Origin of the sequence: Scytonema sp. PCC 10023 (assembly GCF_963920835.1) — a bacterium.
Classification (GTDB): Bacteria; Cyanobacteriota; Cyanobacteriia; order Cyanobacteriales; family Nostocaceae; genus Kalymmatonema.
This window is the reverse complement of record NZ_CAWUDP010000032.1, coordinates 1-57671: the sequence shown is the minus strand read 5'-3', so window position 1 is coordinate 57671 and position 57671 is coordinate 1. Positions and strand designations below refer to the sequence as shown.

Sequence of the window (57671 nt, the reverse complement as noted above, 5' to 3'; positions counted from 1 at the left end):
AGGTTTGGGTGTCCAGCCGGATACTTTGGTGAAACCACCAACGCTGCTCACTCTCTTTTTAGAAGGCAAAGCTCAAACACCAGGTACCTGTGGTGTCCTCATCCGACGTGACGTAATCAAGGATGTGGGCGGATTTGAAGAGTCCTTCCGGGGAATGTTTGAGGATCAAGCCTTCTTTTACAAAGTCTGTCTTAAAGTACCTGTGTTTGTAGAAAGTGGTAGTTGGGACAGGTATCGGCAGCATTCAAAAGGAGCTTGTTATACTGCGGAAAGGCTGGAACAGTTCCATCCACTAAAACCGAATCCTGCTCATCTGACATTCTTGAACTGGGTAGAGAAATATTTGTCTGAACAAGGAGTCAAGAATACCGAGGTTTGGCAGGCCTTTAAAACAGCGCTGTGGCCCTATCGTCATCCAATCTTATACTGCTTGTCAAAATATGCTCAGCGTCTGAAGCGGCGTATAAAAGGGCTAATAAACTTGAGCGCACGCCAGGCAATACCTGCCGCTCTGCTTAGTAAGCTACGCGCTTAAAGGTGATGCTATGAACATACGTGGGTTCAGCAGAGTGCTGTAGGGCATTCAATGGGTCACGAAGAGTCCGCCAGGCAACTGGTTCGATGGTTGAGTTGTTGTTGTGTATTCCATACGATTGTTTTGGTAAGACGAACAAATGAGTCATAAGCCATTAGTATCTGTCATCATTATCTTCTTAAATGCTAGTGAGAAGTTCTTTGAAGAGGCTATCGAGAGCGTGTTTGCCCAGACCTATGATCACTGGGAACTGTTACTAGTAGATGATGGCTCAACTGATAGCAGCACTACAATTGCCCTGCGCTATGCAGAACAATATCCTCAGAAAGTGCGCTATCTTGACCACGAAGGCCACCAGAATCGCGGCATGAGTGCTGCGCGTAACTTAGGCATCCGCAATGCTAAAGGTGAGTACATTGCCTTCTTAGACGCTGACGACGTTTGGTTTCCCCATAAATTAGAACAGCAGGTGCCAATTCTGAATTCACAGCCTGAAGCTGCCATGCTCTATGGCCGTACTCAATTTTGGTTCAGCTGGACAGGAAATTCTCAAGACATCCAGCGCGATTGTATGACAAAGACAAGTGTCCAATTCGATACGCTAGTCAATCCGCCAACTCAGCTCATTCTCTATTTACAAGATGGAGAAATTTATCCTTGTATGTGTAGTGTCTTAATAAGACGACATGTACTTGAGGATTTAGGGGGATTTGAAGAGGAATTCCGAAATGCGAATGAGGATATGGTCTTTCACTCCAAGGTCTTTCTCAAGGCACCTGTGTTCATATCCAGCGAATGTTGGGATCGGTATCGGATGCATCCAAGTAGCTACTGGCAGGCTGCGAAAACAGCAAGACGAGATACGCCATCTATTGCACGTTTAACTTATCTAAACTGGCTAGAGAAGTATTTGTCCGAACAAGAGATCAAGGATGTAAAGGTCTGGCAAGCACTCAAACAGGAGCGATGGGTAATTCTTCATCCAAAGTTGTATCGTCTTTTAAGAGCTCTTTGGAATCCCGTGAGCCTGGGGAAAATGCTAGTGAAGCGAATAGGGCGATGGACACTACCCATCTTCTTCCGTCGCTGGCTACGGTTTCAATACCAGAACATGATATCACCACGCTAAACCAACCGTACTTAAAATTTTAAATCATGCATTTTATTGTCACCGGAGGCGCTGGTTTTATTGGCTCTCATGTAACAGAGCAGCTTTTAATAGAAGGTCACACTGTGACTGTAGTTGACAACCTAACTACTCGTAAGTTAGAAAACTTGCCTAAACATCCTCGTCTTCGATTATTGCTGAAAAACATATTAGATTGTCAGGCAGAAGATTTCACTGAGGCAATTGATGGAATTGCTCATTTAGCAGCTACTCCATCTGTGACTGAGTCCTGGTTACAACCATTAGAGGCTCATCACAACAATCTTTCTGCAATGATTGCTGTGCTTTTACTGTGCAAGGCTTTAAGCATCCCCAGACTCGTCTTTGCTAGCTCTGCTGCCGTATATGGAAATAAAACACAGTTACCCATTTCAGAAGAGCAACAGACTGTCCCTATTTCTCCTTATGGATTACAGAAATTAGTGAGCGAGCAATATGCAAATTTATTCGCTGAAAAGATAGGCTTGTCTTTCATTGCACTAAGGTTGTTCAATGTATTCGGACCTCGTCAAGTTCCCAACTCACCCTACTCTGGCGTTATTTCTATCTTTACTAGCGCTATGCAAAAAGGTCTGCCCATTACAATTTACGGAGATGGTATGCAGACAAGAGATTTTATTTACGTTAAGGATGTTGCAGTTGCTTTTACAAAAGCCTTAACGACTCCGCTTCCTGTCGGTTCTTGCCTTACCTGTAATGTTGGTACAGGTAAAGGAACTTCGCTGCTTGAGCTTGTAAATATCCTGAAAACCTGTTTTAGTCAATGGAACTCAGAAATTCACTTTACGACTGCCCGACCTGGAGACATTCAACATTCCCTGGCTGACATATCGAAAGTATTGTCGCTGTTGAATTTCCAGCCTCAATGGTCAGTTGCATCTGGCATTCACTTTTTAGTTGAATTCTTACAAAAAAAATTATATGAATGAACAACACCTCTACCGTGCTAGTATTCCACCAGTGCCAGAGGGCACACAACGACCTCTCTGGTCAGTCATGATTCCCACTTACAATTGCGCTAACTATCTGCGCGAGACACTGGCGAGTGTGTTAGCTCAAGATCCAGGACCAGAGGTCATGCAGATTGAGGTGGTTGATGATCATTCTACCAAGGACGATCCCGCAGCAGTTGTTGAGGAACTAGGACGTGGTCGTGTTAGTTTTTATCAGCAACCAGAGAATGTAGGTTATATCAGAAACTTTGAAACTTGCTTGCAGCGTTCTCGTGGCAAATTGATTCATCTACTGCATGGCGATGATTGTGTACGAGAAAGTTTTTATCGCAAGATGCAACAGTTATTTGATCAGCACTCAGAAATAGGTGCTGCCTTTTGTCGCCACATTTTCATGGATGAACACAGTCACTGGCAAGGTATTTCCCAGCTAGAAGAGCCTAAAAGTGGCATTTTGAGTAATTATTTGGAGCGAATTGTTGTTCACCATCTTATCCAAACACCATCAATAGTGGTGCGTCGCGATGTTTATGAAAAACTAGGGGGATTTGACCGTCGCTTTGTCTGCTGTTGTGAAGACTGGGAGATGTGGGTACGCATCGCTGCAAACTACCCTATAGGTTATGAAGTTGAGCCACTGGCAGCATATCGCGTGATGCGCATGGGTTCTCTAAGTAAGAATTCTGTACGTTCTGGTAAGTATGCTCAAGATATTTGTAGGGCTCATGAAATAATTCAATCTTATCTACCTACATACATTCCTCAAGCAATTGCTATCCAACTTTTGAAACAGACTCGAGAGAAGTCTGCATTAAGCTTACTTGATTTAGCTAACGAGATGCTGGATGTTAGGGATACAGCATCTGCAATGATTCAGATTCGAGAAGTCTTCAATTTTAGTCATACTTTAAGAGTCACGAAGAGAATAGGGCGCATACTTTTAAAAGCTGGAATATGCCATATTAAGAAGCTCATTCTAACCTTCACAAAAATTCACTTAAAAACTCAAAAAATTACTAAAATATGAGAGTAGAAATTATTGAGTTTCAAGTACTAGTTTATTTTATTTCTTAAAAATCGTTATCTAAATATGTCTGTACCTATTGTGCTTATTCACAGAACTGACAGTGACTATTTATTATATAGTCTCTCTCAAGCCAAAAAGGTAAATCCTCAATCCAATATTCATTTAATAGGAGATCCTAGTAATAGCCACTATGCTTTTGTAAAGCATTACAATATTCTAGATTATTTTCAAGAAGCTCAGGAATTCTCAGAATATTATCAACACCTTAATACAAATCCATATGAATATGAAATTTTTTGTTTTCAAAGATGGTTGGTCTTAAAAAATTTTATGCTTATAAATAAAATAGAAAAATGTTTTTATATGGATTCAGATGTTATGTTGTATGCTGATATGACATTAGAAGAAAAAAGATTTTCTCGATTTGATTTTACTTTATCTTATCCTCCCCAAGCTGACTCACCAAGTCCACACTGCTCTTTTATAAATAACATCAACGCACTCAATGATTTTTGTGATTTTTTAAAAGAGATATATCTCAATGATTCTCTACTTAATATAATGAAATTGCAATTTGACCGATGTGCTGGGCATGGTGGAGCCTGTGATATGACTGCATTCCGAGAATATCAGAATAGAGGTCGCAGTAAGATTGGTAATACATCAATCATTTTAAATGACTCAATATATGATCACAATATTAATGATTCACATGGGTTTGAGATGTGTAATGGCATAAAAAATATAAACTTGCGTAATGGTAAACCTTTCTGTAGATATAGTGACTGTAACAAAGAAATTAAATTCAAAATTCTCCACTTTCAGGGAGGAGCAAAGAAATTTATGAGGTATTACTGTACTGCAAGAAAGGCTATTATAGCTGATTACTTTCGTAAGCTACGAGGTAAGGTGTATAGATTGATAGTAAAACTTGAAAAAATCTTCTAAGAAAGTATTTTACTAATAGAACAAGTATCATTGTGAAATTTTATAAAATTTCTTGTAAAAAAGGGTGATTTACTCCTTCGTATAATTTTTTTTAAATGGAGAACTTATGTCATTATCAACTCCTGTAGGTTTCCTTATCTTTAACCGCCCCGACCTGACAGAACAGGTATTTGCGGCTATTGCCCAAGCTAAACCTAAAAAACTGTTCGTGATTGCAGATGGACCACGCTCTCCTGAAGAAGCTGAAAAGTGCGAGAAAGCTAGGTCAGTCATTCAGAAGGTAGATTGGGATTGCGAGCTATTGACTGACTTTTCAGATACAAACCTGGGATGTGGACGACGTGAAGCGAGTGGATTTGACTGGGTTTTCTCCCAAGTGGAAGAAGCAATCTTCTTAGAGGATGATACGCTACCAAATCCGTCTTTCTTTAATTTTTGTCAGACCATGCTTGAGCGTTATCGCGATGATGAACGAATCATGCATATTACCGGCAATAACTTTCAGAAGCAGAACCGAAACGAGTACAGTTATTACTTCTCAAAATATATGCATGCCTGGGGTTGGGCTTCTTGGCGAAGAGCTTGGCAGCATTATGACTACTATATGAAGACTTGGCCTGAGTTTAAGAGAGCAGGGTTGCTTAAGTATATCTGTGAAGATCCATACGAACAAAAGTATTGGACAGACATACTTGATCAAATGTATGCTGATCCTCAAGTTATAGATACGTGGGACTATCAATGGACTTATGCCTGCTGGTCTCAGAATGGTTCGGTAATAACACCCAATAAGAACCTTGTTTCAAATCTTGGTTTTAACCGAGAAGATGCTGCTCATACAGTAGGTGATAGTCCAATATCAAGATTGGCAACAATAGATATTACGGCAGTAACCCATCCTCCATTTGTCGTTAGACATCAAGAGGCTGACGCCTATACTTTTAACCATGTTTTTGGTGGTCAAGCTATGAGAGATGCAGATACCTTACCTGCAAAATTGCGTCAATCTATAAGTAGATATGTAGGTAAATTCAAACAAAAAATGAAACAAAGTTTGGTTTGGAGTAATTAACCTTAGAGAGTGTATTTGTTGACTAATAAGACGTGAGTTCGACGCAGCTTTGAAAGGCTAATTGTATCGTGCTGCCCTATAAGCTATATCCTTAGATTATTTGGTTACCAGACTCTTTTCATCGAACTCGCATTAATAAGTATAAACATACAATTTTGCATTCTTGTTTTTGAAAAATGAACTATCTAAACCTCGGCTGCGGTCGTCGGTTTCATCCTGAATGGACAAACGTTGATTTCACCTCAACAGGCGAAGGGGTGATTGCTCATAACCTCACTCAAGGCATTCTCTTTCCTGATGCTTCGTTTAATGTTGTCTACCACTCGCACTTGCTTGAACATTTTTCTAAAACTGCCGCAGAGTTATTTCTGAAAGAATGCTGGCGTGTCTTGCATCCGCAAGGTGTTTTGCGAGTAGCGGTTCCTGATTTAGAGCAAATTGCTCGAACTTATTTACTGGCACTTGAGCAAGCTAGCATAGGTTCTCAAGAATGGGCTGCCAACCACGAATGGATCTTACTGGAGATGTACGATCAAACGGTGAGAAATTACTCTGGAGGAGACATGGCAGCATATCTTTTTAGAGAACACATCCCCAACAAAGAATTTGTTCTCAAGCGCTGTGGTGCTGAAGCCAAAAGTTTGATAGAAGCAGGACATCAATACAGGCAAAAATCTCAGCAACCGCCAGATGGTCAACCAAAACACTTGTTAAAGCAGATTTATCGCTTTGTGCGCTGTCCAGAGTATCGTCGAGAGTCACTACTCAAGATTCTACTTGCTCAAGAGTACAATGCTTTACAAACTGGACGATTTCGTCAAGGGGGTGAGGTTCACCAGTGGATGTATGACCGTTATTCCCTGACTGTTCTTTTAGAGAAATGCGGCTTTCAAAACATCATTCAACGAACTGCAACTGAAAGCTACATTCCAGGCTGGGTTAACTTCAATCTAGACACAGAACCTGATGGCACAGTTTATAAACCCGACTCTATCTTTGTAGAAGCTATTAAGCCAGCGCCATGAATGTCCTACATATCAACCAATCTGATATTTCCGGTGGAGCTGCAATTGCAGGCTATAGACTGCATCAAGGCTTGCTGGCTCAAGGCATTGACTCACGGTTGCTAGTGGGTAGAGTTGAAACTAGCAGCGATCGCGTAGAGGTTGTGCCAAGTAAATACCGCATCGAGAAACAACTCCTGCGTGTTACTTCCCGTCTTGGCTTTAACTATCTCAACATTATCAGTAGCTTTGATATTCCTAAGCACAGTTTCTACAAAAATGCAGATATTCTTAACTTTCACAATTTGCATACTGGTTATTTCAACTACCTGGCAATTCCAGCATTAACGGAAAACAAGCCAGCAGTTTTTACGCTTCACGATATGTGGAGCTTTACGGGACATTGTGCTTATAGCTATGACTGCGATCGCTGGAAAACTGGTTGTGGCAAATGCCCATACCCAGATACCTACCCTGCCGTTACCGCAGACAATACTCGCCTAGAGTGGAAGCTGAAAAACTGGGTTTACAGCCGCTCCAACCTCACGATTGTGACTCCCAGCAATTGGCTAACCAAGCAAGCGGAGCAGAGTATGCTCAACCGCTTCCCCGTTCATCATATTCCTTATGGGATTGATACAGAAGCCTACAAGCCTCTTGAGCTTGAACAATGCCGCTCTGTGTTGGGTATTTCAACTGGCAAAAAAGTTCTCATGTTTGGGGCTGAAAGTTTAAAAGATTCCCGAAAGGGTGGCGATTTGCTGCTGAAGGCGTTGCAAAACTTACCTCCGTCCCTGAAAGCTGAAACTGTACTTTTAACTATAGGTCGTGGTGGAGAGGCAATTTCTGAAGCAGTAGGCATGGCGACCCTAAATCTTGCTTATGTTACTAGCGATCGCCTAAAATCCATCGCCTATTCTGCTGCTGACCTATTTGTTTTTCCTACTCGTGCCGATAATCTCCCATTGGTGCTGCAAGAGAGCATGGCTTGTGGCACTCCGATGGTTTCTTTCAAAATTGGTGGTGTCCCTGATCTCGTCCGTCCAGGTGTTACTGGCTACTTGGCTACACCAGAAGATGCTCAGGATTTCTCTAATGGAATTGTACAGTTGTTGGAGGATGAAAAACTACGTGATCAAATGAGGCAAAATTGTCGGGCGATCGCCCTGAAGGAATACTCCTTAGAATTACAAGCTAAACGATACATTGAGTTGTATCAGCATTTGCAAAATTAGAAGCAATAACTTGTAAATAATTTTAAAAATTACAAAGTTTATAGACGATTACTCAAAGTATATAGCACTCATTTGTAAACCCTTGTATTAACTATAAGCAGACATCATGAGCAAAGTGAAAGCATTAGTCGGTAGTATTCCTGGGCTTCGTAAGTTGTCTAGTTTCTTTAAACAGGGTTATGACGTTGATAAGTTATATGCTTCTCCGTTTCTACGCTTTTTTCCGCCTGGTCATTTCTATTCACCTATTCCTAGTCTTAGCGATGTATTAAGCAAAGAAAATCTGCTTTTTAGACAGGACTTGAAAGAATTTCCAGGCGTAGACTTAAGAGAGGAAGAGCAACTCAAAATGCTTGATCAGCTTGCTCTTTACTATGAGGAATTACCTTTTCCGGAGCAACCAAATACGTCTAGCCGATATTACTACCAAAATATATTCTTCTGCTACGCTGACGCAATCATTCTGTATGCTATGCTGCGTCATCTCAAGCCCAGAAAAGTTATTGAGGTTGGCTCTGGCTTCTCCTCTGCAGTTATGCTGGACACAAATGATGCCTTTCTGGGTAGTGCTACAAATTTCACGTTTATTGAACCTTACCCTGAACGACTTTACAGTTTATTCAACGAAAAGGATCAGCGTCAGCATAAAGTGATTGAGAAACCAGTTCAAGAGGTTGAACTTGAGTTGTTTCAAACGCTAGATGCAGGTGACATCTTATTTGTGGATTCCTCACACGTAGTTAAAATTGGCAGTGACGTTGCACATATCATCTTTGAGATACTGCCACGGCTTAAACCTGGAGTGATTGTACACTTCCACGATGTTTTTTATTCTTTCGAGTATCCAAAAGAGTGGGTTAAAGAAGGAAGAGCGTGGAATGAAGATTACTTTTTAAGAGCTTTTCTTCAATACAATTCTGTCTTTCAGATTTTATACTTTAACTCATTCATGGGTCAGTTTTATCAAAATGAACTTGAGCGTAAAATGCCTTTATGTTTACGCAATACTGGCGGTAGTCTGTGGATGAAGAAAGCTGCGTAACACCTATGCGATCGCATGAATCAAAATTGTCGGGCGATCTGCCGCTATGCTGCAGCGCTTCGCTATCGCCCTTGCAGAGTACACCCTAGAACTTCAAGCGCAGCGATACATCGAGTTCTACCGTCAGGTTTTAGAGAAACAGGGGCGAACGCTGGCTGACTCGTGTTGATGAAAAGGTGGGGCGATCGCGACGCCTCTAAACAACGTTTTACTGGACAATAGTGGACATTGGCTGAAAACTGTACGAGTAACCATCTTTGCGATGGATTGGCTGACAATGCTTGTGACGAATAGACTGCAATTTTCCTAATGGAGTAGTCACATCAAAAGCACCGCTTTCTCGGACAGAAACACGCCCTAGATGAACACCTTGATGCTTGCCCTTGGGAACGTTAGCGCGAACAATATCGCTATCTGTTACAAATCTTCTTCAGTTAACAATGACTTTCATTCGCAACCTCTAGCCATCCTTCAATCGCATCCTTGAGATTAGCCATCAATTCTTCCCAAGTATCGCCCTCAGTAATACAACCAGGTAGAGCAGGAACCTCCGCCCAGTATCCGCCTTCTTCAGCTTGGTGAACAATTGCCTTAAACTTCATGCCCAATGTTGCACAAGACATTTCAACTCTATGTTATAACGCGATCGCAAGCGTCAAAAACGCGTTTACCCTATGCCTTTGAGGAATACCCTCTTGGAGTTACACGTTGGTCGTTACACTGAGTTGTACCACCTGACTTTACAAAAGCTTTACATAAATTAAATAGCCATCTCTTCCGATTCATCCTGATTCTTCTTGAAGTTATAGAAAAGCCTAGTAGGAACACGGAAATTAATCGGTTACTTTCTCGCCAGCAAAGAACATCCCTGCAATCTGAAACAAGCCAATCATGATTAGTGTTATTACCCCAGTTTACAACGGCGAAAGATTTATCGAGTCTTGCATCAAAGTTGTGATTGACCAAAACTGCCCAGATATCGAACACATCGTTGTAGATGGTGGCTCAACAGACCAAACAGTAGAAATTATTAAACAGTATGCAGAAAAGTATCCTCATATCCGATGGATTTCTGAAAAGGATAAGGGTCAGTCGGATGCGATGAATAAAGGAATTGCGATGGCTAGGGGAGAGATATTAGCTATTTTGAATGTTGATGACTACTATGAGCCAAATGTGTTGAATCGAGTAGCAGAAATTTTTAAAACACTACCAGAGCCAAGCTTGCTCGTTGGAAATTGTAATTTATGGAATGATGATGGAGAGATTTTTGAAGTTAACAAACCAGCTAGGCTAAAATTTACAGATTTGCTATTAGGATGGAAGATAAATCCTTTTCCAGCTAATCCATCTGCATATTTCTACCATACTTCATTACATCAAATCATAGGTAACTACCCAGTCGATGACCATGATGCAATGGATTTACATTTTATATTAAAGGCTGTGCAAGTAGCAACAGTTAAGTACGTAGACGAACTTTGGGGTAACTTTCGAGTAATTAAGGGTACGAAGACTTATCATAGCAATACAAATGGTCAAACTATTCAACGTATAGAGAAAATCCTGAAAATTTATAGACGAGATCTTCCTCTATTTCAGCAATTACAGTTAGGTATAAAACGTGATTTTTTGTACATAAAAGATTGGATTTTAGTTAGAATTAAATATTTTGCAAATAAACCACAAGAATTACCTCTAACACTCAAAAATAAGTTGAAAAAATTTGCTATTATGTTAAATTTTTAGACAAAAAATACAGTTGACTAAAAAAAGTGAAACCTAGCAAGAGAAGCTCTATGAACCCTAAGGTATCTATTATAATTCCCACTTACAACACTGAAAAATACATCGCACAAGCCATTACATCTGCATTAGAGCAGACTGAGCGGAATATTGAAGTGATTGTAGTAGATGACGCTTCTACTGACAGCACGGTAGAGGTTGTTAGGGGTTTTACTGATGAGCGCCTCAAGCTTTTTGTTAACGAGCGTAACGGTGGACCAAGCTATACACGTAATCGTGCCTTGAAAGAGGCAAGGGGCGAATGGATTGCTTTGCTGGACTCGGATGACTGGTTCGCACCAGAAAGGATAGAGAGACTTTTGCATATAGCTTATGAGGAGAACGCAGACCTTATTGCTGATGATATGTATTGGATTAAAGATGGCAGCGACTCTCCCTGGAACACAACACTTTCTCTAGAAAAAATTTGCTTTAATCAGCCCATACAAATTGATTCAGTATATTTTCTTGATTTCAATTTAAGTATAACAAAACCTCTAATTAAACGTAGCTTTCTGCTCCAGCACGGTCTTGAGTTTAATGAAGCCTTGAGGTATGAAGAAGATTTGCTCCTCTTTCTAATGTGCCTATTGAATGGGGCAAACTTTGTTATCGTACCTGAACAGTTTTATTTCTATCGCAATCGCATGGATTCTCTTACAACTGAATACCAAGATTTTTTTGAGCAAGCCTATAAGACGAATTCATATCTTCTACAACAAGAATTAGTCAAGAATAATCCAAAGCTGGTGCATTCTCTATCAAGACGCTTGTTAAAGATGAAGCGAACTAGAGCTTTCTGTCGTGTTAGAAAATTTATTAAAAAAGGAGCTTTATTAGGTGCGTTGGCTGAGGCTGTGCAAAACCCTAGTTTCTTTTTAGCCTTGTGGGTGCGTCTTCCAGGGATTCTGAAATACCATTTTTCTCGTCACTTTACTATAAGAGTTTAACTAAGTAAAAATGCGACTAAAATTTTAGAGGAGAAACTCTATGAAATTTGACTGGCTAATCATAGGTGCTGGATATTCTGCCTGCGTAATAGCTGAACGAGTTGCTAATGAGCTTGGGCAGAGAGTACTGATTGTAGAAAAACGTGACCACATCGGCGGTAATGCCTACGATTACTACAACGAGCATGGCATTTTAGTTCATAAATACGGTCCTCATATTTTCCACACCAAATCCAAAAAAGTTTGGGATTATCTCTCCCAATTTACTGAGTGGAGACATTACTATCACCATGTGCTGGGAGTGGTAGAAGGCAAGAAAGTCCCTATCCCTTTTAATCTAAATTCGCTCTATGCCCTTTTTCCTCCAAAATATGCAGAGAAGCTGGAGAACTTACTTCTAGAAAACTTCGGTTTTGGCGTCAAAGTACCCATTCTGAAACTGCGTGAGAGTGCTAGTGGCGACCTAACCTTCCTAGCTGATTACATTTATGAAAATGTCTTCCTCCGCTACACAATGAAGCAGTGGGGAGTGAAACCAGAAGAACTAGATCGGGGAGTCACAGGACGTGTTCCAGTCTACATCAGTCGGGATAACCGTTATTTTCAAGACCCCTACCAAGCTATGCCCAAGCTTGGCTACACCGAGATGTTCCGCAAAATGCTGGCTCACCCCAACATTAAAGTTCTGCTGAACACAGATTACCGTGAGATTATTAACGAGGTTAAGTTTAACCGGATACTTTGCACTGGTCCGATTGATACTTTCTTCGATTATATGTATGGCGAGTTGCCATATCGTAGCTTACGCTTTCAATTCGAGACGTTAGACCAAGAATCGTATCAAGAGGTAGGTACAGTCAACTACCCCAACGACTACGACATCACCCGCATCACTGAACAGAAATACCTCTCAGGACAAACCTCACCCAAAACTACTTTGGTGATGGAATATCCTCAAGCTTATGTCCCAGGGAAAAATGACCCCTATTACCCCATCCTCAACGAAGAGAACCGCGAACGTCTTGACCTTTACCTCAAAGAAGTAGAGAAACTCAACGGTTCAGTACTGTTTGCAGGGCGACTTGCAGATTACAAGTACTATGACATGGATCAAGCAGTGGTTCGGGCGCTTGGGGTATTTGAGAAAGAAATAGCGAACTGTGCATGAGTAAAAAATAACATCAGAAGAAGGCTGCTGCCTTCTTTGTTGTCAAAGAGCCGAGATTTGTCATTAGTGAACAGCAGCAAATTACTGATACACAACGACATTAAATCTAGATGCTGTGTCTACCAAAAAATACGAATTGTGTAAAGAGCGAGCAGGAGCCAGATGAACGTAGTCAGCAGAATTCGATTTCCTCGTACACCTGAAACTTCTAGCTTGTACATGAAATGTAATGAGGGTGCTTCCCTAAATTTGCATACAGAACACGCAGAGGTTTCGTTAACTAGAAATAGTGTTTTGTCCTTAAACACTTACTTTAATTCATTCTACGAAAAATTCTACGCTAAATATACAGAGCTTTCCTCTCTATATTACTTGTTAAAACTTGAGGGGGATTTTCAAGTCTCTATTTATAGAGAACAGTATGACAGAGAAAACAGAGAACTCATTCACACACAAAGCTTTGAGAACTGTCAACTTTTGGAGCCTGTGAAAATTGCGCTACCAGATTCTTGGCGGGGTGAGAATGCTGGTAGAGTTTATCTTGAAATAAACTGTGTAAGCGAGCGTGGTTTATTCACAGGGGGATTTATTGCAACCGAACAAGCCAAAATTAGGGAAGTATCTTTAGGCATTATTACCTGCACTTTCAAAAAAGAAGCTTATGTAAAAAATTCGGTGAACGAGATTTTGAAAGATGATTTCCTGTCAGACAAGAAGTTTAAAGTTTTTGTTGTTGATAATGGCAGAACCCTAAAACAAGATGAATTCGATGACCAAAGGGTTCAATTGATTCCTAACAGAAATGTTGGTGGAAGCGGAGGTTTCACTCGAGGCTTAATCCAAGCTTTACAAGAGGATATTCATACACACTTTTTATTCATGGATGATGACATCGAGTTAGAGAGTGAATCTATCTACAGGCTTTTCCCACTGTACGAGTATGCTACCCAAGACTTTGCAATATCTGGCAGTATGTTGGATCTGTATAAAAAGCATATATTGTTTGAGGCAGGGGCAGTGTATGGTAAATCTATTGACAGGCAGGGCAATCCTCAACATAATCCGTTCGCAGTTATGTGTTTAAAGCCAAAGCTCAATCTCGAAAACCTCAGTGCTACTAACCTTTTGCTATCGGAAGATAGCCCTGATTACGGCGGTTTTTGGTTCTTTTCTTTTTCTCAAGAAACTATTCAAAAAATAGGCTTACCAATGCCTTTCTTTATAAAGATAGATGATATGGAGTTTGGCTTAAGGATTAAAGGATGTCTTAGTCATTCAATAGTTGCTTTTCCAGGAATAGCCGTTTGGCACGAACCTTTCTATGCAAAGAATCCTATTTGGGATACTTATTATAGATTTCGCAATCATCTAATAACCAATTCTATTTATAGCTTGTCAGGATACATAAATACAGTTAAGTTTCTAACACAACATCTACTCTACAATCTATTGGTGTTTGACTATAATTCTGCGGAAATGGTTATGAGGGGTTTTGAGGATTACCTGAAAGGACCACAGTTAATAAAAAGCCATGATCCAGAGGCAATTCATGCTAAGATATTAGGACTTAGTAAAAGCTACAAGACCCAACGTGTACAATCTCATCCTCTAGCTAATAATGAACCTCACGGTGATTCAAGTGCTGAAAGTATTCAACAACCTATTCTCAAAAAAATTATTGGTTTACTGACTCTCAATGGTCATTTACTTCCAGACTTTTTGGTAAGTAATGATAAAGCATATTATTGGATTGGTTCTGAATACTCTGACTATTGGTACAAGGAATTTGCAAAAAAACAGGTTGTTATTGCTAGAGAAGGAAATAGCAGTGTCCATCTGCATGAGATGAGCCGAACAACTTGTATAGTGATTTTAATTAGATGGTTGAAAATCATTACCAAGAGTGCTATTAGGTGGTCCTCTGTTAGTTCTGAGTGGAAAAATGCTTTCAACCATTTCTCTTCCACTGAATTTTGGAGAGATTATCTCAAGCTCAATGAGCAAAACTAACCTTACTTTTCACTCTTATCTGGAAGACCTCTCTCCAAACCTCTCTCCTGCAAGGAGAGAGGCTTTGATTTTTCCCCCAACCCTTGTAGGGAAGGGGGGACTCGGGGTCCCCTCTGGGGATAGGGGGGAGAGGGGGTTAGGTTTTTCGTGGATTTTTCCACATGACGTGAAAAGTCAGCAAAACTAACAACTTGCACATTGAGCTTTTTCCTTTACTTCCCTCCTACGTAGAGCGGCACTGTAGTACCATTAGTATACTGGAAAGACTGATCGCGAGTGAGTTGACGGCTTTGAGACCCCTGTGTCTCTTGAACCTGAATCTGGAAATCGTTAGTTCCATAGCTTCTTGTGGCATAAGAGAGTGCAACTTGAGAATTGTCATTGATAAACGCAATCTCATTAGGTGACACGCTCTCAGTCACGTATAACAATGCTCCAAACAACTCGCTGGCACCACCTCCTTTGGTTTCAAGCACAGTGTTGACATTACCTCCTTCGGTCTTCAGACCTAACACCCAAAGCTTCCCGCCATTATTAACAATCTTTTTATTCCTACCTTCAGTATTAAGCTGACGCGCCCATACCTGTTGGGGATGCTCAAATCGCCAAGTCTCACCAGCTATATTCTCAATAAACAGCTTCCCGGCTCCTGGCATATTCCGAAACACATACTTCTGGTCGGTGGTTCTCCATGAGCAACAGCTCATATCCTTCAAAAATAGTGTTCGGGAGGTGGCATGTTCAAAACCAATCAATGCAGGTGACGCATTTGGAGTAATGTTGTTGATACTCACATGTTCAATGGTTACGTCAGGTGCTGCTCCATCTTCAATCCGAAAGAATGGTTTCGGATTGTTTGCATCTTGAAAGGCTGTCCCACCAGCAGAGAGCGTAGCATTTGTCGCAATGATTTTGCGAACATTTCCCCTGACTCGCAGGGTATCACTCACATAGTATTTACCAGGTGGAATATAAACGGTGGATTTTCCTGAGTCAAGCGCGTTTTGAATTGCAGCCGTATCATCGCCCCACTCATCGCTTCCATCCGGATTTTTCCCTTTTGCACCAAAATCCTCAACGTTTGCCCAGTTTGAGAGATTATTATCATGAAAGCTCGGAGGCTGCTCAACCGGAAGATTGAGAGAGGCGTTTAAGATAGACGTAAACAAAGTCAAAGGAGCGCTTGAGGTAAACGAGTTTACCGTAGCCCCCTGCAAGACATTGTTATCTTGCATAATTGCCGATTGATAACCAGATGAGCGGACATTCCGGGCAAATAGACGGCTATTATTATTATTCTCAATCGCGCTCACCAAGGAATTGCCGCCATAAAGCTCTGAATCGAGAAGGGTCATAAGGCTTGTGATATTGTTGTTGCGTACTGCTGGGACAGTATTGCTGCTCCATAAATCTCGTATTGCGACAATGTTGCCGGAATTTTCTAGACCAACAGTTTTCTGATTGCAAAGCGTAATGTGCTCGAGAGTCATACCGTTGACCTCGCTCGCAATCCGAATACCAACCTCAAAGCCTTCCACTAAGACGTTCTTGATCAACGCCGGACCAATCCACTTTCGACTCATGTCCAGCCCAACAAGTCCTTCGCCGCGAAGTGTGACATTGCGAACAGCACCAGTATTGTTCCCTAAATAATCGAGTGCGATGGCACCAGGGTTATTACCAGTGTCAATCGTGAGGTCTTCAATGTAGTTTGCAAACGCCTCGTTCCCCTCTCCCTTGCCGGCATAGTCTTTGTCTCCGTCGCGCTCGCCATGGACATAGAGTCCTGATGCGGAGTGGACGACTGCTTTCGGGTTGTTGGGGTCGTTGTAACCAGTTGCATCATTCTTCAACTTAATAATCGTGGTGGCGCGGTTCTGTCCTTGGAGCCTCAACTGCGATTCCCATTTGCCGTTCGTGTTTCGCCATTCTAGGCGATCGCTCACCACATACGTTCCTTGAGGGAAGTACAGAACTCTGTTTGTACCCACGTTCTCCCGAATCGCCTGCTGAATTGCCTGAGTGTCATCTGTTGCACCGTCACCCTTAGCTCCATATTGAGTCTTAACGTTAATCACCATATTCTCGGGAAAAAGCTTCTCGTCTGAACTATTGGCGGTGACACATCTATTTTCTCCTGCGTTGAGAGCCACTTTCTCAGAAACCCCTAAGAAAGAGGGGAGGTTTGCAATCAGTGTAGATTTTGTAACGAAAGGAGAAACTAATGCCATCCCGCAAATAATGGAAAATCCAGAAAAGATATTCTTATTGCGCTTAAACTTTGTCATTACTACCTCGTTTCTTAACAGGGAACTTCTTTTGATGCTTCTTCGTGTTAACTAGATAGAGGCGGAGATTCTTGCTGCACCGTACCTTAGAATTATTCATCTCTTCCAAGCAGTGCCTCAACTAAATATCCGTTCAATCAAAGCAAATATTGAGCCTATCTTAGATAGAGCTAAAGAGTTTCATGTCCGCAAACATTTGAGGATTATTCGGAATATTTCTGTGCGCCCCACGGTAGACCAAAATATTCAAGCTGAATATTTACCCTTTCTGGGAGAGTTTCTTTGTACCTTAAGGTAGATTAAAGCATATTACTATCGATTATGTAGTATTTTTTTTTTATTTTGTCAAAAATCAAATCTTTAAAAATGGATGTGTTTTATTTTTTTGAAAATAAAAATTTGGAAAATTGCTGCTCCTTTAACAGTTTTCCCGCTTCTTTGGCAAACTGTAGTTAGCGCTCAATTGAATTTGCTTATCTTCACTCTCAAGCTTTGCAAGCCACGGTAAAACGGGTTGACCTGGCGTATAACGCTTTCTTTCAAGGATTGCGTAAACCGCCTAAATTCAAGTCAATTCGCAAGTTCTCAGGCTGGACTTATCCTGCCACGTCGGGATGGAAAGCCAATACATCAGGGAAGCATGGCAGCGTGAACCTCAACGACCTAGGCATCAAGATCAAAATGCGAGGTCAAGCCAAGCAATGGGGTAAACCAACCACGCTTACCATCGTTTACAAACCTGGCTTAAACCAGTGGTTTGCATCTTTTACCGTCGAAGTTCCCGACGTTGCAGCAAAGTTTGGATCTCAATCTGAGTTGGCATACGACTCAATTGTGGCTTTTGATCTCGGATGCGAAACGGCGATTGCAACCTACAATGGAAGCGAGGTTCAGAATATCGCTAACCCGCGTTTTACTCAAAAGACTGAGATCAAGATAAAGCACGCCTCCAAGGGATTACGACGCAAACAAGCTCCTAACAGAAACAAGAAGATTAAATCGTCGCGACGTTGGAGGAAAGCGAATAAGCGTGTTGCAAGATTGCAGCGCAAGGCTGGAACTCAACGTCGAGATTGGCAACACAAAGTTACGTCAGAGATTGCGAGTCGTTATGACATCGGCGTAACTGAACAGCTTAATACGAAAGGAATGACAAGAAAGGCTAAGAAAGGTAGTAAGCGAAACAAGCAAAAAGCAGGACTCAATAAGTCTATTCTTTCTGTGGGTTTCGGCACTCTCAACAAGATGCTCACCTATAAGATCGAAGCTAAAGGCGGATTGATGATTGTGCTACCTACAACGGAGGTAAGGCCATCAAGGGCGTTGCCCAAAATGTGGGGCAATTCATAAGGAGTGGGCAACGCTATCAAATCGTCACCATGTATGCTCAGATTGTGGATTTGAAATACCGCGTGATGCGGGTAGCGCTTCGGGTAATGTACAACGTTGTGACTAATCAACAACCGGGGTTGGGAACCAGCCTCGATAGTCTTGGATGTCTAAGCTCTACTTCAAAGACTGGTAAACGAAAGAATACCGGATCTATGAAGCAACTTGGGCAGATGAAGAGACAAAAACTCAGCAGCGCGGCGGAACCGGGCGAAACCCCGTCCGCCTACGCGGCGGGGTAGTTCATTCACTCAATTAATCACAAAGCGCGATCGCTACCATAGCAGCAGTAGGAATTGTCGTTCCTGCCCATGCCTACCAAAGATTTAGGACTTACTGCCCTCCCACATAGAGTGGCACCACACGACCATTTCCACGCCCAAGCAACTGATTGCGAGTGAACTGACGACGATTGGCTCGGCGTACCTCTTGAACGTGAATCTGGAAATCACTTGGTCCATAGCTGATTGTGGCGTAGGAGAGTGCAACCCGAGAGTTGTCATTGATAAAAGCAATCTCATTTGGTCGTATGTTCCCAGTCACATATAACAGTGCTCCAAACAACTCACTAACACTGCCTCCTTTAGCGTGGAGCACAGTGTTGACATTACCGCCTTCAGTCTTGAGACCTAACACCCAAAGCTTGCCACCGTTATTGAATATCTTCTTACGACTACCTTCAGGGTTAAGCTGACGAGCCCATACTCGTTGAGGATGCTCAAAGTGCCAACCTTCAGCTGATACATCCTCAATAAACAGCTTTCCGGCTCTTGGAGTATTACGAAACACATACTTTTGGTCATTCGGTCTAAGTGAGCAACAAGACACATCCTTCAAAAAGAGTGTCCGAGAGGTAGCTTGTTCAAAACCAATAAATCCAGCCTGTGGAGGTGCTTGCTGAATAAGGTTAGTAACATTCAGGTGTTCAATAGTCACGTCAGGTACTGCTCCATCCTCAACACGAATGAACGGTTTTGGATTGTTTGCATTCTCAAAGGCTTTCCCACCAGGAGAAAGCGTAGCATTTATCCCAATAATCCGACGAGTCTTTCCCCTAACTCGTAGGGTATCACTGATCAAGTAACGACCAGGCGGAACATAAACAGTGGATTTTCCTGAGTCAATAGCTTTCTGAATTGCAGCTGTATCATCGTCCCAATCTTCACCTCCATCAGCTTTTTTTCCTCGTGCACCAAAATCCTCGACGTTTACCCAGTTTGAGAGATTGTTATCATGAAAGCTTGGGGGTTCCTGAACCGAAAGATTGGGAGAGGTTTTAGAAGATGTAAACAAAGTAAAAGGAGTGTTCGAGGCGTACTCCTTAACCACAGTCCCCTTTAAGACCTTTTTATCTTGCACAATTGCTGACTGATAACCTGATGATCTGACATTGCGGGCAAACAGACGGCTATTATTATTCTCAATCGCACTCACCGAGGAATTGCCATTATAAAGCTTGGCGTCGAGAAGGCTAATAAGGCTTGTGTTATTGATGTTACGTACTGCTGGGACACTATTGCTGCTCGAGAGGTCTCGGATTGCAACAACGTTTCCGGAATTTTCTAGACCCACATTTTTTTGATTGCAAAGCGTAATGTGCTCAAGGGTAATACCGTTAACCTGACTCCCAATCCGAACACCATAGTCAAAGCCTTCCACTACGACGTTCTTGACCATAGCCGGACCAATCCACTTTCGCGTCATATCCAGCCCAACGAGTCCTTGACCACGTAGTCTGACATTACGAACTGCACCGGTGTTGTTTGCTAAATAGTCGAGTGCGATCGCTCCACGATTATTACCAGTGTCAATTGTGATATCTTCAATGTAATTTGCAAATGCCTCGTTTCCTTCTCCCTTGGCGGGATAGTCCTTACCTCCGCCTTGAGACTGCTCCACGTACAGTCCTGATGCGGTGTGGACGACTGCTTTCGGATTGCTGGGGTTGTTGTAACCAGGTGCATTGTCCTTCAGGCGAATAGTAGTGGTGGCGCGGTTTTGCCCTTGGAGCCATAACTGCGATTGCCATTTGTTGTTTGTGTCTCGCCATTCTAGGCGATCGCTCACCAAATAAGTCCCTTGTGGAAAGTAGAGAATTCTGTTTGTACCCACATTCTCCCGAATCGCTTTTTGGAGAGCCTGAGTATCATCTGTTACAGCATCACCCTTAGCTCCATATTGAGTCTTAACATTAACGACTATTTGCTTAGGAAAGAGCTTATCTCCTGTTGAAACCTTGGGAAGGATACATTTTTTCTTCCCTTGATTGAGAGACTTTTTCTCAGACAGCCCTAACACAGTCACAGGAAAGTTTGTGAGCAACGTATCTTTTTTAATGCTAAAAAGAGAAAGTACGACTATCCCACAAAGGATGGAAAGTCCAGAGAATACTTTCTGAGTGCGATTAAAGTTTGTCATAACTGCCTCGTTTCCAGCTTAAGAAGTTATTTTCACGCTTCCCACTTCACTATCTATCTCTTGTAAGTGGTATCTAAATTAAATATCTGTCAAATGAAATGAAATAATGAGCGGACTATTCCACATTTCAGAGAGCTACATGTCTATTTTGTAACTTAAGAAGCATGAATAATACCGTTTCACTTTAAAGTTAGAACATGGCAGGCAGCTCTCTTGCAGGGGGTTTTCTTGCAGGGGGAAAGAATTAGAGACCAATCATTTGTATCAGGCATTTCCCAAAATGGTATAAAAATACACTATTCTCAACTATGTACTATTTTTAGTTTTAGTGCTGCCATAGATTTTCAAAAAATTAATGTACTATATTCAAATGACAAGTAAGTATATCCGGAAAATTTTTTAAAATTTATAAAAACGTTACATAGTTTTTTAACTACTTTTTAAAAGTTTCTCTATTTCAAAGCAGTTGTGTATAATTGTTCTGGCACATTCGTATAAAATTAAGAACATTTGTTAGTACACCTTTTAATAAAAGAATCCGGAATACGTGCCAATTTGCAGAAAGAATATAACAGAATACTCTAGGGGAAACTACCAAGTGAGTTTTGAAAAATTGCTGTATAAGGAAATGTAGAGAAATTATACTTTCTGGTATGGCGCAATATTTTAGTGCGCTACAAGCAAACTGTGAGCAGGTTGAGAAGCTAAATGGCATGACGCTGCTTGCTGACAAGCTAGCAGATTACACAAATACTATGATATGGCTCAAGTTGTGTTGCGGACATTGGGCTTGTTTGAGAAGGAAGTTACAGGTAAAGAATAACTGCACTTCCAGATTAAATCTGTCAATAAATAAGGTGATTAACCATAGTATGCAGTGGGAGATTCGATGAGAGGAGTGTTAATCACAAGTTACAGCAATAACACCTAGTCAGAGGGATGAGAGAATGCAAGAACTTCAAACCGAAAAGCAACAACCAATCGAACTACCCAAACTACCCGAAAAACCCCTAGTCTCAATACTAATTGCTAACTACAACTATGCTAAATACATTGGCGAGACTTTAGAAAGTGTACTTTCCCAGACCTATCCCCATTTTGAAGCGATCGTTTGTGATGACGGTTCCAAAGATAACTCTTGTGAAGTCGTTGAGAGTTATGCAAACAAAGACTCCCGGATTAAGCTGGTACGTCAGGAGAATGGGGGTGTAGCTTCAGCATTAAATACAGCTTACAAACACAGTAGTGGTGAAATTATCTGTGTGTTGGATGCAGATGATTTATGGATACCCAGCAAATTACAAAAAGTTGTCGAAGCGTTTCAATCTGATCCAAAAGGAGGCTTTGTTATCGACAACTTAATAGAGATTGATGGTAATGGCAAAATTATTAAATCGACACCTACATTTAGTGAGCTAGCCTCTGGTTGGAGAGCACCTTTTGCGATGCAAAATGGTGGGTTCGCATACAACATACCGCCAGCTTCAGCACTTTCCATTCGACGCAAGGTCGCTGACTTGATCTTCCCGATGAACGAAGCGTTTACGCGCAACGCAGACAGTCTTATTAGCTACTTAGCGCCCCTCATAACTGTGATAGTACCTGTGCCAGAAGTGCTAACCAAGTTTCGCCTACATGGCTCCAACATTACAAGTTCAAAGAGTTACGTGTTAAAAGATTTCGAGAGAGACGTGAGTAATTGGGAGCGTACGCATCAAGAGCAAAAACAGCTTTTAAGCAGGGTCTATGGTAAAGACGTCGCCGAAAGACTGACTGGTTTGGAAAACAGTGTGAAGTATCTCCATTTCCGCTACGTAGCAATGCGGTTAAAACGGGTACCCAGGTCAGACACTAGGAAGGCTCACCAGCAACTAACCGCTCATACACATTTTGGTTATTCTTTGCCTGAACGATGGTTTTTACCTTGGGCTGAGTATTTACCTGATGCTCTCTTTGCCAAAATGTTTGATTTGGTCTATGGAGCCAGCCCAGTAAAGTACTTTATGAAGGAGTTATTAGAGGGTCTGATTCCTCCGCGTTATGTTCTCAAGTAATTACCAACAGAATTGTTTGGAGAACAAATGGTACTATTGTGCTCGCTACTTGCTGGCTCAGTTTCAAAATGCACCCAAGTCAGAAAGAAAGGAGATTCATCGGCTGCTTGTTACTTATCCGTAGTTTCACACTGCTTTCGGCTATAAGCCTTTGAAATGGCTATTGCAATGGGGTGAAAACTTGCCTAATACTGTCTTTTTAGCGTTGTTTCATCACCTATGTAGTGAAAGTAAGCTTAAACGCCTAGGCAGGTCAATTCAGCAGGGAACACTAGTGTTCTTTGGAATCAAAAGATGATTCAACTCAGAAAAGCATTGAAGATGGAGAATAAAAATTGTCTCTCCAGACGTTTTTGATGTGAACAAGCGTAGTTATGAAGGAGCAGCAATGATTGGTTATCCTGCATCAATCAAAGAAAAGTCAACCTCTGTGGGCATCAAGAAGGTAGTTATCACAGGAGATCCTACCTTCATGTATGGTCAGCGTCTTCAGTTTCTTTGGAAAGCAATGTCTCCTTCTGATGCCAAACTAGTCATCGTAGGCAAAGATTTGAAGATTGAAGAGGAAGGAGTGAATAACATTGGTAGTGTCTCATCTTCAGAGATGTTCAAGCTTTTTATGAACACCGACATAGTAATTTGATAAAGGATAATAGATGAGTCACAGGTCAATTGCTATATTTACCTGGGGTTTGGACGGCGGAGCATTCACAAACCTTCCAGTAGCCCTAACAAAAGGATTTTGGAACTTGGGTGTGAGAGACTTATACGTCCTATACCTCTCAAAAGGACCAGCAGAGGATATCACTTTTCCAGAAGGCGTCAAATTAGTGCCACTGGGTGTTGAGCGGTCTATGGCATCTCCCATTGCTCTATCCAAATTTTTGAGAGCCGTTAAGCCAGATGTACTCATTGCCATGCCCACAATTATTAGCATTCCTGCAATTATGGGATGGCTGTTAGCTCTTCAGCGCAAGACAAAATTTGTGATTTATCAGGGGGATACTTTAACTTCAGATATAGCAATTGACCACAAGCATGACCTACGAATGCAAATTATGCCTTGGCTAGCACGGCTTTTGTATCCCACAGCCAATGGCTTAACCACTGTCAGCCAAGGTGTGCTTGACATCCTAAAACAAGACGGTATCCCCATTCCCCGCAATCGTGTTGCAGTCATACCCAATCCTGTGGATATCGAAAACTTTGCGATACGTAGTCAAGCAAAGCCTGAGCATCCTTGGCTTGAACACAAGGATAGCCCAGTGATTATTAGCCTTGGGCGTTTAGCAAAGCGAAAAAACTATCCCCTGCTGTTGCAAGCGGTTGCAAAAGTTCGCAGCCAGCTCAAAGTCAAGCTGATTATTTTGGGAGAAGGACCAGAAAGAAAACATCTAGAGGAGGTGGTTGCCAAACTGGGTTTGCAAGAGGATGTCAGCTTACCTGGTCATGTGGCAAATCCCTGGAGCCACATTGCCAAAGCTGATGTTTTTGTGATGTCATCCTTAGATGAAGCATTTTGCTTAGCATTAGTAGAGGCGATGGCTTGTAAAGTGCCTGTGATCTCAACTGATGCGATTGGAGGAGGTCCACGCAGCATCCTAGAAAATGGCAAATATGGAAATTTAGTGCCAATAGATGAGCCAGAAGCTTTAGCGACAGCAATTTATAAAGTTTTAACTTCAAAAGATTGGCGTAGTCAACTGATTACAGCTAGCCAGCACCAAAGTGAAGCGTTTAAGCCGGAAGCGATCGCCCAGCAGTGGCTCTCATTTCTTGAACAAGTATAAATACAATCAGCACGATATGAAAGTCCTTTTGTCTGCTTATGCCTGCGAACCAGGTCGCGGATCTGAGCCAGGAATCGGCTGGAACACAGCTTGCGAGATTGCCAAATACCATCAAGTTTGGGTTTTGACTTCAAATACTCACCGCCCAAAAATTGAAGCAGAACTTGCTCATAACCCAATACCCAACCTGAATTTTATTTATCTCGATCCGTTTAATTGGGTTTATGACTGGTCTTATGAAGGTAAGCGATCGCAAATGTCAGTTTACCTTCACTACTACTTATGGCAAATTTGGGCTTACTTTATAGCCAGACCACTTCATCAAAAGATTAACTTTGATGTCGTCCACCACATTACCTACGGCAGATATTCAAGCCCTAGCTTCCTCGTATTTCTTTCTACTCCCTTTATTTGGGGTCCAGTTGGAGGTGGAGAATCTACACCAAAAGCGTTTAGGGAAAACCAGAGCCTACGAGCTAGAGTTTACGAAAATCTCCGTAATCTTTTACGCCACTTTGGCGAGAGCGACCCCTTTGTGCATCTGACTGCTAAGAAAAGTGTGGTGGCGATCGCAGCTACTGAAGAAACTGCAGAACGTTTTGCGGCGCTAGGTTGTAAGAACATACAAATCTATGGTGCTGTTGGTATTCCTAAAGTAGATATTGAGCAACTTGTACAAATTTCCCCCACGCAACGCCAACCTTTTCGTTTCATTTCCACAGGAAGACTGTTACACTGGAAAGGCTTTCATTTTGGATTGCGGGCTTTTGCCCAAACAAACTTGCCTGATGCTGAGTATTGGGTGATTGGAGATGGACCAGAGCGAGAAAACCTGGAATCTTTAACTCAGGAACTAGGGATTAGAGACAAAGTCACTTTTTGGGGTGCATTGAGTCGTCAGCAAACGCTATCCAAGTTCGGTGAGTGCGATGTTTTAGTTCACCCTAGCTTGCATGACTCTGGAGGGTGGGTAGTGCTAGAGGCAATGGCTGCTGGTCAGCCTGTTATTTGCCTAAACTTAGGCGGACCTGGTATTCAGGTGACAGAGGAAACAGGATTTAAAGTGACTGCTCACTCACCCGAACAGGCGGTCAATGACATAGCAGTAGCAATGATGCGTTTAGCAAAAGAGCCAGAACTAAGACTTCAGATGGGAGAGGCTGGAAGAAAAAGGGTATGCGAAGTCTACAACTGGGAAGTTAAGGGGAAATATTTGGCTCAAGTCTATCAAACCATAGCAGGAAATCAATGAGTTTAGCAACGTCAACGCAGGCAGGAATTATCAAACGGTCTAGCATGATTTTGCTATTCCTTGCTTCTGCTATGTTCCCACGAGTTCTTACAGCACTAAAAATCCCATCAGTCATTAACTTTTTGCATTTTGTGATCGCCATCGGCTTATTTGTATGGATAATACCTAGAATTCGGAGCAAAATTGCTGTACAACTTCTAGTGGGACTGCTTATTCTGTTGACAGAAAGTATATCTAGTGCGCTGCTTAATAAAGCAGGGGCTATCAATGTTATACTCAGCTTCTTAATGCTAGGAGAACCTTTTATACTATTAATAGCAATTACCAGTATAAAGCTACCTCAACGTAGTATTAAAATATTTCAAAAGTGGTTATTTATCTTTGTCTATATTCATTTTGCTTTTGTCTATTTTCAGACATTTATTCTTGGATATAGAAATGATTATGTTAAGGGAATTTTTCTGAACATGGGAGCGGGACATCACGTAGGAGGTGATGTAGGTTTAACTTTTGGTCTTTATTTTCTCCTAGCTTCTGGAGTTCGTTCAATCTGGTTACGCATATTTGTATTTATTTTAGGTTTAGGAAACATTCTTTATGCTGATGTGAAACAGGTAGTCATTGCATTTATAGTTTCCTGGTTTATCTTAATAATTACGCAATTAAAGGAGATTTGGAAAGCAATAATGTATTTGGGAATTGCTCTTCCAATTACTATTATGGTTCTTCAAATTATCAACTCCTTGTATGCTGGAATACGCTATATATCTGATATGGAGGTTGTCACAGAGGCTTTTCAATACAAGCTTTCTGTATTTTCTATTATTGCCTCCTTCTACAAGTCAGATATAAATTGGTTATTTGGACTTGGACCAGGTCATACTATTAGCCGCTTAGGTTGGCTAATGAAAGATTACATACAAATTCTAAAACCATTAGGTGTGACTGGCACTCCTGTTTTTAATACAGTATTTAACGCCCAAGAGAGCTACTACTGGTCTAATAGTATTACTGGCTCTAGTATGTACTCTTTATTATTCTCTTGGGCAGGTATTTGGGGAGATTTAGGGTTTCTGGGATTAGGAGTATACTTATATCTCTGGTTTTTAGTTTGGAAGTATATTTGTGTAGATAAGCTATCAAAGTTTTTCTTAATTACTGTGTTTGTTGCTGGTCTAATCTTTTCCTGGATGGAAGAACCAGCTTTTATGTTGTTTGTAGCTAGTCTAATTGGGCTGCAATGGCAAAAATATCAAGCTAATAAAACTAACAAATTATTGCAGCAGATTTCTCCTTTCGAGCAAACAGCATTAATGGAAAAGCCTCATTTTTAAATAAAAAGCTTTTTAAAAAAGAGAATTTAACAATTTCTTATCCGGATGACTCCTATGAAAATCCTCATTGCCCATAACCGCTATCAGTATGCGGGAGGTGAAGATGTCGTTGTACAGGCTGAACGTACGCTGTTAAAGTCTTATGGACATGATGTTCTGCTTTGGGAGGTTAATAATGATAGCATTGTCGGAATTCAAGGTAAGATAAAAGCTGCACTTTCTGTGGTGTATTCACCTACAACAAGAAAGTTAATAAAAGAAAAGTTTTCTCATTTCCGTCCTGATATAGTTCACGTACATAACTTTTTTCCACTTATTTCGCCAGCAGTATACGACGCTTGTCGAGATGTAAATATACCAGTGGTGCAAACGCTCCATAACTATCGGCTTGGATGTCCAAAAGCAATGCCGTTAAGAGATGGCAAAATTTGTGAAGAATGCATTGGCAAAGTAGTCCCTTTATCTGGTGTTTTGCACCGATGTTACCGTGGTTCATCCATACAAAGCGCTGGTGTGGCAACAATGCTCGCTTTTCACAGATTTCGTGGCACTTGGCAAAACCGAGTAGACGCTTACATCTCCTTAACCAACTTTCATAAAGATAAAATGGTTCAGGCGGGGTTACCCAAGGATAAAATTTACGTCAAACCTAATTTTGTAGTTGCTCCCAAATTTCAATCTGAAACCAGCAGAGCGAAAAGTTATGCACTGTTTGTAGGACGACTTTCTGAAGAAAAAGGCCTGGCGACGCTCATTGATGCTTATGCACAAGGTCATTTAAGTATACCGCTGAAAATTGTGGGTGAGGGTCCAATGATTGAAGCGCTGCGCGAACAGGTAGAGACTAGAGGACTTGGGGAGGCGATCGCATTTTTAGGGCGACAGAACAAGGAAACTGTTTTACAACTTATGCACAATGCCAAATTTCTAGTATTTCCTTCAATTTGGTATGAGGGCTTTCCTTTAACAATAGCGGAGGCGTTCGCCTGTGGTTTACCTGTGATAGCTTCTAAATTGGGCAGTATGGCAGAAATTGTTGAAGATGGAGTGAACGGTCTGCACTTTGAGGTTGGGAATGCGCAAGATTTGGCAAATAAGATAAATTGGGCAACAACTCACCCGGAAGCAATAGATGCTATGGGAAAGAATGCTCTAAGCACTTACAAAGCTAAGTACACTCCTGAAGCTAATTACCAGCAATTAATAGAAATTTATAAGCAAGTTATTAACAATACTATGTCTTAACTATGTTTTAATCAGCGGATTTACGCGTTAATCCATACATCTTAATTAAACGGATAGGTCGGAGTAGATAATAGAAGAAAGATAAAAATTTAGGTAGCGGTAGAGATACCCGATCTGCTATTGTTGGAACCAGCAAATGCTCATAACAGTACCGAATTTTGTCCCACGGGTGTTCTATCATCTTAAGATGAAAAAATGAACTTTTAACTTTCCAGTTTTGAAGTGAACTGTCAGTTTGACTAAAAAGCTGTTTGTAAATCCGAGAAGCAAGAGACTCCAGTAGTGAGTTAGCTTGTATTTGCTGTAAGATTGTCTTCGGAAGCTCTACTTCTAGTAGCTCATGCGCTAGTAAAAGACCAAGCAAAAGGATTCGCGTCATACGCAGTTTAGCTGCGCGTTCACAGGCTCTCTCCCAATTAATCTCACTAGAGGTGTGGATGAGTTGAGCAATATCGCAAACCCGGTTCAGCCTTTGCCAACAGTCCTTAGCTCCCTGAGAACAAAGAATTATAATTAAATCCTCTGAGGAAAAATTAAGAACCATCTTGTTAGCAAACGGCTTTAGTTGAGCATCGTCCCATAACCATTCAGTATCAAACAAAAATGAGAATTGCTTTGGTAACATTCCGTGATGGACATCTATAGTAACGCGATCACGCTCATCCACCAGATGCAGTTCCCAGTGGTATTCAAGGTAAGCCTTCTGTTGCTCCCCTTTCAGGGAGCTAAGGTAAGTTGCTTCTTTCTCACTACTGTTAGAGTATGGTCGATATCCTTGAGCAGTCAGCAGTTCTTTCGTCTTCAAAAAATCTTGTTTGCGAACCAAAATATCTAAATCACAGAAATCTCGACGTGAAATATCACCATAGGCTGAAATCGCCAGAATCGGACCTTTGAATGGAATCACAGGTATGTTATTAGCCTCAAAAAGCTCCAATAGCTTGAGCAGCTTACTTGTTAGCATAAGGTTGCGCTGAGTTCTGTAATACTGGTCTTGTTGAAGCTGCTGTTGGAAAGTTGCAGGAACTGATTGCAGGCATATCTTACTGAGACTTAAGTAAAGGAGCGGTATTACACCGTGTTTATGTGCTGTTTGGATGAGGTATTCCCAGTCTATATTTTCCTGAACCAAGGCTTTGACGCGCTCAGTAGTTGAATTATTTAGGTGAGTGCGGGCACAACGAAGAAGTAGCTCTGTTTCTGCTTGAACATCGATTCCTTGGTTTTTAGTATCTATTTGAGATAAAGTGTTCATCATCTGAGGCGATCGCATTCCTTTTTACGAAACAATCTTGCTTTCAAGAGAATTACTGGAGCTAGCTTCCATCTGTGATTTCCAAGACTGAGCATAAAGACCATCTAAAGCCAGCAATTCGTCATGATTTCCTGACTCTACAATGCGACCGGCACGCATAACATGAATGATATCCGCCCGCATTGCCAAGGTGAAGCGGTGAGTAATGACAATTGCAGTGCGATCGCTTGCCAATGTGCGAAATCTTTCTAGCCAGTCGTGTTCAGCCCAAGGATCCATAGCGCTAGTCGGCTCATCTAAAATAATGATTTGGGCGCGTCTAAAAAATGCCCGTGCTAGCGCCAGACGTTGCCATTGACCCCCGCTTAACTCAGTTCCCTCAGGGAACAACTTACCCAACATTGTGTTATAGCCTCGGGGCAAGCGCATAATTTTATCATGAATACCCGATGCTTTAGCAGCAGCTTCAATCTCTGCCTGATTTGATGCTGCCCATATATCACCCAAAGCAATATTTTCACCAACCGTTGTGTAGTAGGGAATTGGAGACTGAAACAAAACAGTAATTAACCTGCGGAGTTGTTTTACGGAAAACTTACGTATATCTATGCCGTCTAACTCAATGCTTCCTGATTCGGGGTCATAAAAACGGCATAGAAGCTTAATGAGCGTACTTTTTCCCGCACCGTTATCACCAACAATTACCACAATTTTGCCAGCAGGCAGCATTAGGTTAAAATTCTCTAACACTGGTTCCTCTGTACCAGGATAGCGGAAGGTGACTTGCCGAAATTGAATTCCCTGTTTGGGTATTGATGGAACGGGCAAAGGATTGGGCGGCTCTACAATTTTGGGCTGGATCTGTAAGAACTCAAACAAGTTACTTATAAACAAGCTATTACGATAAATTTGCCCCAGGTTGCCTAACAAAGACTTGATAATTCCCTGTGCCTGATTGAATGCCTGAACAAACAGGGCTAAATCTCCTAAACTCAAAATTCCCAGCAATACCAGCCTCCCCACCCAGGCTAGGGCAACACCAGAAATCATCAACGCAATGATGCCAGCAGCGAAGCGACCTAAAGTTTGCTTTTTTAATAGCTTGAGTTGTTCCTCTGTGAGTTGCCGACGCAATTTTTTATAAGATGATTGAAAGTAATCACCAAAGTCAAACAATCGTACTTCCGCCGCCGTTTCGCTATTAGTCAAGAGCGAGTCATAGTACATCAACCAGCGCCGAACAGTTGTAGTCCGCTGCGACCATTCATACTGGATTTTATTTAAGTACATCACTATATAGAACGCAGGAAAGGCACTAATTATCAGAATCATCGGCAGCCAAAGACCATAGGACAGCAAGATTGCTGCCACAGCAAACAGAGTAATGCTGTTTTGCAATAAACTGCCAGTACTTTCTAATAATGCTAGCGATCGCCCACTAGCCCCCTGCCGCGCTCGATCAAGCTTGTCATTATACTCAGAGTATTCATAAAAGCCATAATCGACAGCAACTGACTGTTTATGAATCAAATCAGTGACGTAATCGTGTACCAGTTCTGACTGAGCCGTACGAATCCATTCACCCACACCATTGAAAAACTCCCCTACAAGCAATAGACCTGCCATCACCCCCAGAGGAATCAAAATCTTCTGAACACTTGCCCAGGAAATGCCACTTCCAACAACTGCTACCAAATTATCCACCAACTGCCGGATAAGGGTAATGGAGACTGCGGGAAGCAATCCTTGAACCAGCAGCATAACCATCCAAGCTACAGTCCAGTAGCGCGACGCTGCCCAAACCAAGCTAAGAGTTTTTCGCAAATGGAATAGTATTGTATTGGCGCTGTGGAGTTTCCTAAACAACGTAACAGAACCCCCTGAGTTAGAGATAATTAATAGAGTTCGAGTTTATTTGACGGATAACAGAGAACTAAAGGAAGTAGCTAGGGAACTCTCGCTATCATTTTTTGGTCAAAGTCTTTAGTATTGATTTGTACCAGGTCATCCTCAATCAACTTTACAAGTTCTGGTAAGTCTGTCAGCGAGGGTTTGCGAGTGAAGCGACAAAAGCTTATATTCTTAATAAGTTCAGAACAAAGACGCATATGGGAAGCCATAAATTCTGTATCTGTTATCAAGCTAATGGCGCGGGTATAACGCACTAGCTCGACAAAAGCTTCCTGGGGTTGTAGCTTAGTAATCTCGTGAGCAGTTCCTTTAGCCAGCACATAAATCCTCTGAAGTGGTAAGGGAGTTTGCTGGAAACCATCAGCGAATTTATAGGATAATTTGGGTGCGTTTTGGAAAACTGGAGATAAGCCCTCAGTATTGTGTCCCAAACAAGTGAGTGCTTCCGGAAAAAGTTTGAATTGAGGATAGCCAGGAATGACAATTGGGCGATCGCAAACAAATTCGATAGGCATGACATCATCTGTTAATATGTCATATCCCTTGGTATGGAAAGCAGCTGCCAAAGTTGACTTACCCCAGCCTGAACCACCCAAAAACGCCACAGCCTTGTTGTTGATGTGAACACAACTGGCATGGAGAACTAGCAATCCTCGCTGCCGAAGCAGTATCGATAGTATAGGACCTAAAAGTATAGTACGGAGGAGAGCTTCTTCAACTCCCGGCACAGGATCAATGATAACTTCACGTCCCCTCTGAATGAAAAACTCACCTACTCCTGCCACTTCTCCTTGAAAATAAGTACCCCTATCGTGTTGCATTCCAGTTGAATCATCTACTTTGCCTAACCGCACAATCACGTCTGGCTTGGCTTCAGTTTCAATCAGCTCAGGCAAAGGCAGTTCTGAGGCAATGCATAAGCCGTAGGCTTTATAAGTTTTCATATCCTAAATTGGTTTATTCAAATGGGAGCGGAGGCTTAACCTGCAAAGTCATGAAAAACTCTCTGCGTTTGTCCTGTTTAATGGCCACAAGGACAAGCCGTAAATGTGGTTTTGTCCTTATGGCAATCTACTTGGTCAAATACTTTCTACAGGCTCAAGAAGATTTCGCCTGGAGAAGTATGGTTTCTAGGCTCTTGGGCGTATATCACCATCGCCAGAACCTCCATTAGCACCGATCACGACGTTTCCATTAGCATCAGTTACCTGAGTATTGGTACCAGGGAAAAACAAAAAATCGTTTTTCGTTTTATCGTTACCAAAAAACTGTGTAATCGCCTCAACACTGCCATGAGTGGTCAGCTTGGGTGTGCTGTAGTGCTTTTTCATGGTCGAGTCTCCTTGTCTTTTGTCTGTAGTTAACGTGGTTTTCGTTTGATCTGGTGCTCCTGATGCTTGGACTTACAGTGTGAATGAGTAGAGGCAAATACCACTTCCTTCAAATCCACAACCTGCCAAGAAGCTGGACTTACGGTGTGATGGGTAGTAGTAAATACCTCAATATTTCAATCCACAACCTGCCAAGAAGTTGGACTTACGGCATCACCCGCTTGTAGTCGAGCCACAAAGCCATGATGGCTGCCTGCCAAACTGCTGTACTGTCCTCATCGCTGACTGTATTGTCTGCTGATATCAGTCGCTGATATGCTCCCTGTAAAAATTCGATGTTGATGTACTTCTCAATGGTTGCTAATTTTTGCGACATCACCTCATCCAGAATTTGGCGGTTGCGGTTCAACAATCCATCATTAAAATTAGGTGTCAGATCCGCTTTTCCCCCACGCCATTGAACTTTTTCCGGTAGGATACCTGCTAAGGCACGACGCATCACTATCCGACCCCATCCTTGGTACAACTTCTGTTCAGAGGGCAATGCTAGACAAAACTCAATGAGTCGCTTGTCCATAAACGGATGACGGGCTTCTAAGGAAAACATTGCCGCATACTGATCCATCTGTTCTAAGGTGTAAGCTAGTATCCCTTGAGTCAGACTACGCCAATGCTGCTCTCTCACTGTTACAGGTGGTTTTGTGAAGATTTTCAAATTCTGAATACGCTCATCCAAACCAATCAGCTCTGCAAAGTTAGGGTTTACTAGGGGAGTCTGGGAGATAACGGTAGGAGCAGATTTTCTTTGTCTGCGGCGTCGCTGCCACAATTGCTGTACTGATTCTGGAATCAAGGGTTTAAGTCCATGATGCAGAATCAACAGTTTACGGGAAACACCAAAATGTATGTGAATTTCCTGTACCGCATTGACAAACGCTATCCAACGCCACTGCTTTGCTAAATCCTTAAGGTATGGTAAGCCATAACTGCGAAACATACTATAAGGGGATATATTAAAGTGTTGCGAAAATACTTTGACTTCCTTGATGAAGGTTTTCCACTTTCCTTGGCATGCAAGTTCAGTGAGTCTCATGACGCCATGGTTCACTGTCGTGTCGCCATCAAAACCATCAAGGCAAATCCGCAGTCCCAGGTTTTTAACAGTCCAGTTCAATTGCCAAGGATAAAAATGGCTGGGTCCAAGTAGAGCTTCATCTTCGTACTGGAAAATTTGCTCCAGGTTGGATAATGGACCAAACTCATCTCCGGGAACGTAGTGAGGAATAAGTCCGCCTTGTTCTAACACTGCATTGATGAAGGGGCGCTCGTCACACTCAGTAATTTTGTCAAAAATACTTGAGATTGTATGTAGTTGAGTGTTTCCAGCTTCGGCAAGTAAATCCCGGGCTACACAGCTCACAGCAGAAGAATCTAATCCACCGCTCAAATGGCTGACGATGGGAAAAGCACTCCGCAGGCGACAGCGTACTGCCTCTGTAAAGATTTTCCGAAATTCCTCTGCATATGCTTCGTCAGAATCTAAACAGATCTTGCGATGGGCGTCGAGTGACCAGTAGCACGATAACCGTATTCCTGATTTGCTCAGCATCATAGTATGAGCAGGGGGAAGCCGCAAGATGTGTTTATATGTCGTAATGGTTTTGTCTTCCATCATCAATGTCAGATAATCTGCAATTCTGACTTCGTTAAGACGGCGCGGTACTTGCGGTAAACTGAGGAGTGCCTTGATTTCAGAGGCAAAGAAAAAGGCTTTACCCTGTCGATGGTAGTAGTAGAAGGGCTTAATTCCGAAATGGTCTCTGGCACAGAAAAGGGATTGTTTAAGTTTATCCCAGATAGCAAAGGCAAAGTCACCAAGTAGATATTCTGAACATTGCTCACCCCATTTTTCGTAAGCTGCCAAAATCAACTGGCTATCTGTGATTTTTTCGGGTGGACAGTTATCAAACTGTAACGCAGAGATAAGTTCATCGCGATTATCTATGCGTGCATCGGATGTCATAACCAAATCGCCAGTTTGACTGATTAAAGGTAACTCCTCTATGAGTGATTCCGGTGTTGTCCATAGCATCCGGTGTCCAAAACCAACAGATCCATCGACCCAAATGTCTGCACCATCAGGTCCCCGATGCCCCAAGGTCTCAACCATCCGCCCCAAGTCTGCACTGTCTACAGGGCGACCATCAAGGTAGTATATGCCCATAATGCCACTCATAGTTTGACTCCTTGAAGAGATGGCAGTGGGATAAACCGAGAAAGGTCTGGAAGATTGCCGATCGCCACCCTTCCCTGATACTCTATCCAAGCGTGAGCTTCTAATTTTCCTCCCTCTTTTTTGGCAACACCTATACGCAGTTCAGGAGTATGACCGTGGTAACTCATCAATACTTGCGTAGTCAAAGCACGGGCTAGACATTTAACACCACCTGGCATATATCGGCTGGCTGCATTCACAGCCCAGACAATCTTACTTGCAGAAATTTGGCTTTTATCCTGGAAAGGAAGAATAAGATTTGGTTTGTTAATATGAAGCAGAAGCTTGAGTAAATTCCGAAAGGATAAAAGCCATAGTCCTAGCCTAATGGCTACCAGTAAAATAAAGGTGATCATGAAAAGATGGCGATCGCCTCTATTTAGCCTGAAAAAACTACGCAGCCGTCTCATTGTTAACCTCTATTAGCCCTGCATCTTTCAGATTGTCTAGCATTGCCAACAGATCGCTCATGCAAACTTCTGGTTCAACTTCATATTCTTCCAGAAGCACCTGCTTAATATCTTTCACAAACTTGGGTTGCTGAATCAAATTCCAAATTCGCGCTCCCGCTTCATTCAAACCGTGGTATACACCCGATTTGAGATTCAGGATGACCGCTTCGCCCCCAAGATCGGAAGATATTTGCTCTACAGCAGCTACTACTATCGACGATTCTGAAATCTCGTACTTTAGTTGTTTTGAACTCATCATAGCTGGAGTCATTATCGATGTGTAATTCTGCTATCGCTAGCTAAATAGCACCTTGCCTAAACAAGGCACACTACCAATTTTTGAAGGTCTGTACCGATATAAGTGATGCAATGGATGCATCCACTTATAAAACTTCCCTGATATTAAAGTATTTGCAATTCTGAATGTATAGCTGCACTTTCTATTACGCAGTAGTAGATTCCTACTTAAATCGCTAACCCTGGTATAAACTCTGGAGATGCTTCTTTTCTTATCTTAGTATAGGATAAATAAATTTTCTCAATTTATCCACAAGTTTATAAAAACAACACATCAAGATAAATTTATCCGAATTTTCACTGAGAACCTTGATTATAGGAAGTCTGCTTATTCTTCGATAAAAATATTAAATTGCTGCTAGCGAACTCAAGATTCTTTGAGCCGGTAAAGCCAGGTCAGAGAAAACTTCTACGTACACTATGAATGCCAATTCTTATAAACTCTGGTATTTTGCTGTATAAAGTAAAGTTATGATAAGCCAGTTCTTATTCAAAAGTGACATCATGAAGTAAAGCTATCCACATATCTGGTGGTTCAGAGTAGTAATCAATGTCCTCAACTTGATATCGACAAGATTTAGAGCCGTTACATAAGATGATGTAATCGCCGCGTTTGATACCTTTACCCTGTCCTGTCATGTAACCTTTCGCCTGGTTATCAGCTAGTTCAAAAACATAGTCACGTCCACCGACATATTGGGTATAGTCGTAGGTCTTAGTTTGTGAATGTTTGGTTTTCTTTAGTATAAACTTATATAACGATAAGAAAATGATATTAAGGTTGATGCCTGACCTGGTATATGACATAAGTGATTCGCAAAAAAATAGTGTTGACACTAAAAAGTTTTTTCTCTTACAAGCGGCAAATATCAAATTATGACATTCATCACAATAACAGGGTAAGAGCTAAATAGTACGATAGATATTTTAATTTAGTGTTTGCAATGAACAAACAGTTAAACTACCCAAAAGATCAACAAGGCAAACACATGAAAATTGCAGCAGGATTTAACGTGGTCTAGGGTGTAAGCGTGGTGCCAGCAACCAAAACCTATTGGAATGCTGCCAAAATCCATACTCCCTCTTGTTGTCCCTAAACCCTTACTACCCCCTGTGTGTCCGATACTCGCTACAATATTTCAAATTTCAAGTTGGATTTCTGGTATTTGCCCGAAAACATTTGTCAAAGTACTTGACACTACCCCAGGAGTCGCTGCTATATTATGTAAGGATGAAATCGTTGGGGCGTAGCCAAGTGGTAAGGCAGCGGGTTTTGGTCCCGCCATCCCTAGGTTCGAATCCTAGCGCCCCAGTATCATAAACGGTAGGCTGTGAAGTCTACCGTTTTAGTTTTTCCATTCTTCCTTACTCAGCGGTCAACATGAAATTGATGTGTAAGTGTCATCTGTAGTGAACGCTGTCTTCGCTAACACGCTTACTAGGAAACTGTCAAGTCAATGTTGACAAACCCCCCATAGGAACTTTTAGAGGCGATCGCTCGTATACTCCCAAAAAATCGCCCTTGTGGCAACCCCTCCCCCGTTTCATAAACGAACGGGGTAGCTGATCTTCAAGCGGTTGGACAGTAGGATACCTTATACACGCGTTGCACTCAAAGATAGTACTTCTTTCACCCCTCTCCTAAGTTGGGAGAGGAGGAGGGGTGAGGGTGCTACTTCGCCAATGCAACGCGCGTATTACTTGATGGCAGCAACTACCCGCATAAAGGCGATCGCTCCGCGCCATCGCCTTTAAACAAGAGGCTAATGTATTCATTAGCACTGGAAGTTCTGGTGTATACCTATGATAAGAAAGTCAAATCGATACCACTGGGTTTTATCCGGAAAAGTCTCAAGTGCATAAGAAGAATGTACTAAACAAGATAAATGCCAAACAAGTACTATTCAACAGATATCTAAACAGAGGTTTGTGCCTGATTAAGTATTTCAACATTGAGTTTCTTAAATTTCTTATGAACAGATTAACCCTTATACCAACAGCATGGTCATTCTATATAAAATCTTCATATTATGTACTTGAAATATAAATAACTTACAAAAATTTCCAATGTAATGGTACTGTATCTATAAATGCATCGCTCCAGTCTTATCAGTATTTTTTCCAGGCTTCAGACAGGGTAACGTATCTATCACTTGGTTTATGACAAAGCTCAATTTGCCCTCTAAAGTGTCAAAACTACGTGATTAGCTAACATGTTCATTTACCTTCCTGCGTGTGTTGAATAACTTGGCAATGGAACACACTTAATTATGTATGCCAGGATTGAATCGAGGCGTGCAACCACGTAAAACCATAAGTGAGACAACTTACTAAGCCTATGCCGAAGTCAGACAAATATCCTCACCCGTTGTCACAAGCCTACACACCCCAGAATGAAGAAGAAGGTGGATTGAATCTGGGTCAAGTTGGAGCAACTCTCCGCCGTCGCGCCTTGTTGATTGCTGGTGTCACAGGCGTGGTGGCTACAGCAGCGGTGTTGAAGGCAGAAACAGATCCTCCAGTGTATCAAGGCAAGTTTGAGATTCTAACTAAGCCTGTGACTGGTGAAACTCGGGCAATAGCCAATGTTCCTCAAAGCTTGAGTTCACAAGAAGGGGTATCACCTCCTGAGCAAGTAGTACAACCTGTTCAGACAACGATCAAAGTTTTAGAGAGCCATGCGATACTAGACCCGGTCATCAAGAAGCTTCAAGAAAAATATCACACAAAATATCCAAAGCTGGACTACGACTTAATCACTAGTATTTTACAAATAGAATCCAAACAGCAAAATATTTTAGAAGTCGAATTTACAAGTTCAGACCAGGAGTTAGTGAGCGATGTTTTGACATTACTGCAAGATGCCTATGTGCAATATAGTCTAACAGAGCGTCAAGACGAAGTTGAGCAGGCAATTAAGTTTGTTGAAAAACAAAAACAGCCTCTAGAGAAGCGGGTGGAAGCCTGGCAAGAAAGACTGCGAATCATTCGACAAAAGAATAACTTGGTAGAACCAGCACAGAAAGCTCAAGAAATATCTAATCAGATTGCTACTTTAACGCAGCAGCAAGCAGAAAATAAGGTGCAGCTAGAACAAATGCTAGCTAACTATGAGGACTTGAAACGGGAGTTAGCGAAACAGCCAGGAGAGAGAGCAGGGAATTCGTTGCTGAGTGAGAATGTACGGTACCAGAAAATACTAGACCAAATCCAGGCAGTGGACATTGAGGTCAAAAAAGGTGCCGCAAAATTAACAAATGACAACCCTAGTTTGCAGTTTTTACAGGAGCAGAAAGCAAATTTACTCCCTATGCTGACTAGCGAAGAGAATCGGGTAAAAAGAGATTACGAAAGCCGTATCCGAACACTGCAAGCACGTGATAAATCTTTGGGAGAAAAAATTGATTATTTCAATAACTACCTTAGAGAGTTAGCACTCACTATCCGTGACTACGATAACACTCAGCGGGAACTAAAGATTGCTACTGAAGGTCTGACTCAATTTTCAACCAAACAACAAGCGTTGAAGATAGAGCAAGCTCAAAGATTACCATCTTGGAAGTTACTCGATCCCCAACTCCAGCAAGTCAAAGAACCAAAGGCTGTCCCAGACAGTGCCAAACGTAACTTAGCTTTGGGGACAATGTTAGGTTTGCTGTTGGGAACAGGTGCAGCTTTAGTTGCGGATAAGCTCAGCAATGTCCTATACTCTTCTAAAGACCTCAAGGAAGCGACAGGATTACCACTATTGGGAGTCGTTCCTTTAAGAAAAGAACTAGGAGCATTAGCTTGGCAAGAAGCAGCTGGTGGATTACAACAAGCCGCTCGAGCCTCCTTTTTTGAAGTTTTTCGCTCTCTTTACACTAATATTCTTCTTCTTGGCTCGGATACACCGATTCGTTCACTGGTTATTAGTTCGGCGGCAGAGGAAGATGGTAAGACGACTGTGGCAATACACCTAGCACTTGCAGCTGCAGCAATGGGGCAAAGAGTGCTACTGGTAGATGCCAATCTCCGCTCTCCCACAGTCCACAATCGCGTGGGTCTGATGAATATTCAGGGATTGACTGATGTCATTTCACAAGACCTAGACTGGAACAACGTGATTGAGCGATCGCCCTTAGAAGACAACTTATTTGTCCTTAGTGCTGGTCCAATTCCTCCTGACTCAATCAGGTTGCTTGCGTCTCAGAAAATGCAGGATCTGATGAGCGAGTTGCAAGGTGCTTTTGATTTAGTAATTTATGACACCCCACCTCTCGTAGGATTTGCTGATGCTAACCTGCTGGCTGCTAATACCAATGGACTTATACTAGTTGCTGGATTAGGCAATCTCAAACGTACTATCTTCCAGCAAGCATTAGAAGAACTCCAAGTATCTGGCACACCTATTTTAGGGGTGATCGCTAATAAATCCAAAGATGCCACGCCAGCCTCATATAGCTATTACCAGCAGTATTACAAGCACAGCACGAGCGGCGAAAGAAGTGGAGACGATAGCATTAACGTCACTCATTCCACATCAAACTCATCTTCTTTTAGAAACGGTGGAAGAAACTCATAAGCAATAGAATCCCCCAGATAAATCAGGGGGAGTGTCAAAATTCCATTGACACTCAAACAGCAAAACAAGCCTGGGGATTTTTGCCTCATTGTTGGGTTCGGTGGGTAACGCCGCCGCTTTGCTCGTTATCAAACCGCTAAGTCTTGGGAAAAAGATGGAGAAAGCTGGTTGCAACACGTAGTACTCTATTGAGAGCGTCAATATTAGACTCATAGTTATGACAAGTGCGCGAATTCATTCTTGGGTGACGTGTCCTCAACCGAATCCTCAAGCTTCCCTGCGTTTATTCTGTTTCCCCTACGCAGGTGGTAGTTCTCTGATTTTTCGTACATGGTTTCACAGTCTACCCACAACTGTTGAAGTGTGTCCCATCGAATTGCCAGGACGCGGAATACAGATGAAATTGCCTGCATTCACGCAGCTACAACCTCTAGTCCAAGCCATTGCTCCTGTTCTCCTACCACATTTAGACAAACCGTTTGCCTTTTTCGGTCATAGTATGGGTGCGCTCGTCAGTTTTGAGCTTGTTCGTCTACTGCGTAAACAATATGGTATTATTCCAGATCACCTGTTTGTGTCTGGTCGGCGTGCCCCTCAAATCCCTGACCCAAAACCACCCGTCCACGCCCTTCCAGAACCTGAGTTCAAAGAGGAACTGCGCCGTCTCAATGGTACTCCGGAAGCGGTGCTGCAAAACGCCGAACTGATGCAACTTCTTGTCCCAATTTTACGAGCAGACTTTGCAGTTCTGGAAACCTATGTTTATACTACCGAGCCACCCCTGAACTGTCCTATCAGTGCTTATGGTGGCTCAGAGGATGAAGAAGCGAGTTACGATGAACTCCAAGCCTGGCAGCACCAAACAAATGCTGCATTCTCACTACAGATGTTCACAGGCGATCATTTCTTCCTGCACTCAGCCCAATCAGTTCTGCTGCAGTCTCTTTCCCAAGAACTACACCGGATTACCAGTTGAATAAACCGCTTGAGCCAAGGTTTATTAGAAAGCCCTTTTGATTCTATTTTAGATGACTGCTATTTTGCTTTTTTAGGGTAAGAAACTGTAACTTAATTACTGGACATATCTATACATTTTTGGACATTTTGTACAGGTCTTGCCAAACAAGACCTGTATATATGGCATATTCTGCCAACAAGAATGCGGGTAACGTTTGCCGAACCTAAGAGGTTCCGCTTCGCTAACGTCAATGTTCAAATGGCTTGTTAAGAAGGCGGCACTAGAGCTATAAACCTGTTTACTCATTACTTAACCGCCTTCGACAGAGCGTGATGGCTCACGGTACTATCAAGGTGTCATGACCAAATGAACGTAGTCAGTTAAGACTTAGACTCCACGCTCCGACTTGTCCACAAATGACTATTTATGTCTAACTTTGGGTAGGTTTTTCGGAGCGGTTTTCAAACCTTAACCTCATTATTTTATTAACACGAAAAATAATCTTTTATTCAACATCTTTACCTAAATTCACACTGTTTTATAATTTTTGCGAGAGTATAATCAGGCAAGAAAACTGGAAAGAGGTTTCTAGTAAAAAAAACCTCCTTTTGGAGGAGCATAAGCGCTTGTGGTAGTTTACAGCGGTATAGGAACTAGATTTATACAATATTTATATCAATATGGCGGCTCAGGTTTTCCTTGCTTATAATTAAGGAAAAAGGTGTAAAACAAAAGCACCAGCATCTAAAAAAAACCACAAATAACTAAGTTAAATAAATCTGAAAATTATCGAGCATAGAAGATAAAAAAATTTAACTGTACTAGATTAGCATCAATAATTTGAGCCTTCTCGCTGCTAGCAAAAATTGAGCATGGTTCAAGAGAATTTTTGGTGCCAAGTAAATTTTTTCTTAGCAGTAGAATGGTTGACATTTTGACTGAATTTTTCACATTGGGTTCGACCATATAGCCAACCCAAATTTTTGAAAGTGTCAAAATGGCTATATTTGGTCAACCTGAGGAGGATAGTAAAATGTTGGAATTACAAAAAAAAGACTTTAATTGTATTACCAGTTACGCTTTAGAAAGCATATCTTCTGTAAATGTAGATAAGCTAAAGCCTTTGTTTAACAAGCTTCCTGTAGATCCATATTTGGCAGGCAACTATCGTTTCAGGCGACTTTCTCATTTTAAAATTTCTGGCGACAGCATAGTCAAGCTGCCCCATAGACCTTTCTATCAGGCAAGACAATATAATCCTTTACTGGGTAATCTAGTCAGGGAGTATCCAGAACTAGATGATGAACTGATACAATTGGAAGATTTTCAGAGAATTATTTTAGAATTTTTCGAGTTTTGTAAACTGTGCTCAACCTACAAAGAAATTGCAGTTCATCAAATTAGAATTACCGCTTCTCCAGAACAAACAGGCGAACCAGCCCCTGAGGGAATCCATAAAGATGGAGTAGACTTGATTGCCATATTTTCTGTGAATAGAGAAAGGATTGAAGGGGGAGAAACTCATCTGTATAAATCTAAGAACGACAGCCCAGTTTTGAACAAAATCCTCAATCCTGGGGAAATGTTAGTATTCAGCGACAAGGATTTTTTCCATTTTACGTCTGCTATCAATGCAATAGCCTCAGAGGGCGGTGTGAGAGATGTGTTTGTGTTAACTTGTCCAGGATTGATTCCGTCCAAAGATAATTGAAGAAGAACAAGAGAACACAGAACTCAGAACACAGAACTCAGAATGCAATTATTTGACGGTACAACCGACCAGAGCATCCCAAATGTTTAAATTGCCTGTCGTTCTGACAACTGAGTTCTGCGTTCTCTGTTAGTAAAAAAACTAAATTAAATATTCAGACGTTAAGCTATATCAAAAATAAAGGAGTTTTTTATGGTTGACCTTGACCTAGGGTGGATACGCAATCAGTTTCCAGCACTTTCACAACAAATCAATGGTCAACCTGTGATTTTCTTTGATGGACCTGGTGGTACTCAGGTACCAAGTAGTGTGATAGATGCGATCGCCGAATACCTACTAAAGTCAAACGCCAATGCTCACGGGGCTTTTGCCACAAGTCAGCGGACAGATGCACTCATAACTTCAGCTCGTGCAGCCATAGCTGATTTATTGGGGTGCAATTCCGATGAAGTGGTCTTTGGTGCCAATATGACCACGCTGACGTATACCTTGAGTCGAGCGATCGCCCGCGAACTCCAACCCGGTGATGAAATCATCGTCACGAAACTAGACCATTATGCCAACGTTTCACCTTGGTATGCACTTTCCGAACGCGGTGTTGTGATTCGTGAAGTTGATATCAACGTAGAAGACTGCACCTTAAACATGAACCATCTCCAGCAGCAGATGAATGAACGGACGCGATTAGTAGCAGTGGGATATGCGTCCAACGCTGTCGGCACAATTAACGACGTAGCAACAGTTGTAAAATTAGCTCATGCTGTTGGGGCGATGGTTTTTGTTGATGCGGTTCATTACGTTGCTCATGCTCCAATTGACGTACATATGCTTGAGTGCGACTTTCTCACTTGCTCCGCTTATAAATTCTTTGGACCCCATGTTGGAGTATTGTATGCAAAGCGTGAGCATCTTGAGCGGCTGCGTCCTTACAAAGTCCAGCCAGCCCCAGAAGAACTTCCATCTCGTTGGGAAACTGGAACCCAGAACTACGAAGGGCTAGCGGGCTTAGTGGCGACAATCAACTACTTAACGCAAATAGGTCACCAAGTGTTACCAGGTGTTAAGAACCGCCGAGAAGCCTTGTTAGCAGCGATGATCGCAATTAAGCAATACGAAAGAGATTTGTGCCAAAAGTTGGTCACAGGATTGTTACAAATTCCTAGTCTAACTTTATACGGCATCACCGATCCAACCCGCTTTGATTGGCGGACACCAACCGTTGGTATCCGACTTGCTGGGCAACCACCTCACGCTATTGCCAAAACCTTGGGTGAGCAGGGTATTTTTACTTGGAACGGCAACTTTTATGCGCTAGGTCTTACCAAGAAGTTAGGAGTTGAGTCAAGCGGGGGGCTTCTGCGGATTGGGCTTGTACACTATAACACCATTGAAGAGATTCAGCGTTTGTTGAAAGCGCTCTCGGAGAGGGTGTAGAGCAATACCCTATGGTAAAGACGTTCCAGTGCAACGTCTTTAGGGACTTCCAAATTAAAAAATATCCAATTTTTTCTTGTGGGATGGGCTTCTAGCCCGTCCTATTAACTGGGCGGGCAGGATGCCCACCCCACTCTTAGGGGATAATTTATTTTTTGGAAATCCCTTACACTGCTTTGCTGGACATTCAGTCCAATAAGTCGGGTTGCTGGCGGACAATCATGTCATACAGTGACTGGAAACTGAACCAACCCATGAAATGTGATCCAACTTGGCGATAAGTCAGACTAGCGGTATCAGGGTTAATCAGCACTGGCTTCCCTGCTGCTTCAGCCATCAACTGCGATTGACACAAGCGATCCATTGTGATGAACCACCACGCTGTTTCATCCACTGAGCGACCAACTGTCAGTAAACCATGGTTGCGAAGAATGACCGCTTTGTTTTGCCCCAAACTAGCAGCAATACGCTGACTTTCTTCCAAATCCAGCACCACCCCAGTATAGTCCTCAAACACAGCGTGGTCTTCATAGAAAGCGCAAGCATCCTGGGTAAGTGGGTCGAGAAGGCGTCCCAAAGTTGACCAGGTTTTGCCATAAAGGGAATGTGCGTGAGCAGCCGCTACTACATCTGGTCGCGCTTTGTGGATCTGCGAGTGTATGGCGAAAGCAGCAGCATTTACTGGCTTGTCACCCTCAACGACCTCACCCTTATGGTTGACCAGTACAAGGTCTGAAACTCGGATGTGACCAAAGTAGAGCCCAAAAGGGTTAACCCAAAAATGGTCATGCAACTCAGGGTCGCGAGCAGTGATGTGTCCGGCGATGCCTTCATCAAATCCGTAACGAGCGAACAAACGAAAAGCAGCAGCCAAACGCTGCTTGCGATGGAGACGCTCATCTTCCACACGCTCAAACTTAGGTGGATGGGGAAGTTCTCCCTTGGATAATTTTGAGGGGTCTATTGTGAGCATAGTTTTATCTCATAATCAATTTCATTATTATTAGGCAACAGAATTTTTTTGTAACTTCAGTTCTTAAATTTTTGTAAAATTATACATCGGTTATAATTTAATTATAGCCCCCTCAGAATTTTGTTTAGAAATAGAACTCATTTATCGCCGATGTGGAGGTAGAGAAACCTTTTCCTGTCCAAATATTGCTGGTTTATGCCTTTGGGAAGGAGAACTGACAAAAATGAAACATCTTTCCCTTAGATAATAAGGAACATCTGAATTTTTTCAGTAACTTTATTCAAGGAGAAAAAAATGTCAGATTTTCATGACTTTTTAAAACATCAATTTGCCTATGTTGCAATCGGAGAATTTAAACCAGGCAAGTTTGAAGAAGCCAAAAGACTTTACGAAAAAGCTGTCTCAACTTATACCCAAGGCTTCAAAAAAGCATACCTACTGCAAGAACCGGGAACTGACAAAGGGATTGCGGTCATTTTTTGGGAAAACGTGGAAGATATGGAAGCTAATCATAGCGAGGCTTACGATAACATCTTGAAGCAGATGATGCCCTTGTTTGTCAAGGCTCCAACGACTTATTTACATGAGGTTGTTTGTGAGATTGAGCCAGCAGTGACTCAAGATTCTAAGATCGACGAATAGCTAGGACTGTGACGGTTGGTAAGAAGGGGTATCAAATTTATGAAAATGAAACCACAGATGGACACAGATAAATGACTAGTGTTAATCAGTGTGCATCTGTGGTTTTAAATATCAGTAATTCCTATTAGATCTCTCAAAAAACAATGTCGAGACGTGCCATGGCACGTCTCTACAAGGGTTGTAGACAAGGCATAATTAATTTCTGGAGATGTCTAGAACAGAGTGCTTTGCGCTCACGCAGTTCATGGTGTCTGTTGCAAAAGATTTTTGATGGGTAGTGACTCGTGCTCGTTCCGTTTTTCGACCAGGTAGGACAATAAAAGATTTGTAATTTCTTGCTCAAGCTGCCCATCGCTCAGCAATTCTGGACATTCAATGACTGCTGCATGGGTTAAAGATTCAACAGTACGCCCTAAAATAAACACTGTTAAATCAAGGTTTTGTGGTTTAACTTGCTCTCGCCATCTCTCTAAATAAGAGCGAAGCAAAGCGTTAATTTGTTCTTCTGCATTGCCGACTTGCTTAAGCCGACCAATTCGAGGGACTTCCTCATCCAGCACTTTATGCAGTTTTGGATTGACTGCGTGAGCTGCGATCGCCGCTTTGACTAGTTCGGGCAAAGCAACTTCTATCGGAGCATCGAACAAATCTTTTAGTTTCGATTCGACCAACTCAATCATCTCATTGGCATGATGCTCGACGAGTGACGCGACTAAGGCTTCTTTGTTGGGGAAGTACTGATACAGCGATCCAATGCTCACTCCAGCTAGCTCTGCAATCCGATTTGTACTTGCTTTGTCGTAGCCTTCTTCGGTCAAAATACGAGCAGTTGCACTCAGAATGGCATCAACTGTCACTTTAGAACGGTCTTGCTGCGGTAATTTACGCGGTGTTGTGGGAATTTTGCGAGGCATCGGAATCACCAGATGAAATGCGAGTTGCTAAAAGTGAGTTATCGCTCGTATCATATGAGCTATTGCTCACATCTTATCAGGCAGTCATGAAGAAATTTACTCTTGCGGCAGAATTGAACCAAGTTTTAGGTGTCAATCCGCGCCTCTTTGGAGTTTTCAATGACTCACACCTTTTGGGAGTTGTCAAAGTCAAGGATGCACAGGGATTTTGGGAAACTCACCATCAGGGCGAGGAACTACTGGTTATTCTGTCAGGAAGAGCGCGTTTCACCGCGTTAATCGATGGGCAGAAACAGGTTGTAGAAATTGGTGCAGGAGATATTCTCTGGATTCCCAAAGATGCCGAACATTCTGCGGAAATTATAGAGGAACTACATATCCTCTTTGTCTCACCCAAAGATGGCAATTCAGCACGGGTTGAGGATGGCGTCAAATCGCAAACTGAAAGACTGGCGGCGCATCAACAACATTTAGAGCAACCACAACTCACAAGCACCAGCAGTTTTCAATTGAATGGATTACAGTACTGATGCCTATAAGTGGAATGGGCGTCTCGCCAGTTCTAGATTCAAGGGCGGGCAGGATGCCCACTCCACAAGAACTGTATTCAATGCAGTTGCAAACAGCTATATGTATTGCATGCAATTGAAAATTGCTACAAGTAAGCGTAATAGAGGAACGAGAAATTATGAATTCACCCAAATATCGTGTATTTGTCTGTACAAAACAACGTGATGCCAACGATCCAGAGGGTTGCTGTCATAACTGTGGAGCGCTGGAAATTTATCAAGCCTTTCAGGAGGAAATTTCACAGCGACAACTAGAAAATCAGGTAGAAATCCGTCGCTCTGGTTGTCTCGACCATTGTGAAGCTGGAGTTGTTGCTATGATTTCTCAACCTAAGCTTCATGAAGTGTCGTGGTTACCTACAAAAATTCAGAAAAAAATTGCCTCTAACAAACATTATTACGGTCGCCTCAAGCGTGCAGATATTGCCGAACTGGTCGAAAGTCATTTTGTCAATGGACAGCCGCTCAAACGATGTCAGATTTAGAATATGGTAAAAGCGGCACAATGAACATCGCTTACCAAAGCTTTTTGATAAGAGCAATATTCTTACCGTTAGCAAAAAGATCATGAAATCAGACATCATTCTCATTGGTCCTATTAGTGCTGGCAAAAGTACTGTCGGAGCACTACTAGCGGAGAGGCTTGGTCTTCCACAATGCTCAATGGATGACTTACGGTGGGACTACTACAAAGAAATCGGCTATGACGAGGAGCTAGCAAAACATAAGCGGGAAACTGAAGGTTTTTCGAGTCTCCTTCAGTATTGGAAGCCATTTGAAGCTTACGCTGTTGAAAGGCTACTGTCGGAACACGAGCAGTGCGTCATTGATTTTGGGGCTGGTCATTCCGTATATGAGGATGTTGCCTTATTCCAACGAGTTCAGCAAGCCTTAGCACCATATCCCAATGTTGTTCTTCTGCTTCCATCACCGGATTTAGATGAGTCAGTGCAAATTCTTAATGAGCGAAACGAGTACGTGCCAGATGGCAAACCAAATGTCAATGAGCACTTCGTTAGACACTCTTCAAATTATGAGCTTGCGAAATTTACCGTGTATACAAAAGGCAAGACACCGTCCGAAACTTGTGACGAGATTCTGTACTTGATAAAGCCGGTCTAACTCCCGGTGCAGTAGACAGTTGGTTCAGACTTAGGCTACGACCTCTCGGTCATCTGCCGAGGTCTGAACTTTGCTGTTAAAAGATTTGGTAAAGTATTCATAAAAATTCTATAAAATAGCTCTGAATCGAGTGCTATTTGAATTTGTCCTACATTACACTTAAACCGAGTACTTACGAGTACTTAAAATTCTCTAAAGACAGTTGCAAAGTAAAGAGTTTGTGCATATAGTGCAACTCTGAATTAGAGCCTCAGAAGTTATCCATATGATCAGACTAGGTTTTATTCCATCAACCCTCCAGGCTCACATCCACCAAACACTGTTAAAAGGTTCTCTTTTCCTGGGATATAATCCCGTTGTTCAAAGAGTCTCTGCTGTACGAATTCCTGGTGGTTTGACTCCACCTTAAGTTGAAAAATTTCAATTCCTCTCGTGGTAGATATCAGAGGCATGGGCTTAATGCTGTCCAGCCTTGCGAGAGATAAGCTAAATCCAGTTAGTGTTTTTGTTTTTTAGCTAACAAGATTCAGAAGCTTTCTGAAACCCTAATTTTATAGTAGACGTTGTTACCTGAGTTTTTAAAATAGCTACAAAAACTTGGTAACACTGCTACAGTATCTGCGACTCTAGCCTGTTCTCCTAGATATGGAAGAACTTAACCTAAGGCTTTGTCGAGATGATTTTAGGTGAAATCTTTTGACTTTGAATTGCTGGCTTTTTAAGGAATTAACCTTTGATTCAATACTCCGATAAGTCTTTTTTGCTTGGCAAAAATTACTTCTTAAAACTACATTTCAGCACTTATGCGAGAGTTTTAAGCTGTGGAAACGGAGTATTAGGTTAATCTCCTCCATTTTGAAGCCACGTTAGAAATTGCTCTGCTGAGTTACACTGCTATTTTAGTAATAACTCTAAGTTTTGACTGAATAAGCCAGCCTTTTTTGGCGTTGTTCCGCTACGGAATCTTGTCATAAAGTAGATTTCAACAATAATTGTTCACAAATCTTTTAAGGCTTAATTTACTGCATTATTATCTAAAGGAAAAACTCATGAATTCAGAATATTTTTCTTCAAAAGGTATACGTTTACAAGAGATTTTAGTCACTACTTGCTTAAGAGACATTTCAATAATTGATTTAGGACCAAAGCTGCGAAATCTGGTATACCGTAGTATCTTTTCAGGGATAGGTAGCTCAGTTTATATTCAAGAGGGGGTTGAATTTACCAAGACTTCTTCTATTGAAATTGGAAACGGGGTGTGTATTTTGAAAGGTGTTCGTATAGATGCACGAGGACACAAAAATAATAAAATTTATTTAGACAATGGAGTTACCATTGAGCGTAATGTTAATATCCGGTCTTTGGAGAACACTTACATACACATCGAACAAGATACTTTCATCGGTCCTGGTGTTTGTATTGCTGGACCGGGAGACATCAAAATTGGCAAGCGATGTCTTATTGCTGCAAACTCTGGAATATATGCAAATAATTATAATTTTTCAAATCCCATAGAGCCAATTAAATACCAAGGTATTTCTCGCAAGGGAATTGTGATTGAGGATGATTGTTGGCTGGGTCATGGAGTGACGATATTAAACGGAGTAACTATTGGTGAAGGTAGTGTCATTAGTACAGGAGCGGTTGTGACCAAAGATGTTCCTCCCTACTCCGTCGTTGTCGGTGTACCTGCACGAGTTATCGAAAGCCGAACTAGCAAGCAACGGGCGAACACTAAAGGTTAACGCTGCTGTATAATCTTTCCTAAGTACGTGCGCTGAATTAAATATAAAACCACTGTAGAATGCGTTAGCCGAGAGTAGAGCATCGAATTGGCGGGGTTGGTGCCCTGCGGCTTCGCCTAACTCACCCTACGCTATTTTCAATTTATTTTCGCCTACCTGACTTGAAAATAGAACTCAGAACTCAGAACGCAGAACGCAGAAGAAAAAATAAATTTTCATCTGTCCTGGTGAAGCAGCGCTGCAGGAGGGAAACCCTCCGCAGGCGACTGCTGAACCCGAAGGGTGTACGCAGTTCATGATGGCTACTTACAATAAATATTATCAGTTACATTAAATTCTGATTCTTCGTTTTTACTCGCTGATATAACTCCTCCATTGCTTCAATAAAAGAATTATCCTTTTGCCAAAAAGCTGGAAAATCTCCCTGTTTCTTAATCAAAATTGCAGAGACTCCGCTTGGAGTTGCAACTTCAATCGTTTGAGGTAATCGCTTTGTCCCTAGCCAAAATTCTCTAGCACTTGGATTTCGGTCAATTTGCTGTTTAGACAGCTTCGTATAAAAAGAAGCCGAACCTTCTATCTCAATTTCTTTGGCATCGAGTTCCTCAGAAAGTGCTTTCCCCAAAGGCGATTCAGCTAGTTTTGCCTGAAGTTCTGCTTTGGATAATCCCCGCAGTTCAAATAGCAAAAATGGGTTCTGATCCAGTTGAGAAGCAACTAAATAGTAAACTCCAGCAATATGTTTGCAGGGATTGGCATAATCTGGACAGGAACATGAAGTTTGAAAGTCTTTTCTACTATGAGGTAATAGGTGTAATCCTAATTCTGAAAAAGAGTCTTCAATATTTTCTGGAACTTCGTTAAGTAGCAGTCGAGAAACGGCACTCGCTTTGGAAGAAAGTTGTTGAATAATTTCCTTCCAACGTGCTTTAGCAATGGGTGTAATTTCTATTGAAATGTGGTATGTTGGTTCTTTGTAAACTCCAAAGTAGGGATTAACTGACCCTTTTACCATAGCCGTGATGTGATTTTGCTCAATTTCAAAGCTCAACACTTTACCACCACGAGCATAGGAACGTCCGCGTTGTAGTCTGCCTTCATCGCTAAAAGCTTCTAGTGCTTTAATAAAGCGATCGCCCCACCAAGTTCGACTAAATTTAGCCATAAATTCCTCCAGAAAAGAACTCAGAATTCAGAACTCAGGAGTCAGAATTGAGAATGGAACTAGAATAGGCTGTTAGTAACCTGCTGACTTCTTCAAGTTGAGATGTCAATTCTAAACTATTCCCGTACTCAAGGTCTTTTGCTAGAATCAAGTAATAACGGCACTCTTCTAAAGAGCAATGGGCAATATTGAGAAACCGTAGTTTATCAGGAGCCGTTTTTTTCCTAAATCCTTCTGCAATATTAGCTGGAATAGAAACTGCTGCTCGCCTCAGTTGAGAAGTCAATCCGTAAACCTCTGTTTTAGGGAAATCAGTACTAAACCGATAGGCTCCTAAAACAAATTGATGCGCCTTTTGCCAAACAATCAAATCCTGAAAACTTTTTGCTGGCTCCCTCTTCATCACTGACTCCTAAAGTTCAGAACGTAGGACTTAGTTGTTATAACCCAAAATTCTGAGTTCTAAGTTCTGCGTTCTGAGTTCTCTATTCCAATATCGCGCTTTTATTTAATGCGATAAGTTCCTTAAAAGCTTCGTTATCCAGTTCTGTTAACCAAGATTCATCAGCACCAACAACAGCAGCAGAGAGTTTTTTCTTATCTTCAATCATCTGGTCAATCCTCTCTTCTAAAGTGCCAATGGCAACAAATTTATGCACAAAAACATTCTTCTTTTGACCGATACGGAAAGCGCGATCACTTGCTTGATTCTCTACTGCTGGGTTCCACCAACGGTCAAAGTGGAAAACATGGTTAGCTTTCGTAAGGGTAATACCAACACCACCTGCTTTAAGGGAAAGTATAAAAACAGATGATTCGGTTTCTGGGTTTTGGAATTCCGCAATCATGTTTTCCCGACGTTGGCGGCTGGTACCCCCGTGTAAATAGTAAGTATTGCAGTGCAAAGTATGTTTGAGATATTTCTCCAAACTTTCGCAAATTTCAGTAAATTGACTAAAAATAAGCAGGCTTTCTCCTTCTGATAAAGCTTCCTCTACCATCTCTGCAATACGGCTCAATTTATGCGATCGCTCAGGTAAAAATTCGCTGCCATCTTGTAAAAACTGTGCTGGATGGTTGCAAATCTGCTTCAATTTCATCAGCGTAGACAAGATTAATCCTTTCCGTTGAATTCCCTCTGCTGTTTTTAGTTTTTCCTCCACATCTTTCACAACAACTTCGTAGAGCGATGCTTGTTCTTTCGTTAAATTTGTGTATAGTTTTTGTTCAATTTTATCAGGCAAATCATTGATAATAGATTGGTCAGTCTTGACGCGCCGCAAAATCAACGGTTCAACTAACTTTTTGAGAGTCGTTGATTTCATTTTGTCATTCTCTTTTTGAATTGGAATTTCAAAAGACTTGCGAAACTGCGCTTCTTTCCCCAAGTAACCGGGATTGAGAAAGTTAAAAATTGACCACAAATCTAGCAAGCGGTTTTCTACAGGAGTTCCAGTTAAGGCAAGTCTGTGTTTTGCTGAGAGTTTCAAAATTGCTTTGGTCTGTGCAGCTTTGGGATTTTTAATATTTTGCGCTTCATCAAGTACCACCCGCTGCCAGTTGACACTACCGAGTAGTTTTTCATCTTTGCGAGCTAGAGTAAAGGAACTAATCACCACATCATGCTGTAGACTAGCTGCTTTAAAGTCTGCCTGTTGCTGAATACGGTTACTGCCATGATGCACCATCGTTTTAAGATGAGGTGCAAATTTGACGATTTCTTTCTGCCAGTTTCCCACAACTGAAGTCGGGGCGATTAATAGTGTAGGCATTACGGAGGATGTTACTCCCCCATCTCCCTCATCTCTCTCCTGCACGAGTCTAGCAATCACCTGCACCGACTTACCCAAGCCCATATCGTCCGCCAGACAGCCATTCAATCCCAATCTTTCCAAGTATTGCAACCATGAGACGCCGCGCTTTTGATACTCACGCAGATTTCCTTGCAACTGTAGCAGCTCAGAAATGGGTTCCAGGCGGCTTTTGTCTTGCAACTTTGCCATTGTCTCGGACAAGAATTGGTCATATTCAAATTCCCACTCGTCACCCGCTTCAGCACTACGTTGCAGGAACTCTAGCATCGTCATTTCTGATTTTTCATCAGCGTGTGACTGCCAAAATTCTAGGAACTGCTGCATTTTATCTCGGTCTAATTCCATCCACTGACCGCGAAAATGCACCAGGGGAGTTTTAGCGTTGATGAGTTGTTGCCATTCTTGTGGAGTTACGACTTGATCACCAATTGCCAATTCATACTGATACTCCACCAGTGAGTCAAGGCTGAAATAGCTTTTTGTCTTGCTTTTCGTTGCAGATAGTTTACTACCAGATGCTTTGAGGCGAATTTTTGCCCGACGGCGACCTGCAGGTGTATACCAAGCAGGTACAATGACTTTGAAACCAGTATCTTCCAGCACCCAAGCACTTTCTCTCAGGAAGTCAAAAGCTTCTTCTAGAGTCAGTTGCAGTCCACTGGGATGTTGTGTTTCCAATCCCTGCCATAACTGAGGATACATGCGTGCTGCGTAGCCCAAATTCAGCAGCAAATGCGTTTCAAAGTCCTTGCCAAACTGCTTGTGTACCCCTGTTTTGGTTTTTTGACTCATTGTCCAGTAGTCAGCCAGCGCTAGTTTCAGCGAGGGGTCTTGTTTGCTGGCTACGAGGAATTGAATCTGCCAGTTGTCTATTGTCTCTGGGGGAGGAGAGTGCAACTGAAAGCAGAGATGAAAAGGAGAATCACTTTGCGTACGGGTAATTTTGGTTTTCCATGCCAACCATTGCTTGTATTCTTCTAAAGCAGCATCCGTTGTTTGTGGGTTGTAACTGTTTGGATGTAAGCAATGGTGGATGAGGGAATCAGCAATTTGTTTGTCAAAAGCAGCCGTTGAGGGTGTGTGGGTGACTATATTGTGAAGGAGAAACTCACTGAAGTGACGTAAAAGCTTTTCTTTATCAAAGAACTCCACCGAATCACTAGGTGATACCGAACCCGCCACACAAATCAGCGGCATATATTCGATATACTTTTTCAGGTTTGATTCGTATTGTTCAGAAATAATTTCCCAAGTGGCGTAGATTTCATATGGTGGTGTTTGGGCAGCTTTTGTCTTGCCCTTTTTACTAGTCTTAGTAACGGTAGTTTCTAATTCACGGTATTTCAAGGCTGGAATGTATTGGTCTTTAAGAATAACTTGTTTAAAGGCTTGAGTGTAGTGATACCAAAACAAGAGGTCTGAGCCAAGTTGAATTTCGCCTGAACTGTATAATGCTAAAAAGTGGATTTCGTTGAGGAGTTTGATAGCATTGATGGCTTTCGAGGCTCGATAATAATCAGTTTTCGTAGATACTACAGCCTCATAGCAATCTACCTGCCAGTATTGAAACCCTTCATATTCTTCAGGAATTTCAATTTCCAGATACTTAATTAATTCTGGTGAAGGAAGGGGCTGATTATTGGCAGTCGGTAGGGCAAAGTATTTGGGGGATATGCGATCGCTTAAGGTAGCTGCTGGTTCTTTGATGCCTAATTGGGCTAAAAAAGCTACCAACTCATCCTGTAGGAGATGTCCAGGGTGAATTTGTTGATTTTTGTGACGATGTTTTTTGATTTCAGGGGTTTCTACCCACACGTAAAAAGACCCTGGCTGAATAAAGTCAGCGACTGTGTTGGGTATCCATGTACCATGAATTACTTTCATGAGTCCAGGTTTTGGATTGTCTAGAAGTTCTAGAGGCTCTAGATTACTTTACCAAAAGTAGGTTACAACCTGCGCATATTTCTCATTCCACTTCAGGCGTTAGCGTATCCCTCACGGGACGCCTTTGGCGCTCAGCTCCTCCGCAGGAGGCTCGCTCTGACGGCATATGCAGGAGAATTCAACGAAAAACAAGCACTTTCAGTAGGGTTTCAGAAATATATCGCCAAACCAGTCGAGCCAGAACAGATCGTACAAGCCATTGCTAGCTTAGTTGGTTCTGGTGACTCGACTCAGCCTTAGGACGGAATCACACAAGTTCGTAGCGTTACGTATGTTACATCATGCCGAGGAAATTGCTGATAATTTCCACATTACCCCTCCTCGGCTTCGCCACCCCTTCCCTTACTAAGCCGAGTTTTCAAAACATTATTCATATCATGTCCGATGAAATAACCAAACTCAAGTTTGTAGTGAGGAATGCGCGTCCTCTTCCACGAAAACAAGGACTCAAGTCCTTACTACATATAAGTTTTATTATGGGTAATTTGCCGGATTTGATATCATCTATCTTTTCGGAGATAATATACAATCCAGTCTCCAACTAGTTTTTCATTAGCTCTTTTTGCTTTTTTACTCCAGTAGGTTATATCTTCATTAATCCATAGACCTCCTCCATTTGTTGCTGAGATAGGTGAACGATGGTCAATATCTAAAGAATATTCATAGCTATGGACATAGTTATACCACTGAGAGTCACAATAAGAATTGTATATTGAAAGATTCGTCTTGTTAAATATAATTTCTAGGCTTTTTCGCGAGTATATGAAAAAATGACGAGGGGCATGAATTCCCCACCAGTTTTCCTGAAATTTCCTAAATTCTATTGAATCAAAATTCGGAAATCTTAAAATACATATACCTCCCACCTTAAGTAGTTCATCTATTTTGGCTGCCGCTTCAAAAGGATTCGGAAAATGCTCAAATGAGTGGTTTAATGTAATTAAATCGAATTTACCAGTCATGCTCGGTAAATCCTTCTTCAATATTTTAGCTCCATTATTAAATACAATATCAGCGTCAATAAAAGGGTCACATCCTATAGTATTTATAAATCCAAACTCAACCAAAATTTGTACTAAAGAGCCGCTACCACTACCAATATCAAGAATCTGAGCATCTAAGCTTGGTATAACACCAATCAATGCTCTTAATTCAAGGCTTAATTTTTGTTCCAAAATACTATATATAGCTTTGCTTATCAAATTATTATTAAGCATTAGGTATCTATAGTAAGGATATATAAAGATATTTTTTATTTTTTTCTTCCATTCTTTGATATTAAAGGTATTGGCTGAAGAAAGAGCATCATAATCTTCGTAGTACTTAGCTAGATTGGAAGGAATATCTTCTGGGAGTAAAAACAAGGTGTGACACTCAGAGCATAATCCATAACGGAATATCTCTCGCGTTCCTTGAACCATTTCTTTTACATTTAAGATTTTATCAGTGTCACTTTCGCAAATAGGACATTTAGACATGATGCACCTACCCCCTCAGCGATTATAAACAATGAATTTTTTAATAAACCGCTCCTGAGCCAAGAACGCCAAGATTAAGAGATTTACATCTTGCACCTGAAAAAAGAAATGTTATTGAAATACTAAGTACTAAGCGTAAAGTGTTTTATTTTCGATAAAGACCCGCATAAGAAAATGTAACTTTCTTTCTGCGCTTTTTGCTTCATCGTGGTTTCTACGGTTAGGTGCAAGATATCAGGAGAGAAACGTTTTTCATCAATTATTTTTTCATCAACTATTTACGATTCTTGTATCCTGCTCTGGTGACATCTCAGTGTCAGATATGTTTTGTTTTTAGTATATAGGATTCGTGAAAACTTAAAGATTTTTTTGTCAAGAGTAAAATAACGTGAGTTTTCGATGTATCCTGATTTGACCCCTCTCCAAACCTCTCCCCTACAAGGGGAGAGG

51 protein-coding genes and 1 tRNA gene (1 of these 52 running past the window's edge) are annotated in these 57671 nt (G+C 41.8%); 33 read left to right on the top strand and 19 right to left on the bottom strand.

Features of this window, described 5'->3' with window-relative positions:
* From ACM0OZ_RS20135 to ACM0OZ_RS20090, 10 genes are all read left to right on the top strand, one after another.
* Nucleotides 1-535: the 3' portion of a glycosyltransferase family 2 protein gene (locus tag ACM0OZ_RS20135; protein ID WP_414584595.1), read on the top strand. Its footprint begins 437 nt before the window's first position; 535 of the gene's 972 nt are visible here — the last part of the coding sequence; its start codon lies beyond the left edge, outside the window; the stop codon is at nt 533-535.
* Nucleotides 536-674: 139 nt separating this feature from the next.
* Nucleotides 675-1664, top strand: a complete 990-nt coding sequence (locus tag ACM0OZ_RS20130; protein ID WP_414584594.1) for a glycosyltransferase family 2 protein — start codon at nt 675-677, stop codon at nt 1662-1664.
* A gap of 26 nt (nt 1665-1690) precedes the next feature.
* Entirely contained in the window at nt 1691-2632 is a 942-nt protein-coding gene (locus ACM0OZ_RS20125; RefSeq protein ID WP_414584593.1) for an NAD-dependent epimerase/dehydratase family protein, read from the top strand.
* Complete coding sequence (locus ACM0OZ_RS20120; protein WP_414584592.1) at nt 2625-3683, top strand: glycosyltransferase family 2 protein; 1059 nt, start codon at nt 2625-2627, stop codon at nt 3681-3683. Before ACM0OZ_RS20125 ends, ACM0OZ_RS20120 begins: the two co-directional genes overlap by 8 nt.
* A gap of 63 nt (nt 3684-3746) precedes the next feature.
* Nucleotides 3747-4631, top strand: coding sequence for a hypothetical protein (locus ACM0OZ_RS20115; RefSeq protein ID WP_414584591.1), 885 nt, complete (start codon nt 3747-3749; stop codon nt 4629-4631).
* 106 nt (nt 4632-4737) lie between these two features.
* Nucleotides 4738-5703: a glycosyltransferase family 2 protein gene (locus ACM0OZ_RS20110; RefSeq protein ID WP_414584590.1), complete on the top strand. Its 966-nt coding sequence runs from the start codon at nt 4738-4740 to the stop codon at nt 5701-5703.
* 176 nt (nt 5704-5879) lie between these two features.
* Nucleotides 5880-6728, top strand: a complete 849-nt coding sequence (locus ACM0OZ_RS20105) for a class I SAM-dependent methyltransferase (protein ID WP_414584589.1) — start codon at nt 5880-5882, stop codon at nt 6726-6728.
* Nucleotides 6725-7942 (top strand): glycosyltransferase family 4 protein, encoded by a 1218-nt coding sequence (locus ACM0OZ_RS20100; RefSeq protein ID WP_414584588.1) that lies wholly within the window; start codon nt 6725-6727, stop codon nt 7940-7942. Before ACM0OZ_RS20105 ends, ACM0OZ_RS20100 begins: the two co-directional genes overlap by 4 nt.
* Nucleotides 7943-8048: 106 nt before the next feature.
* Nucleotides 8049-8984, top strand: a complete 936-nt coding sequence (locus ACM0OZ_RS20095; protein ID WP_414584587.1) for a class I SAM-dependent methyltransferase — start codon at nt 8049-8051, stop codon at nt 8982-8984.
* A 46-nt stretch (nt 8985-9030) separates the two neighbouring features.
* Nucleotides 9031-9153, top strand: coding sequence for a hypothetical protein (locus ACM0OZ_RS20090; protein WP_414584586.1), 123 nt, complete (start codon nt 9031-9033; stop codon nt 9151-9153).
* A gap of 265 nt (nt 9154-9418) precedes the next feature.
* Here ACM0OZ_RS20090 and ACM0OZ_RS20085 read toward each other — a convergent pair whose 3' ends face one another.
* Nucleotides 9419-9586, bottom strand: coding sequence for a type II toxin-antitoxin system HicB family antitoxin (locus ACM0OZ_RS20085; protein ID WP_414584626.1), 168 nt, complete (start codon nt 9584-9586; stop codon nt 9419-9421).
* Nucleotides 9587-9875: 289 nt separating this feature from the next.
* Here ACM0OZ_RS20085 and ACM0OZ_RS20080 point away from each other — a divergent pair, with 289 nt between their 5' ends.
* The 4 genes from ACM0OZ_RS20080 to ACM0OZ_RS20065 all read left to right on the top strand — a co-directional run bounded on the left by ACM0OZ_RS20080 (nt 9876) and on the right by ACM0OZ_RS20065 (nt 14897).
* Nucleotides 9876-10733, top strand: a complete 858-nt coding sequence (locus ACM0OZ_RS20080) for a glycosyltransferase family 2 protein (protein ID WP_414584585.1) — start codon at nt 9876-9878, stop codon at nt 10731-10733.
* Between the two features lie 50 nt (nt 10734-10783).
* Entirely contained in the window at nt 10784-11719 is a 936-nt protein-coding gene (locus tag ACM0OZ_RS20075) for a glycosyltransferase family 2 protein (protein ID WP_414584584.1), read from the top strand.
* Between the two features lie 40 nt (nt 11720-11759).
* Complete coding sequence (gene glf / locus ACM0OZ_RS20070) at nt 11760-12887, top strand: UDP-galactopyranose mutase (RefSeq protein WP_414584583.1); 1128 nt, start codon at nt 11760-11762, stop codon at nt 12885-12887.
* A 162-nt stretch (nt 12888-13049) separates the two neighbouring features.
* A complete protein-coding gene (locus ACM0OZ_RS20065; protein ID WP_414584582.1) occupies nt 13050-14897 on the top strand; it encodes a glycosyltransferase in 1848 nt (615 codons plus the stop codon).
* 212 nt (nt 14898-15109) lie between these two features.
* Here ACM0OZ_RS20065 and ACM0OZ_RS20060 read toward each other — a convergent pair whose 3' ends face one another.
* Nucleotides 15110-17185 carry a glycosyl hydrolase family 28-related protein gene (locus ACM0OZ_RS20060; RefSeq protein ID WP_414584581.1) on the bottom strand — a complete coding sequence of 692 codons (2076 nt, stop codon included), beginning with the start codon at nt 17183-17185 and terminating at the stop codon, nt 15110-15112.
* Between the two features lie 112 nt (nt 17186-17297).
* Between ACM0OZ_RS20060 and ACM0OZ_RS20055 the strand changes: the two genes are divergently transcribed.
* The 3 genes from ACM0OZ_RS20055 (at nt 17298) to ACM0OZ_RS20045 (ending at nt 18641) form a co-directional block, all read left to right on the top strand.
* Nucleotides 17298-17483, top strand: a complete 186-nt coding sequence (locus ACM0OZ_RS20055; protein ID WP_414584580.1) for a hypothetical protein — start codon at nt 17298-17300, stop codon at nt 17481-17483.
* 194 nt (nt 17484-17677) lie between these two features.
* Nucleotides 17678-18535 (top strand): RNA-guided endonuclease InsQ/TnpB family protein, encoded by an 858-nt coding sequence (locus ACM0OZ_RS20050; RefSeq protein WP_414584579.1) that lies wholly within the window; start codon nt 17678-17680, stop codon nt 18533-18535.
* Nucleotides 18528-18641, top strand: coding sequence for a hypothetical protein (locus ACM0OZ_RS20045; protein ID WP_414584625.1), 114 nt, complete (start codon nt 18528-18530; stop codon nt 18639-18641). Before ACM0OZ_RS20050 ends, ACM0OZ_RS20045 begins: the two co-directional genes overlap by 8 nt.
* Nucleotides 18642-18907: 266 nt before the next feature.
* Here ACM0OZ_RS20045 and ACM0OZ_RS20040 read toward each other — a convergent pair whose 3' ends face one another.
* Nucleotides 18908-20992, bottom strand: a complete 2085-nt coding sequence (locus tag ACM0OZ_RS20040; protein WP_414584578.1) for a glycosyl hydrolase family 28-related protein — start codon at nt 20990-20992, stop codon at nt 18908-18910.
* A gap of 947 nt (nt 20993-21939) precedes the next feature.
* Here ACM0OZ_RS20040 and ACM0OZ_RS20035 point away from each other — a divergent pair.
* The 6 genes from ACM0OZ_RS20035 (at nt 21940) to ACM0OZ_RS20010 (ending at nt 28667) form a co-directional block, all read left to right on the top strand.
* Nucleotides 21940-23046, top strand: a complete 1107-nt coding sequence (locus ACM0OZ_RS20035) for a glycosyltransferase family 2 protein (protein WP_414584577.1) — start codon at nt 21940-21942, stop codon at nt 23044-23046.
* 358 nt (nt 23047-23404) lie between these two features.
* On the top strand, nt 23405-23689 hold the full coding sequence (locus tag ACM0OZ_RS20030) for a hypothetical protein (RefSeq protein ID WP_414584576.1): 285 nt from the start codon (nt 23405-23407) through the stop codon (nt 23687-23689).
* Between the two features lie 13 nt (nt 23690-23702).
* Entirely contained in the window at nt 23703-24836 is a 1134-nt protein-coding gene (locus ACM0OZ_RS20025; RefSeq protein ID WP_414584575.1) for a glycosyltransferase, read from the top strand.
* A gap of 16 nt (nt 24837-24852) precedes the next feature.
* Entirely contained in the window at nt 24853-26088 is a 1236-nt protein-coding gene (locus ACM0OZ_RS20020; protein ID WP_414584624.1) for a glycosyltransferase family 4 protein, read from the top strand.
* A complete protein-coding gene (locus tag ACM0OZ_RS20015; protein ID WP_414584574.1) occupies nt 26085-27422 on the top strand; it encodes a hypothetical protein in 1338 nt (445 codons plus the stop codon). Before ACM0OZ_RS20020 ends, ACM0OZ_RS20015 begins: the two co-directional genes overlap by 4 nt.
* A gap of 54 nt (nt 27423-27476) precedes the next feature.
* Nucleotides 27477-28667 (top strand): glycosyltransferase, encoded by a 1191-nt coding sequence (locus tag ACM0OZ_RS20010; RefSeq protein ID WP_414584573.1) that lies wholly within the window; start codon nt 27477-27479, stop codon nt 28665-28667.
* 7 nt (nt 28668-28674) lie between these two features.
* Here ACM0OZ_RS20010 and ACM0OZ_RS20005 read toward each other — a convergent pair whose 3' ends face one another.
* The 8 genes from ACM0OZ_RS20005 to ACM0OZ_RS19970 form a co-directional block, all read right to left on the bottom strand.
* Nucleotides 28675-29925, bottom strand: a complete 1251-nt coding sequence (locus tag ACM0OZ_RS20005) for a nucleotidyltransferase family protein (RefSeq protein ID WP_414584572.1) — start codon at nt 29923-29925, stop codon at nt 28675-28677.
* A gap of 21 nt (nt 29926-29946) precedes the next feature.
* Nucleotides 29947-31746: an ABC transporter ATP-binding protein gene (locus ACM0OZ_RS20000; protein ID WP_414584571.1), complete on the bottom strand. Its 1800-nt coding sequence runs from the start codon at nt 31744-31746 to the stop codon at nt 29947-29949.
* 122 nt (nt 31747-31868) lie between these two features.
* Nucleotides 31869-32777, bottom strand: coding sequence for a hypothetical protein (locus ACM0OZ_RS19995; RefSeq protein ID WP_414584570.1), 909 nt, complete (start codon nt 32775-32777; stop codon nt 31869-31871).
* A gap of 186 nt (nt 32778-32963) precedes the next feature.
* A complete protein-coding gene (locus ACM0OZ_RS19990; RefSeq protein ID WP_414584569.1) occupies nt 32964-33164 on the bottom strand; it encodes a lasso peptide in 201 nt (66 codons plus the stop codon).
* A 205-nt stretch (nt 33165-33369) separates the two neighbouring features.
* Entirely contained in the window at nt 33370-35400 is a 2031-nt protein-coding gene (locus tag ACM0OZ_RS19985; RefSeq protein WP_414584568.1) for a lasso peptide isopeptide bond-forming cyclase, read from the bottom strand.
* Nucleotides 35397-35849, bottom strand: a complete 453-nt coding sequence (locus tag ACM0OZ_RS19980) for a lasso peptide biosynthesis B2 protein (protein ID WP_414584567.1) — start codon at nt 35847-35849, stop codon at nt 35397-35399. The genes ACM0OZ_RS19985 and ACM0OZ_RS19980 overlap by 4 nt, the downstream gene beginning before the upstream one ends.
* Entirely contained in the window at nt 35833-36147 is a 315-nt protein-coding gene (locus ACM0OZ_RS19975) for a PqqD family peptide modification chaperone (RefSeq protein ID WP_414584623.1), read from the bottom strand. The genes ACM0OZ_RS19980 and ACM0OZ_RS19975 overlap by 17 nt, the downstream gene beginning before the upstream one ends.
* Nucleotides 36148-36674: 527 nt before the next feature.
* Nucleotides 36675-36995, bottom strand: a complete 321-nt coding sequence (locus ACM0OZ_RS19970; protein WP_414584566.1) for a hypothetical protein — start codon at nt 36993-36995, stop codon at nt 36675-36677.
* A gap of 434 nt (nt 36996-37429) precedes the next feature.
* Between ACM0OZ_RS19970 and ACM0OZ_RS19965 the strand changes: the two genes are divergently transcribed.
* Nucleotides 37430-37501 (top strand) — tRNA-Gln (locus tag ACM0OZ_RS19965).
* A 1025-nt stretch (nt 37502-38526) separates the two neighbouring features.
* Nucleotides 38527-40752, top strand: a complete 2226-nt coding sequence (locus tag ACM0OZ_RS19960; RefSeq protein WP_414584565.1) for a GumC family protein — start codon at nt 38527-38529, stop codon at nt 40750-40752.
* Here the strand turns inward: ACM0OZ_RS19960 and ACM0OZ_RS19955 are convergent.
* On the bottom strand, nt 40747-40965 hold the full coding sequence (locus ACM0OZ_RS19955) for a hypothetical protein (RefSeq protein WP_414584564.1): 219 nt from the start codon (nt 40963-40965) through the stop codon (nt 40747-40749). The two genes, ACM0OZ_RS19960 and ACM0OZ_RS19955, sit on opposite strands and share 6 nt — an antisense overlap.
* A gap of 4 nt (nt 40966-40969) precedes the next feature.
* On the opposite strand from ACM0OZ_RS19955, the gene ACM0OZ_RS19950 reads away from it, so the two are divergent.
* From ACM0OZ_RS19950 to ACM0OZ_RS19940, 3 genes are all read left to right on the top strand, one after another.
* Complete coding sequence (locus tag ACM0OZ_RS19950) at nt 40970-41728, top strand: thioesterase II family protein (RefSeq protein ID WP_414584563.1); 759 nt, start codon at nt 40970-40972, stop codon at nt 41726-41728.
* Between the two features lie 1015 nt (nt 41729-42743).
* Nucleotides 42744-43421: a 2OG-Fe dioxygenase family protein gene (locus ACM0OZ_RS19945; RefSeq protein ID WP_414584562.1), complete on the top strand. Its 678-nt coding sequence runs from the start codon at nt 42744-42746 to the stop codon at nt 43419-43421.
* A gap of 192 nt (nt 43422-43613) precedes the next feature.
* On the top strand, nt 43614-44855 hold the full coding sequence (locus tag ACM0OZ_RS19940; protein ID WP_414584561.1) for a cysteine desulfurase-like protein: 1242 nt from the start codon (nt 43614-43616) through the stop codon (nt 44853-44855).
* Between the two features lie 187 nt (nt 44856-45042).
* Here ACM0OZ_RS19940 and ACM0OZ_RS19935 read toward each other — a convergent pair whose 3' ends face one another.
* Entirely contained in the window at nt 45043-45828 is a 786-nt protein-coding gene (locus ACM0OZ_RS19935; RefSeq protein WP_414584560.1) for a class II aldolase/adducin family protein, read from the bottom strand.
* Between the two features lie 294 nt (nt 45829-46122).
* Here ACM0OZ_RS19935 and ACM0OZ_RS19930 point away from each other — a divergent pair, with 294 nt between their 5' ends.
* A complete protein-coding gene (locus ACM0OZ_RS19930; RefSeq protein WP_414584559.1) occupies nt 46123-46470 on the top strand; it encodes an antibiotic biosynthesis monooxygenase in 348 nt (115 codons plus the stop codon).
* Nucleotides 46471-46712: 242 nt separating this feature from the next.
* Here ACM0OZ_RS19930 and ACM0OZ_RS19925 read toward each other — a convergent pair whose 3' ends face one another.
* Nucleotides 46713-47384, bottom strand: coding sequence for a TetR/AcrR family transcriptional regulator (locus ACM0OZ_RS19925; protein WP_414584558.1), 672 nt, complete (start codon nt 47382-47384; stop codon nt 46713-46715).
* 86 nt (nt 47385-47470) lie between these two features.
* Here ACM0OZ_RS19925 and ACM0OZ_RS19920 point away from each other — a divergent pair, with 86 nt between their 5' ends.
* The 3 genes from ACM0OZ_RS19920 (at nt 47471) to ACM0OZ_RS19910 (ending at nt 49075) form a co-directional block, all read left to right on the top strand.
* The gene (locus tag ACM0OZ_RS19920; protein ID WP_414584557.1) at nt 47471-47914 is read left to right on the top strand and encodes a cupin domain-containing protein; all 444 of its coding nucleotides are present in this window, start codon (nt 47471-47473) and stop codon (nt 47912-47914) included.
* A 158-nt stretch (nt 47915-48072) separates the two neighbouring features.
* Nucleotides 48073-48438, top strand: a complete 366-nt coding sequence (locus ACM0OZ_RS19915; RefSeq protein WP_414584556.1) for a (2Fe-2S) ferredoxin domain-containing protein — start codon at nt 48073-48075, stop codon at nt 48436-48438.
* A gap of 82 nt (nt 48439-48520) precedes the next feature.
* Nucleotides 48521-49075, top strand: coding sequence for a shikimate kinase (locus tag ACM0OZ_RS19910; RefSeq protein WP_414584555.1), 555 nt, complete (start codon nt 48521-48523; stop codon nt 49073-49075).
* Nucleotides 49076-49356: 281 nt separating this feature from the next.
* On the opposite strand, the gene ACM0OZ_RS19905 is transcribed toward ACM0OZ_RS19910, so the two are convergent.
* Nucleotides 49357-49527: a hypothetical protein gene (locus tag ACM0OZ_RS19905; protein WP_414584554.1), complete on the bottom strand. Its 171-nt coding sequence runs from the start codon at nt 49525-49527 to the stop codon at nt 49357-49359.
* A 597-nt stretch (nt 49528-50124) separates the two neighbouring features.
* On the opposite strand from ACM0OZ_RS19905, the gene ACM0OZ_RS19900 reads away from it, so the two are divergent.
* Nucleotides 50125-50820 (top strand): acyltransferase, encoded by a 696-nt coding sequence (locus ACM0OZ_RS19900; protein WP_414584553.1) that lies wholly within the window; start codon nt 50125-50127, stop codon nt 50818-50820.
* A gap of 325 nt (nt 50821-51145) precedes the next feature.
* On the opposite strand, the gene ACM0OZ_RS19895 is transcribed toward ACM0OZ_RS19900, so the two are convergent.
* The 4 genes from ACM0OZ_RS19895 to ACM0OZ_RS19880 all read right to left on the bottom strand — a co-directional run bounded on the left by ACM0OZ_RS19895 (nt 51146) and on the right by ACM0OZ_RS19880 (nt 57221).
* Nucleotides 51146-51985, bottom strand: a complete 840-nt coding sequence (locus ACM0OZ_RS19895; RefSeq protein ID WP_414584552.1) for an SWIM zinc finger family protein — start codon at nt 51983-51985, stop codon at nt 51146-51148.
* A gap of 34 nt (nt 51986-52019) precedes the next feature.
* Nucleotides 52020-52388 carry a four helix bundle protein gene (locus ACM0OZ_RS19890; protein ID WP_414584551.1) on the bottom strand — a complete coding sequence of 123 codons (369 nt, stop codon included), beginning with the start codon at nt 52386-52388 and terminating at the stop codon, nt 52020-52022.
* An 82-nt stretch (nt 52389-52470) separates the two neighbouring features.
* Nucleotides 52471-55683, bottom strand: coding sequence for a DEAD/DEAH box helicase (locus ACM0OZ_RS19885; protein WP_414584550.1), 3213 nt, complete (start codon nt 55681-55683; stop codon nt 52471-52473).
* A gap of 560 nt (nt 55684-56243) precedes the next feature.
* Entirely contained in the window at nt 56244-57221 is a 978-nt protein-coding gene (locus tag ACM0OZ_RS19880) for a class I SAM-dependent methyltransferase (protein ID WP_414584549.1), read from the bottom strand.
* Nucleotides 57222-57671: the final 450 nt, after the last annotated feature.

Coding starts and splice junctions, on each gene's coding strand:
- ACM0OZ_RS19930 (WP_414584559.1), top strand. CDS start 46,123: ATGTCAGATTTTCATGACTTTTTAAAACATCAATTTGCCTATGTTGCA.
- ACM0OZ_RS20065 (WP_414584582.1), top strand. CDS start 13,050: ATGAACGTAGTCAGCAGAATTCGATTTCCTCGTACACCTGAAACTTCT.
- ACM0OZ_RS20095 (WP_414584587.1), top strand. CDS start 8,049: ATGAGCAAAGTGAAAGCATTAGTCGGTAGTATTCCTGGGCTTCGTAAG.
- ACM0OZ_RS20025 (WP_414584575.1), top strand. CDS start 23,703: ATGAGTCACAGGTCAATTGCTATATTTACCTGGGGTTTGGACGGCGGA.
- glf (WP_414584583.1), top strand. CDS start 11,760: ATGAAATTTGACTGGCTAATCATAGGTGCTGGATATTCTGCCTGCGTA.
- ACM0OZ_RS19955 (WP_414584564.1), bottom strand. CDS start 40,965: ATGAGTCTAATATTGACGCTCTCAATAGAGTACTACGTGTTGCAACCA.
- ACM0OZ_RS19910 (WP_414584555.1), top strand. CDS start 48,521: ATGAAATCAGACATCATTCTCATTGGTCCTATTAGTGCTGGCAAAAGT.
- ACM0OZ_RS20115 (WP_414584591.1), top strand. CDS start 3,747: ATGTCTGTACCTATTGTGCTTATTCACAGAACTGACAGTGACTATTTA.
- ACM0OZ_RS20130 (WP_414584594.1), top strand. CDS start 675: ATGAGTCATAAGCCATTAGTATCTGTCATCATTATCTTCTTAAATGCT.
- ACM0OZ_RS20105 (WP_414584589.1), top strand. CDS start 5,880: ATGAACTATCTAAACCTCGGCTGCGGTCGTCGGTTTCATCCTGAATGG.
- ACM0OZ_RS19970 (WP_414584566.1), bottom strand. CDS start 36,995: ATGTCATATACCAGGTCAGGCATCAACCTTAATATCATTTTCTTATCG.
- ACM0OZ_RS19940 (WP_414584561.1), top strand. CDS start 43,614: ATGGTTGACCTTGACCTAGGGTGGATACGCAATCAGTTTCCAGCACTT.
- ACM0OZ_RS20090 (WP_414584586.1), top strand. CDS start 9,031: ATGCTGCAGCGCTTCGCTATCGCCCTTGCAGAGTACACCCTAGAACTT.
- ACM0OZ_RS20020 (WP_414584624.1), top strand. CDS start 24,853: ATGAAAGTCCTTTTGTCTGCTTATGCCTGCGAACCAGGTCGCGGATCT.
- ACM0OZ_RS19905 (WP_414584554.1), bottom strand. CDS start 49,527: ATGCCTCTGATATCTACCACGAGAGGAATTGAAATTTTTCAACTTAAG.
- ACM0OZ_RS20015 (WP_414584574.1), top strand. CDS start 26,085: ATGAGTTTAGCAACGTCAACGCAGGCAGGAATTATCAAACGGTCTAGC.
- ACM0OZ_RS20060 (WP_414584581.1), bottom strand. CDS start 17,185: ATGACAAAGTTTAAGCGCAATAAGAATATCTTTTCTGGATTTTCCATT.
- ACM0OZ_RS19915 (WP_414584556.1), top strand. CDS start 48,073: ATGAATTCACCCAAATATCGTGTATTTGTCTGTACAAAACAACGTGAT.
- ACM0OZ_RS19945 (WP_414584562.1), top strand. CDS start 42,744: ATGTTGGAATTACAAAAAAAAGACTTTAATTGTATTACCAGTTACGCT.
- ACM0OZ_RS19990 (WP_414584569.1), bottom strand. CDS start 33,164: ATGAAAAAGCACTACAGCACACCCAAGCTGACCACTCATGGCAGTGTT.
- ACM0OZ_RS19920 (WP_414584557.1), top strand. CDS start 47,471: ATGAAGAAATTTACTCTTGCGGCAGAATTGAACCAAGTTTTAGGTGTC.
- ACM0OZ_RS20010 (WP_414584573.1), top strand. CDS start 27,477: ATGAAAATCCTCATTGCCCATAACCGCTATCAGTATGCGGGAGGTGAA.
- ACM0OZ_RS19950 (WP_414584563.1), top strand. CDS start 40,970: ATGACAAGTGCGCGAATTCATTCTTGGGTGACGTGTCCTCAACCGAAT.
- ACM0OZ_RS19980 (WP_414584567.1), bottom strand. CDS start 35,849: ATGAGACGGCTGCGTAGTTTTTTCAGGCTAAATAGAGGCGATCGCCAT.
- ACM0OZ_RS19935 (WP_414584560.1), bottom strand. CDS start 45,828: ATGCTCACAATAGACCCCTCAAAATTATCCAAGGGAGAACTTCCCCAT.
- ACM0OZ_RS19925 (WP_414584558.1), bottom strand. CDS start 47,384: ATGCCTCGCAAAATTCCCACAACACCGCGTAAATTACCGCAGCAAGAC.
- ACM0OZ_RS20075 (WP_414584584.1), top strand. CDS start 10,784: ATGAACCCTAAGGTATCTATTATAATTCCCACTTACAACACTGAAAAA.
- ACM0OZ_RS20040 (WP_414584578.1), bottom strand. CDS start 20,992: ATGACAAACTTTAATCGCACTCAGAAAGTATTCTCTGGACTTTCCATC.
- ACM0OZ_RS20005 (WP_414584572.1), bottom strand. CDS start 29,925: ATGATGAACACTTTATCTCAAATAGATACTAAAAACCAAGGAATCGAT.
- ACM0OZ_RS19885 (WP_414584550.1), bottom strand. CDS start 55,683: ATGAAAGTAATTCATGGTACATGGATACCCAACACAGTCGCTGACTTT.
- ACM0OZ_RS20080 (WP_414584585.1), top strand. CDS start 9,876: ATGATTAGTGTTATTACCCCAGTTTACAACGGCGAAAGATTTATCGAG.
- ACM0OZ_RS20110 (WP_414584590.1), top strand. CDS start 4,738: ATGTCATTATCAACTCCTGTAGGTTTCCTTATCTTTAACCGCCCCGAC.
- ACM0OZ_RS19890 (WP_414584551.1), bottom strand. CDS start 52,388: ATGAAGAGGGAGCCAGCAAAAAGTTTTCAGGATTTGATTGTTTGGCAA.
- ACM0OZ_RS20120 (WP_414584592.1), top strand. CDS start 2,625: ATGAATGAACAACACCTCTACCGTGCTAGTATTCCACCAGTGCCAGAG.
- ACM0OZ_RS20085 (WP_414584626.1), bottom strand. CDS start 9,586: ATGAAGTTTAAGGCAATTGTTCACCAAGCTGAAGAAGGCGGATACTGG.
- ACM0OZ_RS19975 (WP_414584623.1), bottom strand. CDS start 36,147: ATGAGTTCAAAACAACTAAAGTACGAGATTTCAGAATCGTCGATAGTA.
- ACM0OZ_RS19960 (WP_414584565.1), top strand. CDS start 38,527: ATGCCGAAGTCAGACAAATATCCTCACCCGTTGTCACAAGCCTACACA.
- ACM0OZ_RS20125 (WP_414584593.1), top strand. CDS start 1,691: ATGCATTTTATTGTCACCGGAGGCGCTGGTTTTATTGGCTCTCATGTA.
- ACM0OZ_RS20100 (WP_414584588.1), top strand. CDS start 6,725: ATGAATGTCCTACATATCAACCAATCTGATATTTCCGGTGGAGCTGCA.
- ACM0OZ_RS20035 (WP_414584577.1), top strand. CDS start 21,940: ATGCAAGAACTTCAAACCGAAAAGCAACAACCAATCGAACTACCCAAA.
- ACM0OZ_RS19985 (WP_414584568.1), bottom strand. CDS start 35,400: ATGAGTGGCATTATGGGCATATACTACCTTGATGGTCGCCCTGTAGAC.
- ACM0OZ_RS19880 (WP_414584549.1), bottom strand. CDS start 57,221: ATGTCTAAATGTCCTATTTGCGAAAGTGACACTGATAAAATCTTAAAT.
- ACM0OZ_RS19995 (WP_414584570.1), bottom strand. CDS start 32,777: ATGAAAACTTATAAAGCCTACGGCTTATGCATTGCCTCAGAACTGCCT.
- ACM0OZ_RS19900 (WP_414584553.1), top strand. CDS start 50,125: ATGAATTCAGAATATTTTTCTTCAAAAGGTATACGTTTACAAGAGATT.
- ACM0OZ_RS19895 (WP_414584552.1), bottom strand. CDS start 51,985: ATGGCTAAATTTAGTCGAACTTGGTGGGGCGATCGCTTTATTAAAGCA.